General features: G+C 72.0%; 47 protein-coding genes. 18 read left to right on the plus strand and 29 right to left on the minus strand.

The window, feature by feature from the left end; all coding sequences use genetic code 11:
- Nucleotides 1-56: 56 nt before the first annotated feature.
- From AC1DQF_RS05515 to AC1DQF_RS05535, 5 genes are read right to left on the minus strand one after another with little or no spacing between them, the layout of a single operon-like run.
- Nucleotides 57-1145, minus strand: coding sequence for a hypothetical protein (locus tag AC1DQF_RS05515; RefSeq protein ID WP_477524203.1), 1089 nt, complete (start codon nucleotides 1143-1145; stop codon nucleotides 57-59).
- Entirely contained in the window at nucleotides 1142-2059 is a 918-nt protein-coding gene (locus AC1DQF_RS05520; protein WP_477524204.1) for a hydroxymethylglutaryl-CoA lyase, read from the minus strand. Before AC1DQF_RS05520 ends, AC1DQF_RS05515 begins: the two co-directional genes overlap by 4 nt.
- The gene (locus AC1DQF_RS05525) at nucleotides 2052-4025 is read right to left on the minus strand and encodes an acetyl/propionyl/methylcrotonyl-CoA carboxylase subunit alpha (protein ID WP_477524205.1); all 1974 of its coding nucleotides are present in this window, start codon (nucleotides 4023-4025) and stop codon (nucleotides 2052-2054) included. The genes AC1DQF_RS05520 and AC1DQF_RS05525 overlap by 8 nt, the downstream gene beginning before the upstream one ends.
- 5 nt (nucleotides 4026-4030) lie before the next feature.
- Nucleotides 4031-5638 carry a carboxyl transferase domain-containing protein gene (locus AC1DQF_RS05530; protein ID WP_477524206.1) on the minus strand — a complete coding sequence of 536 codons (1608 nt, stop codon included), beginning with the start codon at nucleotides 5636-5638 and terminating at the stop codon, nucleotides 4031-4033.
- A 9-nt stretch (nucleotides 5639-5647) separates the two neighbouring features.
- The gene (locus AC1DQF_RS05535; RefSeq protein ID WP_477524207.1) at nucleotides 5648-6283 is read right to left on the minus strand and encodes a TetR/AcrR family transcriptional regulator; all 636 of its coding nucleotides are present in this window, start codon (nucleotides 6281-6283) and stop codon (nucleotides 5648-5650) included.
- A 270-nt stretch (nucleotides 6284-6553) separates the two neighbouring features.
- Between AC1DQF_RS05535 and AC1DQF_RS05540 the strand changes: the two genes are divergently transcribed.
- Together AC1DQF_RS05540 and AC1DQF_RS05545 are read left to right on the plus strand one after the other, a co-directional pair.
- A complete protein-coding gene (locus AC1DQF_RS05540) occupies nucleotides 6554-7108 on the plus strand; it encodes a TetR/AcrR family transcriptional regulator (RefSeq protein ID WP_477524208.1) in 555 nt (184 codons plus the stop codon).
- Nucleotides 7109-7119: 11 nt separating this feature from the next.
- A complete protein-coding gene (locus tag AC1DQF_RS05545) occupies nucleotides 7120-7635 on the plus strand; it encodes a ferritin (protein ID WP_477524209.1) in 516 nt (171 codons plus the stop codon).
- A gap of 3 nt (nucleotides 7636-7638) precedes the next feature.
- Here AC1DQF_RS05545 and AC1DQF_RS05550 read toward each other — a convergent pair whose 3' ends face one another.
- The gene (locus AC1DQF_RS05550) at nucleotides 7639-8358 is read right to left on the minus strand and encodes an SWIM zinc finger family protein (protein ID WP_477524210.1); all 720 of its coding nucleotides are present in this window, start codon (nucleotides 8356-8358) and stop codon (nucleotides 7639-7641) included.
- Nucleotides 8355-11060 (minus strand): DEAD/DEAH box helicase, encoded by a 2706-nt coding sequence (locus AC1DQF_RS05555; RefSeq protein ID WP_477524211.1) that lies wholly within the window; start codon nucleotides 11058-11060, stop codon nucleotides 8355-8357. The genes AC1DQF_RS05550 and AC1DQF_RS05555 overlap by 4 nt, the downstream gene beginning before the upstream one ends.
- A gap of 39 nt (nucleotides 11061-11099) precedes the next feature.
- On the opposite strand from AC1DQF_RS05555, the gene AC1DQF_RS05560 reads away from it, so the two are divergent.
- The 5 genes from AC1DQF_RS05560 to AC1DQF_RS05580 all read left to right on the plus strand — a co-directional run bounded on the left by AC1DQF_RS05560 (nucleotide 11100) and on the right by AC1DQF_RS05580 (nucleotide 17970).
- Nucleotides 11100-11588, plus strand: a complete 489-nt coding sequence (locus AC1DQF_RS05560) for a glutathione peroxidase (protein ID WP_477524212.1) — start codon at nucleotides 11100-11102, stop codon at nucleotides 11586-11588.
- 1 nt (nucleotide 11589) lies between these two features.
- Entirely contained in the window at nucleotides 11590-12765 is a 1176-nt protein-coding gene (locus tag AC1DQF_RS05565) for a dipeptidase (protein WP_477524213.1), read from the plus strand.
- 68 nt (nucleotides 12766-12833) lie between these two features.
- The gene (locus AC1DQF_RS05570; protein WP_477524214.1) at nucleotides 12834-14318 is read left to right on the plus strand and encodes a DHA2 family efflux MFS transporter permease subunit; all 1485 of its coding nucleotides are present in this window, start codon (nucleotides 12834-12836) and stop codon (nucleotides 14316-14318) included.
- Nucleotides 14319-14828: 510 nt separating this feature from the next.
- Nucleotides 14829-16733, plus strand: a complete 1905-nt coding sequence (locus tag AC1DQF_RS05575; RefSeq protein WP_477524215.1) for a glycosyltransferase family 2 protein — start codon at nucleotides 14829-14831, stop codon at nucleotides 16731-16733.
- Between the two features lie 25 nt (nucleotides 16734-16758).
- The gene (locus tag AC1DQF_RS05580; protein WP_477524216.1) at nucleotides 16759-17970 is read left to right on the plus strand and encodes an acyltransferase family protein; all 1212 of its coding nucleotides are present in this window, start codon (nucleotides 16759-16761) and stop codon (nucleotides 17968-17970) included.
- A 24-nt stretch (nucleotides 17971-17994) separates the two neighbouring features.
- Here AC1DQF_RS05580 and AC1DQF_RS05585 read toward each other — a convergent pair whose 3' ends face one another.
- From AC1DQF_RS05585 to AC1DQF_RS05605, 5 genes are read right to left on the minus strand one after another with little or no spacing between them, the layout of a single operon-like run.
- Nucleotides 17995-20115: a RecQ family ATP-dependent DNA helicase gene (locus AC1DQF_RS05585; RefSeq protein ID WP_477524217.1), complete on the minus strand. Its 2121-nt coding sequence runs from the start codon at nucleotides 20113-20115 to the stop codon at nucleotides 17995-17997.
- Between the two features lie 33 nt (nucleotides 20116-20148).
- Nucleotides 20149-20901, minus strand: a complete 753-nt coding sequence (locus tag AC1DQF_RS05590) for a 2-phosphosulfolactate phosphatase (protein WP_477524218.1) — start codon at nucleotides 20899-20901, stop codon at nucleotides 20149-20151.
- 16 nt (nucleotides 20902-20917) lie between these two features.
- Nucleotides 20918-21787 (minus strand): hypothetical protein, encoded by an 870-nt coding sequence (locus AC1DQF_RS05595; protein WP_477524219.1) that lies wholly within the window; start codon nucleotides 21785-21787, stop codon nucleotides 20918-20920.
- Nucleotides 21784-22104: a type VII secretion target gene (locus AC1DQF_RS05600; RefSeq protein WP_477524220.1), complete on the minus strand. Its 321-nt coding sequence runs from the start codon at nucleotides 22102-22104 to the stop codon at nucleotides 21784-21786. The genes AC1DQF_RS05595 and AC1DQF_RS05600 overlap by 4 nt, the downstream gene beginning before the upstream one ends.
- Nucleotides 22104-22478, minus strand: coding sequence for a YbaB/EbfC family nucleoid-associated protein (locus AC1DQF_RS05605; protein ID WP_477524221.1), 375 nt, complete (start codon nucleotides 22476-22478; stop codon nucleotides 22104-22106). Before AC1DQF_RS05605 ends, AC1DQF_RS05600 begins: the two co-directional genes overlap by 1 nt.
- An 88-nt stretch (nucleotides 22479-22566) precedes the next feature.
- On the opposite strand from AC1DQF_RS05605, the gene AC1DQF_RS05610 reads away from it, so the two are divergent.
- Nucleotides 22567-23079 (plus strand): hypothetical protein, encoded by a 513-nt coding sequence (locus tag AC1DQF_RS05610; RefSeq protein ID WP_477524222.1) that lies wholly within the window; start codon nucleotides 22567-22569, stop codon nucleotides 23077-23079.
- On the opposite strand, the gene AC1DQF_RS05615 is transcribed toward AC1DQF_RS05610, so the two are convergent.
- The 3 genes from AC1DQF_RS05615 to AC1DQF_RS05625 all read right to left on the minus strand — a co-directional run bounded on the left by AC1DQF_RS05615 (nucleotide 23060) and on the right by AC1DQF_RS05625 (nucleotide 26578).
- The gene (locus AC1DQF_RS05615) at nucleotides 23060-23521 is read right to left on the minus strand and encodes a universal stress protein (RefSeq protein WP_477524223.1); all 462 of its coding nucleotides are present in this window, start codon (nucleotides 23519-23521) and stop codon (nucleotides 23060-23062) included. The two genes, AC1DQF_RS05610 and AC1DQF_RS05615, sit on opposite strands and share 20 nt — an antisense overlap.
- A gap of 62 nt (nucleotides 23522-23583) precedes the next feature.
- Nucleotides 23584-25527, minus strand: coding sequence for a M13 family metallopeptidase (locus tag AC1DQF_RS05620; RefSeq protein ID WP_477524224.1), 1944 nt, complete (start codon nucleotides 25525-25527; stop codon nucleotides 23584-23586).
- Nucleotides 25528-25597: 70 nt separating this feature from the next.
- Nucleotides 25598-26578, minus strand: coding sequence for an NADPH:quinone oxidoreductase family protein (locus AC1DQF_RS05625; RefSeq protein ID WP_477524225.1), 981 nt, complete (start codon nucleotides 26576-26578; stop codon nucleotides 25598-25600).
- Nucleotides 26579-26636: 58 nt separating this feature from the next.
- Between AC1DQF_RS05625 and AC1DQF_RS05630 the strand changes: the two genes are divergently transcribed.
- Complete coding sequence (locus AC1DQF_RS05630; protein WP_477524226.1) at nucleotides 26637-27953, plus strand: MFS transporter; 1317 nt, start codon at nucleotides 26637-26639, stop codon at nucleotides 27951-27953.
- 26 nt (nucleotides 27954-27979) lie between these two features.
- On the opposite strand, the gene AC1DQF_RS05635 is transcribed toward AC1DQF_RS05630, so the two are convergent.
- Genes AC1DQF_RS05635 through AC1DQF_RS05655 form a run of 5 tightly spaced genes read right to left on the minus strand, consistent with a single transcriptional unit; the run spans nucleotide 27980 to nucleotide 33609 of the window.
- Nucleotides 27980-29416, minus strand: a complete 1437-nt coding sequence (locus AC1DQF_RS05635) for a hypothetical protein (protein ID WP_477524227.1) — start codon at nucleotides 29414-29416, stop codon at nucleotides 27980-27982.
- Nucleotides 29409-30194 carry an N-acetyltransferase gene (locus AC1DQF_RS05640; protein WP_477524228.1) on the minus strand — a complete coding sequence of 262 codons (786 nt, stop codon included), beginning with the start codon at nucleotides 30192-30194 and terminating at the stop codon, nucleotides 29409-29411. Before AC1DQF_RS05640 ends, AC1DQF_RS05635 begins: the two co-directional genes overlap by 8 nt.
- A complete protein-coding gene (gene rffA / locus AC1DQF_RS05645) occupies nucleotides 30191-31330 on the minus strand; it encodes a dTDP-4-amino-4,6-dideoxygalactose transaminase (RefSeq protein WP_477524229.1) in 1140 nt (379 codons plus the stop codon). Before rffA ends, AC1DQF_RS05640 begins: the two co-directional genes overlap by 4 nt.
- Nucleotides 31331-31383: 53 nt before the next feature.
- On the minus strand, nucleotides 31384-32358 hold the full coding sequence (locus AC1DQF_RS05650) for a glycosyltransferase family 2 protein (RefSeq protein WP_477524230.1): 975 nt from the start codon (nucleotides 32356-32358) through the stop codon (nucleotides 31384-31386).
- A 12-nt stretch (nucleotides 32359-32370) separates the two neighbouring features.
- Nucleotides 32371-33609, minus strand: coding sequence for a M15 family metallopeptidase (locus tag AC1DQF_RS05655; RefSeq protein WP_477524231.1), 1239 nt, complete (start codon nucleotides 33607-33609; stop codon nucleotides 32371-32373).
- Between the two features lie 100 nt (nucleotides 33610-33709).
- Between AC1DQF_RS05655 and AC1DQF_RS05660 the strand changes: the two genes are divergently transcribed.
- The 5 genes from AC1DQF_RS05660 to AC1DQF_RS05680 all read left to right on the plus strand — a co-directional run bounded on the left by AC1DQF_RS05660 (nucleotide 33710) and on the right by AC1DQF_RS05680 (nucleotide 41088).
- Nucleotides 33710-34642: an NAD-dependent epimerase/dehydratase family protein gene (locus AC1DQF_RS05660; RefSeq protein WP_477524232.1), complete on the plus strand. Its 933-nt coding sequence runs from the start codon at nucleotides 33710-33712 to the stop codon at nucleotides 34640-34642.
- Nucleotides 34632-36746 carry an acyltransferase family protein gene (locus AC1DQF_RS05665; RefSeq protein ID WP_477524233.1) on the plus strand — a complete coding sequence of 705 codons (2115 nt, stop codon included), beginning with the start codon at nucleotides 34632-34634 and terminating at the stop codon, nucleotides 36744-36746. Before AC1DQF_RS05660 ends, AC1DQF_RS05665 begins: the two co-directional genes overlap by 11 nt.
- A 76-nt stretch (nucleotides 36747-36822) precedes the next feature.
- Nucleotides 36823-37689 carry a class I SAM-dependent methyltransferase gene (locus AC1DQF_RS05670; protein WP_477524234.1) on the plus strand — a complete coding sequence of 289 codons (867 nt, stop codon included), beginning with the start codon at nucleotides 36823-36825 and terminating at the stop codon, nucleotides 37687-37689.
- Nucleotides 37690-37694: 5 nt separating this feature from the next.
- Nucleotides 37695-38417, plus strand: a complete 723-nt coding sequence (locus tag AC1DQF_RS05675) for a class I SAM-dependent methyltransferase (protein ID WP_477524235.1) — start codon at nucleotides 37695-37697, stop codon at nucleotides 38415-38417.
- Between the two features lie 4 nt (nucleotides 38418-38421).
- The gene (locus AC1DQF_RS05680; protein ID WP_477524236.1) at nucleotides 38422-41088 is read left to right on the plus strand and encodes a glycosyltransferase; all 2667 of its coding nucleotides are present in this window, start codon (nucleotides 38422-38424) and stop codon (nucleotides 41086-41088) included.
- A gap of 13 nt (nucleotides 41089-41101) precedes the next feature.
- On the opposite strand, the gene AC1DQF_RS05685 is transcribed toward AC1DQF_RS05680, so the two are convergent.
- The 4 genes from AC1DQF_RS05685 to AC1DQF_RS05700 all read right to left on the minus strand — a co-directional run bounded on the left by AC1DQF_RS05685 (nucleotide 41102) and on the right by AC1DQF_RS05700 (nucleotide 47602).
- The gene (locus tag AC1DQF_RS05685; RefSeq protein ID WP_477524237.1) at nucleotides 41102-43675 is read right to left on the minus strand and encodes a glycosyltransferase; all 2574 of its coding nucleotides are present in this window, start codon (nucleotides 43673-43675) and stop codon (nucleotides 41102-41104) included.
- 43 nt (nucleotides 43676-43718) lie between these two features.
- The gene (locus AC1DQF_RS05690; RefSeq protein ID WP_477524238.1) at nucleotides 43719-45104 is read right to left on the minus strand and encodes an MFS transporter; all 1386 of its coding nucleotides are present in this window, start codon (nucleotides 45102-45104) and stop codon (nucleotides 43719-43721) included.
- Between the two features lie 70 nt (nucleotides 45105-45174).
- A complete protein-coding gene (locus AC1DQF_RS05695; RefSeq protein WP_477524239.1) occupies nucleotides 45175-46608 on the minus strand; it encodes a fatty acid desaturase in 1434 nt (477 codons plus the stop codon).
- Between the two features lie 208 nt (nucleotides 46609-46816).
- A complete protein-coding gene (locus AC1DQF_RS05700; RefSeq protein ID WP_477524240.1) occupies nucleotides 46817-47602 on the minus strand; it encodes a maleylpyruvate isomerase family mycothiol-dependent enzyme in 786 nt (261 codons plus the stop codon).
- A 77-nt stretch (nucleotides 47603-47679) separates the two neighbouring features.
- Between AC1DQF_RS05700 and AC1DQF_RS05705 the strand changes: the two genes are divergently transcribed.
- The gene (locus AC1DQF_RS05705; protein WP_477524241.1) at nucleotides 47680-48270 is read left to right on the plus strand and encodes a dienelactone hydrolase family protein; all 591 of its coding nucleotides are present in this window, start codon (nucleotides 47680-47682) and stop codon (nucleotides 48268-48270) included.
- Nucleotides 48271-48341: 71 nt separating this feature from the next.
- On the plus strand, nucleotides 48342-49097 hold the full coding sequence (gene ppgK / locus AC1DQF_RS05710; RefSeq protein WP_477524242.1) for a polyphosphate--glucose phosphotransferase: 756 nt from the start codon (nucleotides 48342-48344) through the stop codon (nucleotides 49095-49097).
- Nucleotides 49098-49101: 4 nt separating this feature from the next.
- Here ppgK and AC1DQF_RS05715 read toward each other — a convergent pair whose 3' ends face one another.
- Nucleotides 49102-49608, minus strand: coding sequence for a MarR family winged helix-turn-helix transcriptional regulator (locus tag AC1DQF_RS05715; RefSeq protein ID WP_477524243.1), 507 nt, complete (start codon nucleotides 49606-49608; stop codon nucleotides 49102-49104).
- A gap of 71 nt (nucleotides 49609-49679) precedes the next feature.
- Here AC1DQF_RS05715 and AC1DQF_RS05720 point away from each other — a divergent pair, with 71 nt between their 5' ends.
- Entirely contained in the window at nucleotides 49680-51764 is a 2085-nt protein-coding gene (locus AC1DQF_RS05720) for an MMPL family transporter (RefSeq protein WP_477524244.1), read from the plus strand.
- A gap of 53 nt (nucleotides 51765-51817) precedes the next feature.
- Here AC1DQF_RS05720 and AC1DQF_RS05725 read toward each other — a convergent pair whose 3' ends face one another.
- The 4 genes from AC1DQF_RS05725 to AC1DQF_RS05740 form a co-directional block, all read right to left on the minus strand.
- Nucleotides 51818-52507, minus strand: coding sequence for a hypothetical protein (locus tag AC1DQF_RS05725; RefSeq protein WP_477524245.1), 690 nt, complete (start codon nucleotides 52505-52507; stop codon nucleotides 51818-51820).
- 74 nt (nucleotides 52508-52581) lie between these two features.
- On the minus strand, nucleotides 52582-53961 hold the full coding sequence (locus tag AC1DQF_RS05730; protein ID WP_477524246.1) for an NAD-dependent malic enzyme: 1380 nt from the start codon (nucleotides 53959-53961) through the stop codon (nucleotides 52582-52584).
- 90 nt (nucleotides 53962-54051) lie between these two features.
- Nucleotides 54052-54528 (minus strand): glutathione peroxidase, encoded by a 477-nt coding sequence (locus tag AC1DQF_RS05735; RefSeq protein WP_477524247.1) that lies wholly within the window; start codon nucleotides 54526-54528, stop codon nucleotides 54052-54054.
- Between the two features lie 43 nt (nucleotides 54529-54571).
- Nucleotides 54572-55051: a hypothetical protein gene (locus AC1DQF_RS05740; protein ID WP_477524248.1), complete on the minus strand. Its 480-nt coding sequence runs from the start codon at nucleotides 55049-55051 to the stop codon at nucleotides 54572-54574.
- An 84-nt stretch (nucleotides 55052-55135) separates the two neighbouring features.
- On the opposite strand from AC1DQF_RS05740, the gene AC1DQF_RS05745 reads away from it, so the two are divergent.
- Nucleotides 55136-56248 (plus strand): hypothetical protein, encoded by a 1113-nt coding sequence (locus AC1DQF_RS05745; protein ID WP_477524249.1) that lies wholly within the window; start codon nucleotides 55136-55138, stop codon nucleotides 56246-56248.
- Nucleotides 56249-56431: the final 183 nt, after the last annotated feature.

The following is a 56431-nucleotide window of genomic DNA, read 5'->3' on the forward strand; positions in this document are numbered from 1 at the left end:
CCCCCACGCGCGCGCGGCCCCGGGGCTCCCGGCGACCGGTGCGGCCGCGGCGTGGCTCACCGCTCGCGCAGCCGGCGGGCCTGGTCGCGCAGACGCCGGACCGGGGTCTCGTCGGCGGTGCGCTCGGCGGCCTCGCGGGTCATCACGGTGAGGGCGTCGAGGGCGGCGCCGAGCTGGAGCTTGGGGCTGACCCGGTCCGGGTTGCGCCACGGCGCGTCCGGCTCGGGACGGCGGGGTCTCAGGTCCTCCACGTCGCCGATGACGTCGACGCCGCTGCCCTTGATCCAGTCGATCCACAGCTCGGCCTGGCCCTCCGCGTGGTCGAAGCGCTCGGGGGGCAGGCGGACCGGGATCGAGTCGCGGCTGACCAGCACCTCCTGGGCGAGCAGCTCGCGGATGAGGCCGTCGTAGGTCGCGTCGCGCCACATCGGGAGCTCGAGGCGGCGGTTGAGGCGGCGCAGCAGCTGCGTCTCGGCGATGCCGAGGCTGCGGTTGGCCCGCTCGGAGTCGAGCGGCGCCCACGCCGGGTCGATGCCGAAGGCCCGGCAGAAGCGGAACCACAGCTCGTTGCCGGTGGGCCCGCGGTCGTGCGGGACGGTGACGACGTGCACCCGCTCGGGGGGCAGCTTGGCGCCCCAGCTGCCGAGCACGGTCGGCAGGTCCATGGCGCTGCGGAACCACGTCTGGCCGCGCTCGACCTTGGTCAGGAAGCGGTTGAAGGTCCACTTGCGACCCTGCTTGATGCTCTCCTGCCAGGCTGCGGGCAGCTGGCGGCCGAGGTCGCGCGCGGAGTAGACGACGTGGATCTCGCTGCCCTCGAGGTCGTTCATGACCCGGGCGATCTTGTCCGGCTTGGCCGGAGCCAGGATCTCGTGGCTGATGACCACGGTCCCGCTGGCGCGGCGCACGCGCTTGACCATCGCCTCCCAAGAACCCTGCGCGTGCCCCGGCGCACCGCCCCAGTCCTGCTCGAGCAGGTCGAGGGCCGCGCGGAAATGGAAGAGGTCCGCGTCGACGAACCGGTTCTTCGTCGGGATCGTCACCCCGTGGGCGGCCAGGGACGACTGGTTGAGCATCAGCCGGTCCTGCAGGTAGGTCGTCCCCGTCTTGGGGGCCCCGATGTGGAGGTAGACGACGCGGCTCATGCCCCGGAGTCTGCCAGTGCCCGTACGACGGCGCTGGGACTGGGGCGCCCGAGGCGCCCGGCCATCCACACGCTGGTCGCGACCACCGCGTCGAGGTCGACCCCGTGCTCGATGCCGAGGCCGGTGAGCATCCAGACGAGGTCCTCGGTGGCGAGGTTGCCGGTGGCCGACTTCGCGTACGGGCACCCCCCGAGGCCGCCGGCGCTGGCGTCGAAGGTGGTGATCCCCTCCTGCAGCGCCGAGTAGGCGTTGGCCAGCGCCTGGCCGTAGGTGTCGTGGAAGTGCATGGCCAGCTGGTCGGTGCGCATCCCGGCGTCGACGAAGGCGTGGACGAGGTCCTTCACGTGTCCGGCGGTGCCGACCCCGATCGTGTCGCCGAGGCTGAGCTCGCTGGCGCCGAGGTCGAAGAGTCGCCTGCCGACCTGCACCACCTGGTCGATCGGCACCGCCCCCTCCCACGGGTCCCCGAAGCACATCGAGACGTAGGCCCGGACGTCGAGCCCGGCCTCGCGGGCCCGGGTGACGGTGGGCTCGAACATCGCGAACTGCTCGTCGAGGCCGCGGTTGAGGTTCTTGCGCGCGAAGGTCTCGGTGGCGCTGCCGAAGATGGCGATGTGCTGGACGCCGAGCTCGAGGGCCCGGTCGAGGCCGCGCTCGTTGGGGACCAGGACGGGATGGACGCGACCGGCGTCGCCCAGCATCGTCATCAGGTCGGCGGCGTCGGCCAGCTGCGGCACCCAGCGCGGGTGGACGAAGCTGGTGGCCTCCACGACGGGAAGGCCGGCCGCGACCAGGCGGCGTACGAACTCGGCCTTGTCCTCGGTCGCGACGATCGCCTTCTCGTTCTGCAGGCCGTCGCGGGGTCCGACCTCGTAGATGGTGACCCGCTCGGGCAGTGCAGGCGCCTCAGACATCGGTCTCTGCCTCCTCGACGACGAGGAGGACGGCGCCGAGGGGCACCTGCTGGCCGGTCGCCACGTGCACCTCGGTGACGGTGCCGGCGAAGGGGGCCTTCAGCGCGAGCTCCATCTTCATCGCCTCCATGGCTCCCAGCGTCTCACCCTCGGCCACCTGCTGGCCCACGACGACGAGCACGTCGAGGACGGTGCCGGGCATCGGCGCCAGCAGGGTGCCGTCACCGACGGCCGGACCGTGGTCGGCGAAGGCGTCGGGCCGTGCGAAGGAGTGGCGCTGGCCGTGGTGGGCCACCTCGATGCGGTGCGCGGTCGCGTTGACGTACGACGTCTCGCGGTGGCCGTCGAGGGACAGCTCGGCCGTGTGGTCGGCGAGACGGTGCTCGCTCACGGCGACGTCGTCGACTCGGTGGCCGGGCACGTCGACGCGCAGCTCGCGGCGCCCGTCGGGCGTCTCGAGAGCCACCAGGGTGCGGGCGGGCGGACCGGCCACCCGCCAGCCGTCGGTGGCGAACGGGTCGCCGGGCCGGTCGGTGAACCGGGGGCTGTGCAGGACCGCGTCGACCCAGGCGGCGGTGAGGAGGGCGACCTCGGCGTCGGGTGCCTCGAGCTCGGCGTGGTCGAGCCACGCGGTGTCGATGGTGGCGTCGCGGAACTCCGCCCCGGCGGCCAGGGCCCGCACGAAGCCGGTGTTGGTGGTGAGGCCGAGGATGCCGGTGCGGTCGAGGGCGTCGACGAGTGACCCGCGGGCCGCCTCGCGGTCCTCGCCCCAGGCGATGACCTTGCCGAGCATCGGGTCGAAGCCGGAGGTGACGACCTGGCCGGACTCGAGGGCGGCGTCGACGCGGACGCGGGCGCCCTCCTCGACCAGCGGGGCGGGCGGGGCGAAGGGGGGCGCCGGCCAGCGGACCAGCTCGGCGGTGCCGGCCTGGGGAAGGAACCCGCCGAAGGAGTCCTCCGCGTAGATCCGGGCCTCGATCGCGTGGCCCTCGACGGAGACGTCGTCCTGGGTGAAGTCGAGGGGGCGACCGGCGGCGACGAGCAGCTGCTGCGCGACCAGGTCGATCCGCTGCCCGCGGACCCGCACGACCTCCTCGGTCACCGGGTGCTCGACCTGGAGGCGCGTGTTCATCTCCAGGAAGTAGACCTCCCCCGAGTCGCTGTCGAGGAGGAACTCGACGGTCCCGGCGTTGGCGTAGCCGACCTCTCGCGCGAGCGCGACGGCACTGCCGGTGACGAGCTCGCGCTGGGCGTCGGTGATCGTCGGGGCGGGCGCCTCCTCGAGGACCTTCTGGTGACGGCGCTGGGTGGAGCAGTCCCGCTCGAAGAGGTGCACGACGTTGCCGTGGTGGTCGGCGAGGACCTGCACCTCGATGTGGCGGCCGTGCTCGACGTACTTCTCGATGAGGATCGTGTCGTCACCGAAGGCGCTCAGCGCCTCGCGGCGCGCGGCGGCGAGGGCGGCGGCGTACTCGTCGGCGGCCCGGACGATGCGCATCCCCTTGCCCCCGCCACCGGCCGCGGCCTTGACCAGCACCGGGTAGGCGAAGCCGGCCGGGTCCGCGTCGTTCGCGTACGACGGGACGACGGGCACGCCGGCGGCGACCGCGATGTCGCGGGCGGCGTCCTTCTTGCCCATCGCCTCCATCACGCCCGAGCTGGGACCGACGAGGACGAGGTCGTCGGTCCCCTCGATCGCACGGGCGAAGGCGGCACGCTCGGAGAGGAAGCCGTAGCCGGGGTGGATCGCCTGTGCGCCGCTGTCGCGGGCGGCCGCGACGATCTCCTCGGCGTCGAGGTAGCTCGCCACCTCGACGGCCTCGTCGGCCGTCCGCACGTGCGGGGCGTCGCGGTCGGCCGCGGTGAAGATCGCGACCGTGCGCAGGCCCATCGCACGGGCGGTGCGCAGCACGCGCAGGGTGATCTCGCCGCGGTTGGCGACCAGCAGGGTGTCGAAGGAGGACATGGTCATCACATCCGGAAGATGCCGTAGGAGGGGTCCGGCACGGGCGCGTTGGCGGCCACCGCCAGGCCCATGCCGAGCACCCGGCGGGTGTCGGCGGGGTCGATCACGCCGTCGTCCCAGAGGCGGGCCGTGGAGTAGTACGGCGAGCCCTGGGTCTCGTACTGGTCGCGGATCGGGGCCTTGAACGCCTCCTCCTGCTCGGGCGTCTCGAGGTCGGTGCGGACGGTCGCGAGGACGCTGGCCGCCTGCTCGCCGCCCATCACCGAGATCCGGGCGTTGGGCCACATCCACAGGAAGCGCGGGTCGTAGGCACGCCCGCACATGCCGTAGTTGCCGGCCCCGAACGACCCGCCGATGACCACGGTGAACTTCGGGACCACGGAGCACGCCACCGCGGTGACCAGCTTGGCGCCGTCGCGGGCGATGCCGCGGTTCTCGTACTCGCGACCGACCATGAAGCCGGTGATGTTCTGCAGGAAGACCAGCGGGATGCCGCGCTGGTTGCACAGCTCGATGAAGTGCGCGCCCTTGAGGGCCGACTCGCTGAAGAGGATGCCGTTGTTGGCCACGATCCCGACGTCGTAGCCGTGGATCTTGGCGAAGCAGGTCACCAGGGTCTCGCCGTAGAGCTTCTTGAACTCGTGCATGCGGCTGCCGTCGACGATGCGGCGGATGACCTCGCGGACGTCGTACGGCGTGCGGGTGTCGGTGGGCACGACGTCGTACAGCGACTCGGGCGACTCGTGCGGCTCCTCGACCGGACCGGGCTCGATCCGGCGCCCGGGCGTCGGGTAGCCGGACGTGGCCGGCAGGGTGTCGACGATGCTGCGCACGATGGCCAGCGCGTGCGCGTCGTCCTCGGCGAGGTGGTCGACCACGCCGGACCTGCGCGCGTGCACGTCCCCGCCGCCGAGGTCCTCGGCGCTCACGACCTCGCCGGTCGCGGCCTTCACCAGCGGCGGGCCGCCGAGGAAGATCGTGCCCTGCTCCTTGACGATCACCGTCTCGTCGGACATCGCCGGCACGTAGGCGCCACCGGCGGTGCAGGAGCCCATGACCGCCGCGATCTGCGGGACGCCCTTCGCGCTGAGGTTGGCCTGGTTGAAGAAGATCCGGCCGAAGTGCTCGCGGTCGGGGAAGACGTCGTCCTGCATCGGCAGGAAGGCGCCGCCGCTGTCGACCAGCGCGATGCAGGGCAGGTTGTTGTCAGCGGCCACGGTCTGCGCGCGCAGGTGCTTCTTGACCGTCAACGGGTAGTAGGTGCCGCCCTTCACCGTCGCGTCGTTGGCGATCACCATGCACTCGCGCCCGTTGACGCGTCCGATCCCGGTCACGATGCTCGCACTCGGCACGGCGTTGACGTCGTCGGCGTCGCGGCCGTACATCCCGTACGCCGCAAGCGCGCTCAGCTCGAGGAACGGGCTCCCCGGATCGAGGAGCCGGTCGACACGGTCGCGGACCAGGAGCTTGCCGCGTCCGGTGTGCTTGGCCCGGGCCGCCTCGCTGCCCCCGCGACGCACCACCTCGAGGCGCGCGCGGAGGTCGGCGACGAGGTCGCGCATCGTGGGTGCGGCGGATGGTGCGGCACTGGGATCGCTGCTGGCGTCGGTCACGCGTTGAGGTTAGCGATCGTTAACCTGCTCTGTCGACTGCCGGACGCTCGTGAGGTGCTGGGTGAGGATCACCCGGACGCCGCGATCGGTGAGGCGGTCGGGCAGGCCGAGGCCGAGCTCACCCGCCGGGGGATCGGCGAGGGTGACGATCTCCTCCGCCAGCCCGGTCAGGAGGGCGCGCAGGATGCGCGCCTGTCGCAGGGCTTGCACCCGGGTGAGGCCCAGGCCGAGGCAGCAGCCCAGGCAGAGCTCGAGCAGCCGGTCGTCGTGCCCGGCCATCAGGACGGCCATGTCCCAGTCGTGCCGGGCCCACGCCTTGTAGGCGTGCAGCAGCCGCAGCTGGTCGAGCCCAGGGCCTTCGGTCGGCAGGCGGGTCGCCAGGGTGCGCACGACATCGGCGACCGTCGCGTCCTCGTCCCGCACCGGAGCCTTCCAGAGCTGCCGGGCGAAATGGTCCTCGACCATGGCGAACGCGCAGGCCAGGAGGTGCGACTGGTTGCGGTAGTGGTGGCGCACCGTGCTCGGGCTCAGGACGCCCTCGGTCGCGACGGCGCGCACCGTGGCGGCTCCGCACCCCGATCGCAGGATGATCCGTTGGGCGGCCTCGAACACGGCCAGGTAGTAGGAGAAGTTCGGTGTCCTCATGACCGGGCTACTACCCCGTCCCGACGACTCCACCCCGTTGTCCACAGGTCGCGCACCTGCGCCGGTATCGAGGCCGACACCCATGGGAGCTCGTGCACCTGCGCGACCGACGCCCACACCTGCCCGCCATAGCTACGCACCTGCACGACCGACGCCCACACCTGCCCGCCATAGCTACGCACCTGCACGACCGACGCCCACACCTGCCCGCCGATCCTGCGCACGCGGACAAGGTCCGGGATCGTGGTTAGCGGGCGCTAACCTTGGCCGGTGAGTCCGCGGCGGCAGCAGATCCTCGACATCGCCGCGGACCTGTTCGCCCAGCGGGGGTTCCACGGCGTCTCGGTGGCCGACCTCGGAGCCGCGTGCGGCATGTCCGGCCCGGCGCTCTACAAGCACTTCCCGTCCAAGGACGCCGTGCTCGCGGAGATGCTGGTCTCCATCAGCGAGGAGCTGCTCAGCGTCGGTCGGCAGCGGGYCGAGGCCGCCGCCAGCCCGACCGACGYCGTCGCGGCGCTCATCGAGTGGCACGTCGAGTTCGCCCTGGCCCACCGGGCACTGATCGTCGTGCAGGACCGGGACTGGTCCTCGCTGGCCGACGACGCCCGCGAGCAGGTGCGCACGCTGCAACGGGCGTACGTCGACGTGTGGGCCGGACAGCTGCGCCTCGTGCACGCCGGGCTGGGTCTCGACCCCGCCCGGGCGATGGCGCACGTGGCGTTCGGCCTGCTCAACTCCACCCCGCACAGCAGCCTGCTGCCCGACCCGCAGATGCACGACCTGCTGCGGGACATGGCCCTCGGGGCGCTGCTCTCCCCCCGTTAGGGTGGGGCCTCATGAAGCTCAGTGACGCCCTCGAGACCGCCTTCAACGCGCAGATCACGCTGGAGTTCCAGGCCTCCCTGGTCTACCGCCAGCTGGCCATCGAGCTGGAGCTGAGGGACCTGCCCGGCATGTCCGCGTGGCTGCGCCACCAGGCGGACGAGGAGATCGTGCACGCCAACAAGTTCATCGACCACGTCGCCGACCGCGACAACCACCCGGTGATCGGCGCCATCCAGGCGCCCAGCGTCGCCGTGGACTCGGTGCTCGACGCCTTCCAGGCCGCCCTGGCGCACGAGCAGAAGGTGTCGGAGTCGATCCGCAACCTCTACCGGACCGCCGAGGCCGAGGGCGACCTCGACTCCCGGCCGCTGCTCAACTGGTTCCTCGAGGAGCAGATCGAGGAGGAGGCCACGGTCAACGAGATCATCGGTCGCGTCGTGATGATCGACGACGACGGTCCCGGCCTGCTGCGGCTCGACGAGGAGCTCGGCATGCGCCCGGTCGCCACCACCGAGGCGAAGGCCTGACCCTCACCACCAGCGCGCGACGTCGGCCCCCGGGTCGGTCTCCAGCGCCGTGAGGATCCGCTCCGCCCGCAGCGCGGCGTCCTCCGCGACCGCGAGGTCGTCGGCCACGTCACCGGTGGCGGGCCCGCCGTGCCCTCCGGCCGAGCCCGCGTCGGAGCGGCGGACCGCGAGCGCGTGAAGCCCGGCCAGTACCGCCTCGCGTGGCAGCCCCCGGAGCTGGAGCAGCACGAAGGGATCCTCCTGGAGCAGCCAGCCCACCTGGGTCAGCACGGCCAGCGCGTGCGGGCAGGGGTCCAGCCACGAGTTGCAGGTGCAGGTGGAGCCCAGCTCCCCGCCGTACGGCAGGAGCTCGATGCCCGCCTCCTCGCACGCCTCGAGCAGCGCGTAGGGCAGCTGTCCGGCGAGCATGGCGGCGATCCGCCCCGACTCGGCGCCGACCAGCTCGACGAAGGTGGCGCGGTCGCGGTCGTCCAGGGTCGGCACGCTGATGGTGACCGTCCACGCGTCGTCGCCCTCGGTGACCGCGGCGACCGCGGACCCGGAGTCGACCGCGATGGCGCCGACCTCGCCCGCCCGTGCGAGYGACCGCCCCCGACGCAGCTCGGCCACCGCGAACGCCGACTCCTCCACGGCCCGGCCCCAGGCCTTGCTCCACCACGTGCCAGCTCCTCCACCCCTGCGTGGCGGGATCCGGGGGTGGGTGACCGTCTGGCTCCCGGTCACGGGCCTGTCCCGCGCAGCTGCACCAGGTCGCGGAGCTCGTCGTTGCTCAGCTCGGTGAGCCCGGCCTCGCCGCGGCCCAGCACGGTGTCGGCGAGCGCGCGCTTGCGGGCGAGGAGCTCGGCGATCTTCTCCTCGATGGTGCCCTGGGTGACGAACCGGTGCACCTGCACGGGGCGCGTCTGGCCGATCCGGTGGGCCCGGTCCGTGGCCTGCTCCTCGACGGCGGGGTTCCACCAGCGGTCGACGTGGATGACGTGGTCGGCCTGCGTGAGGTTGAGCCCGGTGCCGCCCGCCTTGAGCGACAGCAGGAAGACCGGGGTCTCGCCGGCCTGGAAGCGGGCCACCATCGCCTCGCGCTCGGAGACGGGCGTGCCGCCGTGCAAGAACTGGTGGGGCACCCCCGCGCGGCCCAGGTGGCGCTCGAGCAGCCGCGCCATGGCGACGTACTGCGTGAAGACCAGTGCGGCGCCCCCCTCGGCGAGCACGGTGCCGATGAGCTCGTCGAGGAGGTCGAGCTTCTCCGAGCGTCCGGCGGGGCGCGGGTCGGACTGCTTGAGGAAGTGCGCCGGGTGGTTGCAGATCTGCTTGAGCCCGGTCAGCAGCGTGAGCACCAGGCCGCGGCGGGTGTCCTCGTCGGCCTCCTCGATGCGCCGCATGCAGTCACGCACGTAGGTCTCGTAGAGCACGACCTGCTCGCGGGTCAGGCCGATGAGGTGGTCGGTCTCGGTCTTGGCCGGCAGCTCGGGTGCGATCCCGGGGTCGGACTTGCGCCGACGCAGCAGGAACGGCCCGATCAGGTCGGCGAACTGGCGGGCCTTGGTCGGCTCGAGGCCGGACTCGATGGGGCCCGCCCACACCTTGCGGAAGGCGTTGCGGCTGCCGAGCAGTCCGGGGATCGCCCAGTCCAGGATGGCCCACAGCTCGGTGAGGTTGTTCTCCACCGGAGTGCCCGTCAGCGCGACGCGGGCGGCGCTGGGGATGGTCCGCAGGGCCCGGGCGGTCGAGGACTGGGCGTTCTTGACGTGCTGCGCCTCGTCGGCCACCACCAGCCCCCACGGGACGCCTGCCAGCTGCTCGGCGTCGTTGCGCATCGTCCCGTACGTCGTCAGCACGAACCCCGCGTCACCGACAAGCCCCTCCACCGTGCGCCCCGCCCCGTGCAGGCGCCGGACGGGCACACCGGGGGCGAACCTCCGGATCTCGGCCTCCCAGTTGCCCAGCAGGGACGCCGGGCACACCACCAGCGTCGGTCCCCCCGGGCCTCCGGCCTCGTGGCGGTGCAGGTGCAGCGCGATCAGGGTGATCGTCTTGCCCAGCCCCATGTCGTCGGCGAGGCAGGCGCCGAGGCCGAGCCCGGTGAGCTCGGCCAGCCAGCTGAAGCCGTGGCGCTGGTAGTCGCGCAGGGTGGCCGCCAGCCCGGCCGGCACCTCGATGGGGTCCCGCACCGCCGCGGTGCGCAGCTGGTCGCGGACCTTGAGCAGCGAGGCGCCGACGACCGCCTGGTGCTCGACCTCCTCGACCTGCACCACCTCGGTGAGCGTCGCGGCCAGGGCGGCGGCGGGGGCGACGCGCTTGATCAGCCGCTTGCGCGCCCGCTTGAGGACCGCGGAGTCGACGACGGTCCAGTTGTTGCGGATCTTGATGATGGGTGTCGCGGCGCCGGCCAGCTCGTCCATCTCGTCGTCGGTGAGCGCGTCTCCGTGCAGCGCCAGCTGCCAGGAGAAGCCGAAGAGCGCGTCCGGGCCGAAGAGTCCCGTCTGGAGCGGCTCCTCCCGGGTGGTCCTGGGACCGGACAGCACGACCCGGGAGGTCACGTCCCGGTCGAGGTAGCGCGGCCACAGCAGCTGCACGCCGACCGCGTCGAGGGCCATCGCCCCCTCGTCGAGCAGGCTCAGCAGCTCGTCGCTGTCCAGGGTGATCTGGTCGGGCACCCGCAGCGCCAGCAGCCGGTCGAGCACCGGCCACGCCTCGGCCGCGGCGCGCAGGGCGATGGAGGCGTGGGTGCGGGCCCGGTCGCCGAAGCCGTGGCTGCTGCCCGGCTCGTCGGCCTCGGTCCACAGCAGCGCGGCGTCCGCGACGTGTGCGGCGTTGTCGGCGGCCACGACCTGCAGCACGAGTCGTACGGCGCCCGCGACCAGCTCCTCCTCGTCGGCCTCGACGCGGACGGCGAGGTTGACCAGCTGGGGGCGGTCGTCGTTGCCACGGGCCCGGGCGCGGGCGACCCGCTCCTCGAGGCGGCGGGTGAAGTCGGGATCGACCCGGTGCTCGGGTGCGGCGGGCGCGGCCGCGCGTGCCGGGCTGCGGCGGGTGGCCAGGGGCGCCGCCCGGGGCATCGCGTCGGCCACGGCGTCGAGCACGGCCCGGACGATGCCCTCGGCTGTTCCGACGTCCAGACCCTCGCGGGCCCGTGCCCGGGCCAGCTGGGCGATGCGGTCCTCGTCGGTGGCGTCGAGGCCGGCCACCTGCCAGCGGGTGCCGGTGTCGTCGGGACCGAACCGGCCGGCGGCGACCAGCCGCATGCCGAGCAGCGCGGCACCGCTGAGCAGGGTGACGCTCGGGTGGACGTCAGCCTGGGCGTGGGCCCGGGTCAGCACCGGGAGCGCGCCACGGATCGGCAGGCTCACCGTGCGTTGCCCACCGGTGAACTCGACCGTCCCGTCGCGGGGCTGCTCGCCCGCCCTGAACGTGGCGGGACCGCTCACCGGGACAAAACTCACTCGGCCCACGCTAGCGTCGTACCCATGAGCATCCTCGACTCCTCCCTGGCCCGCCTCGACGGCACCCCCGGCACGCTGCGCGACCTCACCGGCGGCCGGCCCGCCCTGCTGGTCAACGTCGCCAGCAAGTGCGGGCTGACCCCGCAGTACACCGGCCTCGAGGAGCTCCAGGAGAAGTACGGCCACCGCGGCTTCACGGTGGTCGGCCTGCCCTGCAACCAGTTCGGCGGGCAGGAGCCCGGCACCGAGGAGGAGATCGCGGAGTTCTGCTCGGCGACGTACGGCGTCACGTTCCCGATGAGCGAGAAGGTCGAGGTCAACGGCGAGCACCGCCACGAGATCTACCGCGGGCTCGTCGAGACGCCGAACGAGAAGGGCGAGGCCGGCGACGTCCAGTGGAACTTCGAGAAGTTCCTCGTCGACGCCGACGGCACCGTCGTCGCACGCTTCGGCCCCGTCGTGGAGCCCCAGGACCCACAGCTCGTCGACCGCGTCGAGTCGCTCCTCGGCTGACGTGGACCTCGCCGCGCTGCTCGCCGACCACCCGGTCGTCGACGGCCACAACGACCTGCTGTGGACGGCCCGCGACCTGGTGGCCTACGACTGGGACCGGCTCGACGTCGGCGCCGGCGGCACCCCCACCCACACCGACCTGCCCCGCCTGCGCGACGGCGGGGTCGGCGCGCAGTTCTGGTCCGTCTACGTCCCGACGCGGCTGACCGGCGACCACGCGGTCAGCGCCACCCTCGAGCAGGTCGACGCGGCGTACGCCCTCACCGAGCGGTACGCCGACCGGCTGGTGCTGGCGCGCACCGCCGACGACGTCGAGGCGGCGTGGGCCTCCGGGCGGATCGCCTCCCTGATGGGCGCCGAGGGCGGTCACTCGATCGACTGCTCCCTCGGGACGCTGCGCCGGCTGCACGCCCTGGGCGTGCGGTACCTGACGCTGACCCACAACGCGAACACCCCGTGGGCCGACTCCGCCACCGACCGGCCCGTCGCCGGCGGACTGACCGCCTTCGGTCGCGAGGTCGTGCGGGAGATGAACCGCATCGGGATGATGGTCGACCTGTCCCACGTCTCCGCCGACACGATGCGCGACGCCCTCGCCATCGCCGAGGTGCCGGCGATCTTCAGCCACAGCTCGGCCCGTGCGGTGACCGACAGCCCGCGCAACGCCCCGGACGACGTCCTGGAGTCAGTGCGCGACCAGGGTGGGGTCTGCATGGTGACCTTCGTGCCCAAGTTCGTGAACCAGGCGTGCGCCGACTGGCACCGCGGCGCCGTCGAGGCCGCGGCCGCCGAGGGGATCGCGGAGGCCGACAACGTCCGATTCTCGCCGTGGTACGCCGCCCACCGCGCGGCCCACCCGGAGCCGGTCGCCGACCTCGCCGACGTGGTCGCGCACTGCGAGCACGTGCGCGAGGTCGCGGGCATCGACCACGTGGGGCTCGGGGGCGACTACGACGGTGTCGAGGTGCTGCCGACCGGCCTCGAGGACGTCACCGGCTACCCGGCGCTGCTCTCCGCTCTGGCCGACCGGGGCTGGTCGGGCGACGACCTGGCCCGGCTGACGTGCCGCAACGTGCTGCGGGTGATGCGCGACGTCGAGTCCGGCGGGCGGGCGATCCGTGCGGAGCGGGGCCCCAGCCTGGCCCGCATCGAGGAGCTCGACCGCCCGCCGGGGTGAGCCAGGCCACGCCGAGAACTGTTCTAAAGTAGTGGGTAGTTGTCGGTGGCAACTGACACCATTCCCCGGTGACCACAGACCTCCAGCAGCATCCCGCCGACGTCCCGGCGGGCAGTGACTCCGACAAGCTCGACAAGAGCGTCCTCCGCGTCGCCGGCGTCGTCGTGCTCGGCGCCATCATGTCCATCCTCGACATCACCGTCGTCTCGGTGGCCCTCGAGACCTTCCAGCGCGAGTTCGACGCGACCGCGGCCGAGGTCGCCTGGACCATGACCGGCTACACGCTGGCCCTGGCCAGCGTGATCCCGCTGACCGGGTGGGCGGCCGACCGCTTCGGCACCAAGCGGCTCTACCTGCTTGCCGTGCTGCTCTTCACCGCCGGCTCGGTGCTGTGCGCCACGGCCACCAGCCTGGAGATGCTCGTCCTCTTCCGCGTCCTGCAGGGCCTCGGTGGCGGCATGCTGATGCCGCTGGGCATGACGATCCTGACCCGCGCCGCCGGCCCGGAGCGTGTCGGGCGCGTGATGGCCGTGCTCGGCATCCCGATGCTGCTCGGTCCGATCTTCGGCCCGATCCTCGGTGGCGCCCTGATCGACAGCGCGTCGTGGCACTGGATCTTCCTGATCAACCTTCCGATCGGCGCCGCCGCCATCGTCTACGCCTGGATCGTGCTGCCCAAGGACGAGGTCGAGCCGTCGGAGACCTTCGACTGGCTGGGCATGATCCTGCTCTCCCCGGGCCTCGCCGCCTTCCTCTACGGCGTCAGCTCCATCCCGGAGCACGGCACCGCGATGACTCCCGAGGTCCTGGTCCCGATGGTCCTCGGCGCCCTGCTGATCATCGCGTTCGTGCCGTGGGCCCTCAGCCGGCGCAACCTGCACCCGCTGATCGAGCTGCGCCTGTTCAAGAACCGCAACATGACCGTCGCGGTGCTGGCGATGATGCTCTTCGCGATCGCCTTCTTCGGCGCCTCGCTGCTGTTCCCGCTGTACTTCATCACCGTCCGCGGCGAGGACGCGCTCGGGGCCGGGCTGCTGCTCGCCCCGCAGGGCATCGGCGCGATGATCACCATGCCGATCGCCGGGATCCTGGCCGACCGCATCGGCCCCGGCAAGATCGTGCTCGTCGGGATCACCGTGATCACCGTCGGCATGGCGATGTTCACCCAGATCGAGGTGGACACCTCCTACTCCTACATCCTCGGTGCGCTCTTCGTGATGGGCCTCGGCATGGGCGGCACGATGATGCCGATCATGACCGCCGCGCTGGCGACACTGACCGCACACAACGTGGCCCGCGGCTCCACCCTGCTCAACATCACCCAGCAGGTCGCGGCCTCGATGGGCACCGCCCTGTTCTCGGTGATCCTCACCAACGAGCTCAAGAAGAGCACGGCCACCACGCCGGCCGGCCAGCTGGACCACATGGCCGACTCGTTCGCGACCGTGTTCGTGGTGGCGACGATCCTCGTCGCCTGCTGCCTGATCCCGGCGGCGTTCCTGCCCCGCACCAAGGTCGCCCCGGCCGACCCCGCGGTGATGCTGGGTCACTGACCCACCACCGGCGCTCACCGACGGCCCGTCCTCCTCATGGGGGGCGGGCCGTCTGGCGTTCCCGGGGCGCGGGGCGCGCCAGGGGGGCGGTGAGCCAGCCACATTCTCCGGGGTCGCTCCTGTGGCCGTCGCCCGTCGCCCCCGGAGCGGTGAGTCAGCCACACTGTCGCGACCGGGAATGTGGCCTGCTCACCCCCACCCCGGCGAGTCCCGGGCGACACCTGCACGAGCGGTGCCGCAGCCACATATCCGCGATCGAGAATGTGGCTGACGCACCGCCACCCCCGGGACGGCCGCGGCGGGGGCGGGCCGTCGTCATCGGGGCGTGACCCGGGTCTCGGGTGAGCATCCTCACCGTCGCCGAGGGGGGTTCGGAGTTGCTCCCGTGGGGGTCGATCGTGGAGCGTCGAACGCTTCGCCGCGGCTCACGCAGACGCGCACCTCCCGGGCCCACCGGTCACCACCGGTCCCCCGGGTCGACCTGCACGCCGACCGGAGAGAGACCTTCCCATGACCGTCCAGCCACGAGCTGCCACGCCCTTCGACCGACCGATCACGACCGGGGCCGTCGTCGACACCGTCGACATCACCGCCCCCGTCACGACCTTCAACCGGGTCGCCCGCCGTCGCATCGTCGCGGTCATCGACCCCGTGTGGGCCACCGACAGCGACGACCCCAACGACCACACCCGCGCCCCGGCCGGAGTGGTGGAGCGCGCCGCCGAGCTGCTCACCGCCCGACTCCAGCCGGGCGAGCTGATCTCCGCAACCCCGAACGGCCGCCTGCTGCTCCAGCTGCGCCGCGAGGACCGTGCCGCCCGGCCGGTACGGCTTCAGGAGATGGCGTACTTCGCCCTCGAGGTCCTCGACCGCCTCCACGACACGGACGTGGTGGTCGACCTCGGCGTCGGCTGGGCACCCATCACCCGACAGCAGGACCCCGACGCGGCCGCGCAGGCCGCGGGCAAGGCGGCCGCCGAGTCGCTGCGCCAGCGCGACCTCCAGCCGCGGCAGGACGGCCTGCACGTCAAGGCCCGCAACCCGCGCATCTCCGGGTGGACCGCGGGCCGTCAGATCGTGGCGGCGACCGCAGGCAGCGTGCTGCTGCCGTTCCTGACGATGGTGGGCCTGTTCCACCTCGGCATCGACGTCTCGGGTCCGCTCTACTGGACCCTCGTGGGCGCCCTCACGCTCACCGCACTCACGATCTGGGCCGAGATCTCCCACGCGTTCACGCCGCCGCGAGTGCCCGACGTGCCCGACGAGCCGGCCCCGCGAGCCACGGCGATCATCGCGGCGTACCTGCCCAACGAGGCGGACACGATCGTCGAGACGATCGAGCACTTCGTCGCCCACGACTACAGCGGCGAGCTGCAGGTGATCCTGGCCTACAACTCCCCGGTGACCCTGCCCGTGGAGGCGCGTCTCGCCGAGCTGGACGCGACCCACGACCGGCTGACCGTCCTCAAGGTCTCCGAGAGCACCTCCAAGGCGCAGAACGTCAACGCGGTCACGCGCATCGCGAACGGTGAGTTCGTCGGCATCTTCGACGCCGACCACCACCCGGCCGACGGCTCCTTCGACCGCGCCTGGCGCTGGATCGCCGCGGGACACGACGTCGTCCAAGGGCACTGCGTGATCCGCAACGGCGCGGACTCGGCCCTGGCCCGACTCGTCGCCGTGGAGTTCGAGCAGATCTATGCCGTCTCGCACCCGGGCCGTGCGGCCCTGCACGGCTTCGGGATCTTCGGCGGCTCCAACGGCTACTGGCGGGCCACCGCGCTGGAGCGCATCCGGCTCCGCGGCTCCTACCTCACCGAGGACATCGAGGCCTCGATGCGCACCCTCGGCGCGGGCGGGAGCCTGGTCAGCGACCCGGGCCTGGTGAGCTACGAGCTGGCCCCGGAGAACATCCGGTCGCTGTGGAAGCAGCGGCTGCGCTGGGCGCAGGGCTGGTTCCAGGTGTCGGTCCGGCACCTGTGGCCGCTGCTGCGACGCCCGCACCTGTCGCTGCGGCAGAAGGCCGGCCTGACCTACCTGCTCGGCTGGCGCGAGATCTACCCGTGGATCTCGATGTTCGCCTGGCCGCTGCTCGGCTTCCTGGCCTGGCGCGACGGCGGGCTGCAGCTGACCTCCCCGCTCTTCGTGCTCATCACCTTGTTCGTCACCGTCTCCGGCCCGCTGCAGACGATGGCGGCCTACCGGCTGGGCGCGCCGAGCATCCGCCGGCACCCCTGGTGGTTCGTGTCGGCGAGCATCCTCAACCTGCTCGTCTACACCGAGGCCAAGAACCTGGTGAACCGGGTCGCGCACCTCAAGCAGCTGCGCGGCGAGCACCAGTGGGTGGTGACCCCCGGACCGCCGCGAGCAGCGGCTCGAGCTCCGGCCAGCACACAGGCACCGACCGAACCCTGACGACGTACGACGAGGAGGTGGCTGCATGAGCACCCTGCAGGCAACCCGAACCCCCGCCCCCGCCCCGGCGAGCGGCACCGACGACCGGCGGGTCTTCCCGCTCAACACCCTGCGCGCCATCGCGGCGCTCAGCGTGGTGACCTTCCACGCCTACCAGCACTCCCGCAGCGGCCCCGACGCCGCATGGCCCTGGGACGGCCTGGCCCACCAGTTGATGATCGGCACCGAGCTGTTCGTGGAGATGTTCTTCGTGCTGTCGGGCCTGGTCCTCTGGCTGCCGGTGGCCCGGGCCCTGTACGCCGGCGACGAGACCCGGTCGGGTCGCGCGATGCTCCTGCGACGCACGGCCCGGCTGCTGCCGCTGTACTGGACCGTCGTCCTGGTGGTGTGGGCGATGACCAACCACGACCTCCCGGGGCACTGGCAGGACCTGCTGCTGCACCTGACGTTCACCCACATCTACAGCGACACCTACATCTTCTGGACTGCAGGCCCGGCCTGGAGCCTGGCGGTGGAGTTCCACTTCTACCTGCTGGTGGCGATGAGCTTCCCGCTGATCCGGCGGGCGGTCCGCCGCTGGGACGGCCCGCGGGCCCGCACCGCGGTGCTGCTGTCCCTGCCCACCCTCCTGCTGGTGATCGGCCTGGTCTACAACCTCGTCACCATCAACCTGACCCAGCAGGACCCGGCCAACTGGTCGGTGTGGTTCTCGCCGATGTCGCGGGCCGGCAGCTTCGCCGTCGGCATGTTCCTCGCCGTGGCCAGCGCGCGAGGCGTCCAGCTGCCGACCGTGYCGCGACGACTCGTGGCCGGTCTCGGTGTCGGGGCCCTGCTGGCGCTGGTCGTCACCCGGCCCGACACGGGCCAGCTGCACTGGTGGCCCACCCTGTACGCCGTCGCGCTGGGCGTCGCGCTCGCCGCCATCGTCCTGCACCGCGGCCCGTACCCGAAGGTGCTCACCGAGCCGACCCTGGCCTGGCTGGGCGGGCTCGGCTACGGGATCTACCTGATCCACGAGCCCGTGCTGCGGCTGGTCTCCTCCTGGGGGCTCGTGCCCGCGGCTCAGCCCGGGGCGGCCTTCCTGGCGACGGCCGTCGTGGTGGCGGTTCCCAGCGTGGCCCTCGCCTGGCTCAGCTCCCGGACGGTGGAGTCCGCCGGGCTGCGACTCTCCACGCTGGTCGACCGGGACGGAACACCGCGGGACTACTACCCGCACCTGTCCCGCGAGTCCGCCTGACGCATTGTGGTCGTGTCGCCGGCCTCAGGCCTGGGTGCCGAGCGCCACGGGAAGCACCGCGGTGGCGCCGGCCTCGCGAAGCGCCACGGCCGCGACGGTCATCGTCCAGCCGGTGACGACGAGGTCGTCGACGAGCAGCACCGGGCCCGAGGGGACCCCGGCGCGCAGCTCGTAGCGCCGTGTCACCGCCGCCACCCGCTGGGCAGAGTTGGTGGCGCCCCGGCCCGGGGCCACCGACGGGTCGGCGATCGCCCAGGTGCCGACGAGGGGCAGCTGCATGACCCGGGCCAACCCGGCGGCGAGGTCGGCGACGAGCTGGGGACGGGTGGYGGACTCGACATGGACGAGGGCGACGGGCCGCTCGGCCCACTCGCCCGACCAGTCCTTCATCACCGTCATCAGTCCCTGGGCCAGGGACGGCGGGACCGGCCCGTCGGGGACACCGGCGGCGAAGAGCTCGCGCAGCGCCTGGCCGTGGCCGAGGTCGGTGAGCCGGGCGATCGCCCGCCCGTCGGCGGGACCGGTCCCGATCTTGCCCTTGAGGCCGAGCCCGAGGTTGGCCAGCGCGGTGGGCCACATCTTGCGCGGCTCGATCGCCACCCCCGGGCGCGAGAGCCGGGCGCTGGCCGACGCCACCGCCTCCTCCGAGACGGAGGTGACCAGCGAGAGGCCACCGCAGTTGTCGCAGCGGCCGCAGTCGACGGCGTCGGGGTCGTCGAGCTGCTCGCGCAGGTAGCGCATCCGGCACTCGTCGCTGTCGAGGTAGGCCAGCATCGCGGCCTGCTCGCGCTCCCGGGCCTCCCGGACCCGGTCGTAGCGCTCGGCGTCGTAGGCCCATGGCCGGCCGGTGGCCTCCCACCCGCCCTGGACACGTCGGACGGCACCGTCGACGTCGAGGACCTTGAGCATCGCCTCGAGCCGGTTGCGCCCGAGCTCGACGTAGGACTCCAGCGTGGCAGTGGACAGCGGCTTGTCGGAGCCCGCGAGGACCTCGATCGTCTGCCGGACGAGCTGCTCGGGCGGGAAGGACAGCCCGGCGAAGTAGGCCCAGATGTCGCGGTCCTCGAGCTGCGGCAGGAGCACGACGCTGGCCTCCGAGGTGCCGCGACCGGCACGGCCGACCTGCTGGTAGTAGGCGACCGGGGACTGGGGAGCCCCGAGGTTGATCACGAAGCCCAGCGAGGCGTCGAAGCCCATGCCCAGCGCCGAGGTGGCGATGAGGGCCTTGACCCGGCCCGCCACCAGGTCGGCCTCCAGCGCCTGCCGCTCGGTCGGGTCGGTCTGCCCGGAGTAGGCGGCGACCTCGTGCCCACGCTCGCGCAGGTAGGCCGCGACCTCCTGGGTGGCGGCGACGGTGAGGCAGTAGACGATGCCCGAGCCGGGCTGCTCGGACAGGTGGTCGGCGAGCCAGGCGAGCCGCTGCTCGGCGGTGCGCAGGCGAAGCACCCCCAACCGCAGCGACTCGCGGTCGAGGGAGCCGCGGAGCACCAGCACGCCCGAGCGCTCGTCGGCGGCCGGGTCGAGCCCACCCCCGAGCTGCTCGGCGACGTCGGCGGTCACCCGGGCGTTGGCCGTCGCCGTCGTGGCCAGCACCGGGATGCCCTCCGGCAGGTCGCCGAGGAGCGTGCGGATCCGGCGGTAGTCGGGGCGGAAGTCGTGGCCCCAGTCGGAGATGCAGTGCGCCTCGTCGACCACGAGCAGGCCCGAGGTGGCGGCCAGCCGCGGCAGGACCTGGTCGCGGAAGCCCGGGTTGTTGAGGCGCTCGGGGCTGACGAGCAGCACGTCGACCTCACCCGCGTTGATCGCGTCGTTGATCGGCTGCCACTGCTCGATGTTGGTGGAATTGATGGTCACCGCCCGGATGCCGGCACGCTCGGCGGCCTCGATCTGGTTGCGCATCAGGGCGAGCAGCGGCGAGACGATGACGGTCGGGCCGGCGCCTCGCGAGCGCAGCAGCAGGGTCGCGACGAAGTAGACCGCCGACTTGCCCCAGCCGGTGCGCTGCACGACCAGCGCCCGGCGGCGGTCGACGGCGAGCGCCTCGATCGCGGACCACTGGTCCTCGCGCAGGACCGCGTCGTCGCGTCCCACCAGGGCCTGGAGGTGGCGCTCGGCCTCGGCACGGACGTCGGTGGCGGTGGTCATGGCCCCATGTCTAACAGGGCGCCCCGACAACGCTCAGGCGGCGTCGACGAACGCCTCTCCGTCCAGCACGGGCACGACGTCGCCGGCGTCCACCTCGGCCGCCACCGCGACGTCGTCGGCGAACCCCGCCGCCACCAGCTCGCGCCCCGAGGCGCAGTCGTGGAGGTCCGCGGGCAGGCGGACGGCCGCCCAGGCGTGCGTCGCGACCAGGGCCTCCGGGCTCAGCCCGCCGACACGCCGCTCGAGGAGCCCGGTCAGGATCGCGCCCGCCCCCCACAGGTCCTCGACGGCCGGTCGCAGGGTGCCGTCGGGCCACCGCTCCCCCGCCGGTACGACGACGCACGTCGCGCCGCCGCGCACCAGCGGTGCGAGGTGCTCGGCGACCGCAGCGGCGTTGCGCAGCGACCCGGCCACGACCCGGGCACCGGTTCCCGCCAGCGCCATCGTGATGGTCGAGCCGTTCGGCGAGGGCAGCACGATCCGCTCCACCCCGGCGACCCCGGCCATGGCGGCGGGCGACAGGCTCACCTGCCCCGCCTGCTCGCGCGCCTCGAGACGACCGACCGCCAGCAGCGCGTCCCGCGAGGCGRCGTACGACAGTGCGGTCTCGTCGCGCCACCGGTAGGGCAGGACGGCGATCCCCCGCCCGACCGCGATCGTCACCGTGGTGGTGAAGGACAGCACGTCGACGACGACCGCGATGTCGGCGGGGACCAGGGCCGCGCCGGTCGGGCCCCACTCGCACCGCACGGCGTACGCACCCTGGTCGTGCCCCGGCTTGATCACCGGACCATTCAACAACCTAGATGTCGTGGTCTCCCTGGGTGACACCCTTGCCCATGGAGAAGGCCACGGTGAGGCCGGCGTCGACCCCGGCCGTCGCCCCCTCGACGAGGTAGGTGGACACCGCCTTGGTCGCGGACTTCATGGCCGGGCTGATCTCACCCACGAGCTCGGCGAAGTTGTCGAGGGACGTCGAGAGTCCCTTCATGAAGGTGCGGCACCTCTCGATGACCTCCCGCGCCTTCATCACCAGGCCGGTGCCGGCCCACGGTGCGGCGATCCCGGCGGTCAGCGCGACCTTGGCCAGCGCGTCGACCGCCGCCCCGACCAGGTCGGAGACCAGCGCCTGCACGAAGTCCCGGACACCGGCCAGCAGCCCGCCGGCGACCTCCACACCGGCGGAGACGCCGTGGGAGATTCTTCCGAGGGCTGTGACGACCTCGGCCGAGACGGACGAGACACCCCGGTAGGCGTTGATGGCGAGACCCGAGAACTCGCCGAGGTCGTGGGCGACCAGCGCGGTGTAGTCCGGGGAGAGGCCCTGGAGGTGGTTGCCGATGTTGGTCCACGACTGCGCCCCCGCGGTGATCACCGCCGGGTCGCCGAGCATCTCGTCGAGCCACTCCTGGAGGGCGCCGCAGTGCTCCATCATGAAGTTGGCCACCATCGAGGAGACGCCGGCGATGGGGTTCACGATCATCCCCACCACGTCCAGAGCCGCGCTGACGCCCTGCACGCTCGCCTCGATGAAGTCGCCCTGGGCGAGGGCGGAGGCGCCGTCGATGGCGCCGTCGAGGACCGCCACACCGTTGTTCAGCTCGGTGATCGAGCCGTGGTTGGCGACCAGCCCGTGGTCGGTGCCCGGGGAGGTGACGACGAGATCGTTCACGGGAGGAGGTCCACCATCTTGTTCCATGCGGTCATGACGGCACCGTCGACGACCTCGAACTCGTCGGCCACGTTCTGCACCGCGTCCGCGGTGGAGGTGAAGATCTCGCCGAGCGTGGTCATCGACTCCTGGCCGGCCGCGTCGAGCGGCGCCATGAGCGGCCAGACCAGCTTCGAGCCGATGGTCCCGAACATGGTCGAGCTGAAGTTGGCCTCGTGGGAGGCGGCCCTGGCCTTGTCGACCTGGCTGTTGAGGCTCCGCACGTGCGAGGCGTGTGCCCGCAGGTCGCCGGCGTTGACCGCGAATCCGTCGCTCATCAGACCTCCTCGTAGCCGTACTGCTCGCGGTACGCGTCGGCGTACGTGCGGGCCGTGCCGGAGTCGGGTCCGTAGACCTCGGCGCCGAGCTCCTCGATGCGGAACGACAGCCGGCGCTGGGCCTGGCCCAGGGCGCTCATCACGGCGCTGCCCAGCTCGCCCGGCGACAGCTGGTGGACGTCGTCGGAGAAGCGGACGGCCACCGGGTGCGCGGTGCCGTTGACCGTGACGACGGCCCGACCGTCGGGGCTCTCCCCCTCCACGGTGAGCGCCTCGGAGCGGCGGGCGAACTGCTCGGCCTGGTCGAGCTTGGCCAACGAGGCGTCGGCCTGGGCGTCGATCTGGGCGAGCATGGCGTCGAGTCTCGAGGACACGGGGATCAAGCCTCCTACATCGGAACGTGGCTCACCCCGGGTACCCGGGGCGGCGCGGGTCAAACCCCGGCGGCCCTAATGTTGCGCCATGACCACCGATCTCGGGACAGAGCTGCCACAACGGACCGCGCTGGCGTGGGCGATGGTGGCCGTGGCCGTGGTCCTCGCCATCCCCACCTACCGGGTCTTCCGGACCGCGGCCGGCGGGTCCGGRTCCCTCGGCACGTGGGTCATGGGCGTGGGCATGGCGCTCGTCCTCGTGGTGGTGCCCCTCCTGCTCGCCCGTGGCCTGCTCCGCATCCACGTCCACGTCAGCGGGTCGACGCTGACCCGCACGTACGGCGACCGCGTGGTCCACCAGCTGCAGTTCTCGCAGGTCACGCGGGTGCGGGTGAAGCGCGAGGCCTACTTCACGACGATCACCCTGTGGGGCGACGACCCCCGGCACCGCGCCCTCGTCTTCCCGGTGTCGATGGCGTACGTCAACGACCTAGAACCCCTTGCGCAACGCATCGACGCCGAGCTCGAACGACGACCGGACCTGTTCCTCGACGACTACGAGGAGCGGCGGTGGGACGAGTTCAGGCACCCTGACCGGTGACCGGCACCACCACGACCGGGCCGGGTGCGTGCCGCACCACCTGCTCGGCCGTCGAACCGGTCAGCAGCCCGCGGAAGCCACCCGCCCCCCGACGGCCGACCACGAGGATCTCCGCGCCGACGGCGCACTCGAGGAGCTTGGCCGAGGACTGGCCGTGCGCCGCGTGCAGCTCGACCGTGCAGTCCTGAGGGAGGTGCAGGGCCTGCACGTCCCGCGCGAGCTGCTCGAGCACCGCCTGCTGGAAGTCCTCCTCCGGCGGGACGAAGCCCGGCGCCATCGAGGCGGGACGGGGCGCGTTGGTCAGGCTCCAGGCCCGCAGCACGTGCAGGGGGATGCCGAGGCGGGCGGCGTGCCGACCCGCCCACACGACTGCCTCACCGGAGGACCTGGACCCGTCATGACCCACCAGGATCCCGCCATCGATCGTCACCGCTGCTCGCATGGAGCGAGCGTAGACCGACGGCTCGGGCCGCCGCCTCGTCCCGCGCGGCTGAGCCGCCTGACTCACCAGATGCGGACGCGCTGCTCCGGGTCGACCCATAGCGCGTCCTCCGTCGAGGTCTCGAACACCTCGTGGAACTCGTCGAGGTTGCGCACGATGTTGGCCCGGAACTCCGGCGGGGAGTGCGGGTCGATGGTGAGGTACTGCTGCTCCTGCTCGCGACGCCGCTTGGTACGCCAGCAGTAGGCCCAGTTGAGGAAGACCTTGCGCCGGTCCTCGACGGAGGCGTCGCCGCCCTCGGCGATGACGAACGCCTTGTGGCCGATGGTCAGGCCCCCGAGGTCACCGATGTTCTCGCCGACGGTCAGCGCGCCGTTGACCTTCTCGCCGGGCAGCGCGCGCGGCTCGAAGCCGTCGTACTGCTCGATCAGCGCCTTGGACTTGACCTCGAAGGCGGCCTTGTCGTCGGCGGTCCACCAGTCGTTGAGGTTGCCGGCTCCGTCGTACTGAGCGCCCTGGTCGTCGAAGCCGTGGCCGATCTCGTGGCCGATGACCGCGCCGATGCCGCCGTAGTTCTCCGCGGGGTGGGCGTCGGGGCTGAAGAACGGCCTCTGCAGGATGCCCGCCGGGAAGCAGATCTCGTTGGTGCCGGGGTTGTAGTAGGCGTTGACGGTCTGCGGCAGCATGAACCACTCGTCGCGGTCCACCGGCGAGCCGATCTTGGCCAGCTCGCGGTCGGTCTCGTACGCCGCGGAGGCCGCCACGTTGCCCATCAGGTCGTCGGCGGTGACCCGCAGGTTGCTGTAGTCGCGGAACTTCTCCGGGTAGCCGATCTTGGGCCGGAAGGTGTCGAGCTTGTCGTAGGCCCGCTGCTTGGTCTCCTCGGTCATCCAGTCCAGCGCCTCGATGGAGACGCGGTAGGCCTGGAGCAGGTTGGCGACCAGGTCGTCCATCATCGCCTTGGACTCCGGCGGGAAGTGCCGCTCCACGTAGACCTTGCCGACGGCCTCGCCGATCGCGCCCTCGACCAGGGCGACGCCGCGCTTCCAGCGCTCGCGCAGCTCGGGCGTGCCGTTGAGGGTGCGGCCGTAGAAGTCGAAGTTGGTCTGCACGAAGTCGTCGGGAAGGTAGGGCGCGGCGGAGCGCAGCACGTGGAACAGCAGCCACGGGCGCCACTGCTCGATGTCGACCTCCTCCAGCACGGTCGAGAGGTGCGCCAGGTAGGACGGCTGACGCACGCACGACTCGGCGATGGTCTCCGCGCTGCCGCCGAGGTTGGTGGCGTAGGCCTCCCAGTCGAAGGCCGGCGCGAGCGCCTTGAGCTCCTCGAGCGTCATCAGGTTGTAGGTCTTCTGGACGTCGCGGGTCTCCGCGCGCTCCCAGTGGCCCTTGGCCAGGCGGGTGTCCACCTCGAGGACCGTCTGCGCCGCCGCCGCCGGGTGCGCGTGGCCGCCGAGCTCGAGCAGCCGGGTGAGGTAGCCGACGTACGCCTCGCGGATCTCGGCGAACTTGTCCTCGCGGTAGTAGCTCTCGTCCGGGAGCCCGAGGCCGCCCTGGGTGATGTGGAAGAGGTAGCGGTCGGAGTTGCGGTCGTCGGTGTCGATGTAGGACCCGAACAGGCCGGCGCCGCCGATCCGCTCGAACTCGCCGAGGAACGCCGCGAGGTCGCGCACGTCGCGCAGCGCCTCGACCGCGGTCACGAGCGGCTGGATCGGGCGCGTGCCGAGCCGGTCGATCGCCGCCTCGTCCATGAACGAGGCGAAGAGGTCGCCGATCTTGCGGGCGTCCTCACCGAGCTCGTCGGCCGGGGTCTCGGCCAGCGACGTGATGATGTCGTTGACCTGCTGCTCGGCGACGTCGGCGAGCTGGACGAACGGGCCCCAGCTCGAGCGGTCGCTGGGGATCTCGGTCTCGTCGAGCCAGCGCCCGTTGACGTGGCCGAACAGGTCGTCCTGGGGACGGATGTCAGGGTTCATGCCCGGGCGGGCGTCGTCGAGGATGCTCACGGACCCGACCCTAACCGGCGGCACCCACAGAGGTCGGCCCAACCGGTCAGCGCGCCGGTCGGTCCGCCGGTCAGCGGAGGCGCACGATGCTCTTGCCGAGCGTGCGGCGCTCGTCCATGTCGACGAGGGCCCGGCCGAAGTCCTCGAGGGCGTACGTCGCGCCGATGGGCGGCCTGATCACGCCGCTCTCGATCATCGGCATGAGCGCGGTCCACTGCTGCTGCATGAAGTCCTGGCGGCTCATCGCGTAGGCACCCCACCCGACCCCGCGGACGTCGATGTTGTTCAGGAGCAGCCGGTTGACCTTCACCTCGGGGATGCCCTGGCCGGCCGCGAAGCCGACCACCAGCAGCCGGCCCTGCTCGGCCAGGCAGCGCAGCGAGTCGGTGAACAGGTCGCCCCCCACCACGTCGAGGACGATGTCCACGCCCCGGCCACCGGTCAGCTCCTTGACCCGGTCCCGGAACCCCACCCCGTCGGCGGAGACGAGCACGGCGTCGTCGGCCCCGGCGGCGCGGGCCACCTCGGCCTTCTCCTCGGTGCTGACCACGGCGATCGTGCGGGCGCCGTACCCCTTCGCGACCTGGAGGGTGGCGGTGCCGACCCCGCCGGCCGCGCCGTGCACGAGCACGGTGTCGCCCTCGCGGATCCCGCCGCGGTCCTTGAGCGCGAACTGCGCGGTCAGGTAGTTGAGAGGCAGTGCGGCGCCCTCGTCGTACGACAGGACGTCGGGGAGCGGGAAGGTCCAGGTGGCGGGCGCGGCGACCCGCTCGGCGGCGTTGCCCCACCCGGCCACGCCCGCGACCCGCTGGCCGACGACGAGGTCGCTGCTCCCGGGGTCGAGCACCTCGCCCGCGAAGTCGACGCCGAGGTTGAACGGCGGCTCCGGCTTCATCTGGTACTCCCCGCGGCTCAGCAGCAGGTCGGGGAACGAGACCCCGACGCTGTGCACCTCGACGAGCACGTCGTCGGGTCCGGGCGTGGGATCGGGGACGTCGTTGACGACGACGTCGGAGGGACCGGTGAGGGTGACGACCTGGGCAGCGCGCATGGGTCGCAGGCTAGCCAAACCGGTGGCCCCTGTCGGTGCCACCCGTCAGACTGGCCGCATGCCGGACCCGTTGATCGACCAGGTGCAGGACACGGTCGGCGACCAGGTGGTCGGCCGACGCCTCCCCCGTGCCCTGACGCCCTTCCGGACCCCGGCCTACCGGTGGCTGGCCGTCGCGCTCGCCGCGAGCTCGTTCGCTGGCGGCGTGTGGATCGTGGCGCTGGTGTGGGAGGTCATCCGGCTCGGCGGTGGCCCCGGACAGCTGTCCACCGTGATGACCGCGAGCGCCGTCGGCGTGCTCGTGCCGGCGCTCCTGGCGGGCGTCGTGGCCGACCGGGTCCCGCAGAAGCACATCCTGCTGACCGTCGCGCTCGTCGAGCTCGTCGGGATGACGCTGGTCGCCTTCCTGTCGTCGGTCGACCTCAACGCCCTGTGGATGCTCGCCTGCGTCACCTTCGTGACCGGGATGGGCATGGCGTTCTACTACCCCGCCTACTCCGCGTGGCTGCCCGCCCTGATCCCCGAGTCCGACCTCCAGGCGGTCAACGGCTTCGAGGGCATGGTGCGCCCGACCATCGGCCAGGCGATCGGCCCCGCGGTGGCCGGCGCCGTGGTGGCCGCCGCCTCCCCGGGGACCGCGTTCACCGTGGCGGCCGTGTCGTCGGCGATCGCGCTGCTGGCACTGGCCCGCGTCCCCGTCACCCCCGTACGCCGCACTCTCGACGCCGCGCACGCCGGTCACCCGGTGCGCGCCGCCCTCGCCGACGTGCGCGAGGGCTTCACCTACATGGTCCGCACGCCGTGGCTGCTGGCCACGCTGCTGTTCGCCTCGTTGATGATCCTGGTGATGATGGGCCCGCTCGAGGTGCTCATCCCCTTCCTCATCAAGGACCGGCTCGGCGGGGGCCCCACCGACCACTCCTACGTCCTGGCCGCCTTCGGCATCGGCGGGGCGGTCGGGTCCCTGGTGGTTGCCTCGATCCGGATGCCGCGGCGCTACCTCACCCTGATGAACCTCGGGTGGGGACTGGGCTGCCTGCCGTTCGTGGTGATCGCGCTCGCTGACAGCGTGTGGGTGGTGGTGGCCTCGGCTGCAGTGATCGGTGCGCTCTTCTCCGCACCCATGGTCATCTGGGGCACGCTGCTCCAGCGCCGGGTGCCGGCCCACCTGCTGGGCCGGGTCGCGTCGCTCGACTTCTTCGTGAGCGTGTCGCTGATGCCGGTGTCGATGGCGCTGGCGGGTCCGGTCGCGGACGCGATCGGGCTGCGCAACACCTTCTTCATCGCCGGGCTGGTGCCGGGAGTGGTGGCGGTCGTGGCGATCCTGTGGGCCAGGCTGCCGGCCGACGAGCTCGCGCACCCGCTGCGGGACTGACCTGCGGGCGCAGGGATGACGACTGCTCAGCAGTCGCCCGGCAACGGAATCGTGAGCGTGTCGGGCCCTTCCTCGGCCGGAGGCGCGATCATCAGCGCACCGGGCTGCACGAGGGGGTCGTTGCCCGTCGAGTCGGCCGCCGCCAGCCACAGGGCCGGTTGAGCGGCCCACTGGACACTGCTGGACACGATCCCGTACTCGTCCATGGCGATCACCGGGCTCTTGGCCACGTCGTACGGGTTCAGCCGGATCGTCGTGCCTTCGTCGATCGGGCCGTGGTTCGCCACGGCACACTCCATCGCGGCCCAGTCGCGCTCGTTGGGCTCGGCCAGGTAGTTCTCGGCACGCATTCCGGCCACGGCGAGGGACACCAGGGTCCCGGCGACGGCTGCGACCACGGCTGCGGTGCGCAACGCCCTCCCCGACAGTCTCACGACGGCTGCGGAGAAGACGGCCGCTGCACCCGCCCACAGCACGAACTGCGAGGGCGCCGCCAACCGAAAGCTCGCCCAGAGCTCGAGGGGCAACACGACCAGCGCGGTACCTGCCCACGCCAGCAGGACAGCCACCGACCCCGCGAGGTGGCGGGGTCCACCCAGGCCGGGGAACAGCAGCAGCGCCGCCAGCAGGACGACCGACCACACCAGGGACTGGTGACTCGGCAGGATCTGCAGGTCGACCGTCCGCGGCAGGAACTCGTCGACGAACCACGTCACCCGCTCGGACGGCGTGGCGTCGGAGATGCGCGCCATGGCGATGGAGTCACGCTGCCGAACGAACAGGACGTTGGCAAGGAGACCTGCGACGGTCATCACCGTCACGATGACGCTCCTGGACCACATGGGCGGCTCGCGCCGCGCCCAGCGATGGGCGGTCCAGAGCAGCGGCGGCAGCACCGCTATCGGGGCCACCTGCTGGTAGGTGAACACCGCGGTCCAGATCAGGACGCCCGCCGCCAGCCACCACCATCGCCGCGAGGAGGTGGCCAGGAGGCCGGCCGACATGGCGGCGGGAAAGGCCAGCAGGCCCCCGGCGATGATCGCCCAGGTGGCGGCCGAGGGCGCCGACGTGGTGGACAGGGCGACCCCGCCTGTGCAGGCCGCGAGGAGAAGGGCCGTCGCACCCCAGGGTCGATCGATGAGCCGGAGTGTCAGCAGGGCGGCCGTTGCTGCCCCGAGCGACAGGGCGAGGGTGGACGCCAGCCGGAACAGCCACAGGCTCTCGACGCTGTGCACCGGCGGTGCGAGCACGGTCATGACGAACGCCGTGACGGGCCGCCCACTGTCGATCAGGAACTCCCGGGTGTACCCCAGACCGCCGGTGCGGCTGGCGAAGACGTACCCGTAGTCGTCGAGCCTGCCGTAGTCACCCCCGATGGCGGGGCCGTAGGCGACCACGCCGACCACCATGCAGGCCACCGACACAAGGAGTGCTGCGGTGCGGAGGCCGAGGCGGTCAGGCATCGCGGTCCCGGTCGTCGACCAGGTGGACGGTGGTGAACGCGGCGAAGGGCGCGAAGCCGGCCCGCGCCCAGGAACGCTGCACGCGCACGTTGCTGGCCTGCGTGGAGATGGCGACCCTGGTGATGCCGCGGTCCTGGGCCAGCTGTCCGACTCCGTGCAGCAGGGTCGAGTAGCGGCCCCCACCCTGCTCGGCCGCGACCAGTCCGGCGAGCTCGATCTCCAGGAACGACGCGTCCTCGCCCTGCATGCAGGTGGCGAGACCGATGGCCCGGCCGGAGCGCAGCAACGTGACCACGTCCTCCGGCCGGGTGGCGAGGGTACGGCCGGCCCACTCCAGGTATCCCTCCAGCACCAGGGCCGGTGGGAAGGCAGGATTCGCCGAGTAGTGGCTGGGATAGTCGTGGAAGCTGTCGGCCAGCACCCGGTCGAGGTCCTCGCCGTCGACGCCCGTCCGGGTGTCCAGGCCGTCGCCCACGGCCGTCCGGACCGTCAGGTCTGCGACCGGGACGTCCCAGTAGGTCAGGGTGTCTGCGGCGATCACCCGCCGGCCGAGACCGGCCACGAGACCGGCGACCCTCGTCATCCTGGCCGGCCACCGGGCCACGATGACGTCGCTGGACGATTCCCCGACCGCCGCGACCACCTCGGCCTCCACCCGGGCGGCATCGGCGGCCGCCTCACCCACGGTCAGCCGCGCGACACGCATCCCGAATCGCCGCGTGTCGAGCTCGCTCTCGCTGAGACGGACGTCCCCGTGCGAGAGACCGTCCCACGTCATCCGGACACCGTGTAGCTCGTGACCGCCTCGACGACCCGATCGACGTCCGCATCGCCCATGCCGGCATGCAGGGGAAGCCTCACGAGTCGGGACGCGACCCGTGCCGTCACCGAGCACGGGAAGGGCGTCCGCCCGAGGTGTCGGCCGGCGGGCGAGTCGTCCAGCGGCTGGTAGTGGAAGGCCGAGACGATGTCGCGCTCAGCAAGGTGGTGGATGAATCCGGACTGATCGGCAGGCTCGGGCATCACGAGGTAGTAGAGGTGCGCCGTATGGGCAGCCCCGTCGGGGACCGTCATCATCTGCACGCCCGCGGAGGTCGCCCACGACCCCAACGCGGAGTGGTAGGCGTCCCACACCGCGTGCCGGCGCGCCTGGATGGTGTCGAAACGCTCGAACTGCGCCATCAGGAGCGCACACAGGATGTCGCTGGGGAGGTAGGAGGAACCGTGGTCGACCCACGTGTACTTGTCCACCTCGCCGCGGATGAACTGGCTGCGGTTGGTGCCCTTCTCCCGCAGGATCTCGGCTCGCGACAGCTGCTCGCGATCCCTGACCAGGAGCGCGCCCCCCTCCCCCGAGGCCACGTTCTTCGTGTCGTGCCAGCTGTGGGTCCCGAAGTCTCCGAACGTGCCCAGGTGCTGCCCTCGCCAGGTGGCGCCGAGCCCGTGGGCGTTGTCCTCGATGAGGGCGACTCCCCGCGACTCCAGGACCGGCACCAGGGCGTCCAGGTCGGCCGCCACCCCGGCGTAGTGCACCAGGCACACCGCCTTGGTGCGCGCGGTGATGGCCGCCTCCACCGCCGCGACGTCCACGTTGAGCGTGTCGGGCCGGATGTCGACGAAGACCGGTGTCCCCCCGCGGGTCGCGATCGCGGTGGCGGCCGACGGGAACGTGAACGACGGCGAGATCACCTCGTCGCCCGGACCGATGTCGAGCAACATGTTGGCCATCTCCAGCGCATGCGTGCAGGAGGTGGTCAGCAGCGCCGCCGGGCTCCCGGTCCGCCGCACGAGCCACTCCGTGGCGCGAGCCGAGAACTCCCCGTCGCCGTGCCACACCGATGACTCGAGGGCTTCATCGAGGTACGTGTGCTCCAGACCCCCGAGGTACGGCTGCGAGAACTTGATCGTCGCCATGCTTGGAGACTGTCACGAGGTCGGACCCGAGGCCATCCCCTCGTGCACCGGGTTCACGTGTCTGGGCGATGCTCCGGATCGGCGTCGCACCCGGCTCCGGTGTCCGAACGAACGAGGTACATGGGCCGGTGCATCGAACGGAAGTGCAGCCGTCCGAGGTACTCACCCAGGATTCCGATCGACAGCATCATTGCTCCGCTGAACATGCTCAGGAGGGAGACGAGGGTCGTGAAGCCGGCGACCTCGATGTGACCGGTCCAGTACAGCGTCCACACGGTCACCAGCATGACGAGACCGAAGGCGGAGGCCGCCAGCCCCATCCAGGTGACGAGTCGCAACGGCAGGGTGCCGTACCCGGTGATCATGTTCCAGGTGTGTCGCAGAAGGCGCGAGAAGGTGTAGCCGGAGGCTCCGACCTCACGGCGGTCCATCCGCACCGGGACGCTGCGCACCGCGGTCGTGCCCCACGACAGGACCACGTCGACCGAGACGAAGGGGTCGGCGTGCTCCAGGAAGGCATCGCGCAGCTCGGTGCGATAGGCCCGGAACGCGCCGGAGACCTTCGCGTTGGGGACCCCGGACAGCACCAGCCCGGACTTCACGAGTCGCGACAGGTAGGACCGGAAGAACCCGTGCTCCTCCTCCTCCCCCACCCCGTAGACGAGGTCGACGAGCTCGTCCTCCAGGGGCGCGAGAAGCGCCGGGATCTGGTCGGGCCGGTGCTGGAGGTCGTCGTCCATCGTGACCGTGACGGGATGGCGGGCACGCACCATGCCCGCGAGCAGTGCGTTGTGCTGTCCGTAGTTCCGTCGGAGCAGGACCGTGCGCATGACGTCCGGCCGCCGAGCCTCGAGGTCTCGCGCCACGGCGTAGGTGTCGTCGGGCGAACCGTCGACGACGAGGATGACCTCGTACGCCTCCAGGCCCGCCAGGGCTGCGTGAAGCTGTTCCACGAGTGGCTCGAGAGTGCCACTGGACCGGTAGCACGGAATCACGACGGATACCTTCACCTGAGGAGTATGTGCCACCTCCGCGAGGTCCTACTCCGGGTCGACGATCGCGTTCATCTCGAAGTGCATGGGGTCGGTGTAACCCCAGTCCCCGCCCCAGGCGAAGCCCCACCGCTTGAAGATCGACACCACGTCGCGGTCGATCTCCCCGACGGTGCCGCGCTGGTTGCCCGGCACGTTGATGTCGAAGGCGATGCCGAAGGAGTGCAGCGAGAGCTGCTGGGTGCCGGCGATGAAGCGCGGGTAGAAGCATCCGGCGTACTCGCCGACGTGGATCTCGTCCGCGAGGCCGCGCTGCTGGATCTCGACCAGGGCTGCCCGCAGCTGCGGGAAGACCACCCGGTGGCAGGTCATCGACCCGAGGATCGGCACGGGCTCGGTGCGGATGTTGGCGCCGACCCACGACTGCTCCGGCGCGATCCGACCACCCCCCAGCACGGTGTAGCGGAAGGTGCCGACCGCGTCGGCCACAGAGCCACCGGTCAGCACGGCGGTCTGCGTGGCGCCCGGGTCGAGGTTGGGTCCCAGGATCGTGACCGACGCCTCGTCGCCGACGAGGTCGACGAGGTCCTTGCGGACGTCGCGCGGGGAGTTGATGCCGGTGTAGACGAGCAGGGCGTTGCCGGTCTGGATGCCCAGCTCCTCGCCCCACTTCTCGTTGACCACAGCGTCGACCTGCGGCACCTGCGGGGCGTAGGCCCCGATGTGGACGCGCGCGGCGTCCTTGTCGTTGCCGAGCTTGAGGTAGCCGGCCTCGTCCTGCAGCGTGCGCCCGACGGCCTTGTCGATGGCCAGCTCGCCGCCGGCCACGCGGTCCCAGACCTCCTGGAGCTCGGCGCTCGCGTACGGCGTGTAGTTGCGGTAGGTCGCCGGGTCKACCGCGGCGACGGTGATGACCCCGTTCTGCACACCGAAGTCACCGAGCGAGATCCGCTCGACCCGCTCGACCCGACGGAAGCGCGAGATCCGCCTCACCAGCTCGTCACTCAGCGGCTCCTGGGAGTAGATGCGCAGGTCGGGCCCCACCAGCGTGCCGGTCCGCTTGCCGGGCGGGTCGACGGCGTGCTCGGGGTCGGCGACCGGGACGACGTCGGCCCCCGGCCCGTCACCCTCACCCGACGGCCCCGTCGACGCACCGCTGGAGGCCGCCGCCCCCGGGTCCGGCTGGTCGGCGGCGCCGACCGGGTCGCCGTCGCTGCACGCGGTGGACAGGGCGAGGCAGAGCACGACGGCCACCGCCGCGGCGCGCAGGCGTCGTACGTGCGTCATCACTCCCCCTCCCGACGTCCCAGACTAGGCACCCTGTGGTCGGCAGGCGTGCCGCGGGCCGAATCGTTACCCCGGCCCCGGCTGCCTAGGATGCTGTCCCATGGGGACCTCGGCACGGCCATGCCTGATCATCGGCGGCAACGGGTTCCTGGGCTCCCACCTGGTCGATGCCCTGTCCCGCGAGGGAGCCACGGTCCGGGCCTTCGACCGCTTCAGCGCAGCGCGGCGCTTCGACGCGGACGACGTCGAGTGCGTGCGCGGCGACGTCATGAACACCTCGGACGTGGCCCGGGCCCTGGAGGGCTGCGCCGACGTCTTCCACCTGCTGTCCGCGTCGACCCCGGCCACGTCGGCCGGGGACCCGACGTTCGACCTGCGAGCCAACGTCATCCCGACCGTCGAGATGCTGCGCCTGTGCGCCGACGCCGGCGTGGAGCGGGTCTTCTTCGCATCCTCCGGCGGCACCGTGTACGGGGACTCCGGTGGCCCGCGGTCCCGGGAGACCGACCCGCTGCGGCCCGTCTCGCCGTACGGCATCGGCAAGGTGACGATGGAGAACTACCTCGACTACTTCGCCACCCAGACCGGTCTCACGTCCGTCGTGATGCGCATCTCCAACCCGTACGGCGCGCGCCAGAGCGCCAAGCGGGCGCAAGGCCTGATCGGGATCGCCCTGCGCGACGTGCGCGACCACGCCCGGGTCCGGCGCTTCGGCGACGGCGAGATGGTGCGCGACTACCTGCACGCCGAGGACCTGACCGAGATGGTCGTGGCGCTGCAGGCCGGAGCGCCGCGGCACCACATCTACAACCTCGGCAGCGGCGAGGGGCACTCGGTCAACGAGGTGCTCGCGATCATCCGCGAGGTGACCGGCGTCGACTTCGCGATCGAGCACATCGCGCAGCCGCCGACCTACGTGCAGTCCACCGTCCTGGACATCGAGCGGTTCACCGAGGAGTTCGGCGCCCCGCGCCTGCGCTCCCTGGAGGACGGCATCGCCGCGATGTGGGAGGAGATCCGTCATGACCGATGAGCTCGTCGTCGCCGGACGCGACACCCCCACGCGCGCGGCCGCACGCACCAAGCGACCCGACATCCAGGCCCTGCGTGCCTTCGCCGTGATGGCGGTCGTCCTCAACCACCTGTGGGAGGACGCGGTGCCGGGCGGGTTCATCGGGGTCGACGTCTTCTTCGTGATCTCCGGGTTCCTCATCACCGACCACCTGATGCGCTCCATCGGCTCCGGGCACGCGCGGCTCGGCACCTTCTGGCTGCGCCGGGCGCTGCGGCTCCTGCCCGCCAGCCTGCTGGTGGTGACGGTGTCCCTCGTCGGCGTGCTCGTGCTGGTGCCGCGCTCGGAGTGGAACGTGTCCCTCGACCAGATCTGGGCCAGCGCGCTCTACGTGCAGAACTGGCAGCTGGTCGCCCAGTCGACCGACTACTTCACCTCGGCCAGCTCCCCCTCACCCGTCACGCACTACTGGTCCCTGTCGGTCGAGGAGCAGTTCTACCTCGTCTGGCCGCTGCTGATGCTGCTGCCGTGGACGATCGGACCGCCGTCGCCGGCCGCGCGGCGCCGCCGGGTCGTGGCCACCCTCGGGATCGTCCTCGTCGCCTCCTGGTCGTTCGGCGTGTGGCGCAGCGGTGGACACCCCGAGACGTACTTCTCGACGTTCGCCCGGGCCTGGGAGTTCGGCGCCGGCGGCCTGCTCGCCCTGGGTGCCGCTGCGGTGGCGACGCGGGTCGGCGGGCACGGACGGGCGTTGGCCCTCGTCGCCTGGCTGGTCCTCTTCGCGAACGCGTTCCTGATCACCTCCGACCAGCCGTTCCCCGGCTGGCTGGCCACCGTCCCGGTGCTGGCCACCGTCGCGATCATCGCGGCGGGCTGCGGCGCCGGGCGTCCCGCGCCCACCGGACCGCTGTCCGCGAACCCGGCGGTGCAGGTCCTCGGTGACATCTCCTACAGCCTCTACCTGTGGCACTGGCCGCTGGTGATCCTCACGCCCTTCGTGATCGGGGCCGACCTCGGCTTCACCGGGAGGGTCCTGGTGCTGGTCGCCTCGCTGGCCCTCGCCGCCGTCACCAAGCGCTGGGTCGAGGACCCGGTACGCCGACTGTCCGGCGCGCCGTTGCGGCGGCGGGCCGCTGCTGTCGGCCTGATCGCGGGGGCGACGGCAGCGATCGTGGCGACCTGCCTCCTGGCGTCGGCGAGCGTGGCCTCCGACCGGGCCGAGGCCGCGGCCCAGCTCGAACGGCTCAGCAGCACCCGCTGCTTCGGGGCCGCCGCCTCGGCGCCCGGAGCCGACTGTCCCGACTCCCACACGCTCGCGGTGGGTGGGGCGGAGCTGATGACGGCCGCGTCGCAGGGCAACCCGGTCCACGGGGGCACCACCTGCCAGCAGGAGCCCGACCAGTCGTCCGTGCTCGTCTGCGGGTTCGGGGCGGACCCGGCGGACGCCGAGAAGACCCTCGTGCTGACGGGCGACTCGCACGCCGGTCACTGGGTCCAGGCCCTCGACGAGCTGGCGCTCCGTCACGACTGGCGGGTCGAGATGTACGTCCGCTCCTCCTGCCCGGCGGTGCTCGGGGACGGTATCGCCCCCGAATGGCTGATCGACAGCGTCGAGAGCTGCGGGACGTGGCGCGCGGCGGCCGTGGCCGAGATCGCGGACCGGCGTGACGTCGACGCGGTGGTGACCTCGGCGATCAGCCGCGAGTACCACCACTACGAGGACGGCGTCGCCGTAGAGCAGGACCTGGCCCCGGACTTCCGGGCCGCCTGGACGACCTGGCTCAAGGCGGGCAAGGCGGTGGTTGCCATCAACGACGTGCCGCAGATGGGCCTGGGCGACATCCCCCCCTGCATCGAGCAGGCGGGGCCCGAAGACCCGTGCACCTCTCCGGTCGGCGTGGCCCTGGGCGTCCCCGATCCGATCCGCACCGCCGCCGGCGGGTTGGAGGGCCGGACCGGCTTCGTGTCCTTCGACCCGATCCCGTTCCTCTGCGACGAGGAGCTGTGCCACTCGATCACCGGGGGGATCCCGGTCTTCGCCGACTCCGCCCACATGACCAACGCCTTCTCCCGCTCGTTCGCGCCCTACCTGGGCGAGGCACTGCGCCGCGCCCTGGGCGACTGACGACGCTCCGTGGGGCCCGGGGCCGGCAGCCGCCGGGGCTAGCATGGTCGGGTCATCGGGAGACGGGGAGGCACGCGTGGAGACGGTCTGGGAAGAACTGATCTCCCTCCACGCGCTCGGCGAGAGCGAGTTCGAGGTGCTGCCCCCGGCCGTCCACCACCGGGCCGCCGACGCGCACCCGACGGACTGGAGCAGCGAGGGGCCGGCCCTGGACGAGGCCCTGGCCCGGGACACGTTCCCGCTTCCGCTCACCGAGGATCGCGAGGGCTACTACGGTCCGCACCACTACAGCTACTGGGCCAGCGGAGCCCGCGACGCCCGGCTGCTGTTCGAGGCCGTGGACCGCCTCGGCGTCGACCTGCGCTCCTACCTCGACTTCGGGTGCGCGACCGGTCGCGTGCTGCGGCACGTCGCGCTGGACCCGCAGCGCGACGTCACGGTGCTGGGCTGCGACATCAACCGCCGCCACACCGACTGGGTGGCCAGCCACCTCCCCGCGGCCATCACCGTCTTCCAGAACCACTCCATCCCGACGCTGCCCCTGCCCGACAGCTCGCTGGACGCCATCACCGCCTACTCGGTCTTCACCCACATCGAGGCCTTCGAGACGGCGTGGCTCATGGAGCTGAGGCGCGTGCTGCGCCCCGGCGGCATCGCGTGGGTCACCATCCAGAGCGAGAAGACGTGGGCCGCCATGCGGCCCGGGTGGCCGGTGTACGACGCGTTGGCGCAGATGGCCGACTTCGAGCCCTACCTCGGCGACCGGGGCGACCTGCCTCGACCGCGGATGATCTTCCGGGCCCGCACCGACCGCTCCTACTCCTCCAACGTCTTCTACGACCGCGAGTACATCCATCGGACCTGGGGACGGATACTCTCCGTGGCCGAGGAGCACCACCGACACCCCGACCTGCAGGACGTCGTGATCCTGCGCAAGGACTGAAGCCAGTGACCACCACCGATCCCTCCTGGTCCGAGGGACTGCAGGCGTTCGTCGCGGAGGCGCCCGTGGCCCGCGCCCCGCACGTGCGGTTCCTCCGGTCGGCCGTGGAGGGTCTCGCGCCTGGTGCGCGCATCCTCGACGTCGGTGCCGGGGACGCTCCCTACCGCGAGCTCTTCGACGCCTACGACTACCTCACCAACGACTGGACCGGCACCCAGCACGTGCCGGACCGTCCCTACGACCTGGTCGCGCCTGCCCACGACCTGGGCCTGCCCGACAGCAGCGTCGACGCGGTGGTCTGCACGCAGGTGCTCGAGCACCTCCCCGAACCCTGGGTGGCGGTCGAGGAGTTCCGCCGTGTGCTCGTCCCGGGCGGCCGGGTGGTCATCACCGCCCCGCTGACGTGGTACCTCCACGAGCTGCCCCACGACTACTACCGGTTCACGTCCTACGGCCTCGCCCACCTCCTGCAGCGCGCCGGCTTCCACCGGCTCGACGTGCAGCCGATGAACGACTCCCCGGCCACGATCGCCGAGCTGCTCCGGCACCTGCGCTGGACGTTGGGCAAGGTCGGAGACGGGCGTGACGAGGCCAGGTCGATCGTCGGGGAGGTCGTCGCGAGCCTGGGGGAGGCGGTGGAGCAGCTGTCCTGGCTGGACACCGAGATGCTCATGCCGATCAGCTTTTCGGCGGTGGCGTTCGTGCCGCTGACGGACGTGGGGGGATGACCGCATGACGGGGGAAGAACAGGTCGACGTCACCGTGGTGATGACCGCACACCGGGAGGGCACGCTCGCGCACCACACGCTGCGAGCCCTGCGCCGGTGCGCCGAGCACGCCACTCGGGCAGGGCTGACCGTCCGGGTCCAGGTGGTCCTCGACGCGGCGGACGCCCGGACCTCCGCCTACCTGGCGGAGGCCGTGGGACCCGAGGGCTACTTCGCCGGTGTGTGCGAGGCCGCCCTCGAGGAGGTGGCGGTCCGCGACCCGGGCCTGGGCCGCAACGTCGGGGTCTCGCGCGCCCGCTCGCGCTTCGTCGCCGTGCTCGACGCCGACAACCTGCCGACCGCCAACTGGCTGGTGGAGGGGGTGCGTGCCCTCGAGGCCTCCGAGAGGATCGGTGTCGTCCACCCCGAGCTGCTGGTCACCTTCGGTGAGCGCTCGGAGCTGTGGCCGCAGTGGGCCGGGTCGGATCCCCGGTTCAACATCGCCAACATGTACGAGCGCAACTACTGGGACACCGTCTGCATCGCGCACCGCGAGGTGTTCGAGCGCTTCCCCTACGCAGCCACGGGCGCCACCGGCTTCGGCTACGAGGACTGGCACTTCTTCTCCCGCACCCTGGCTGCGGAGGTGGCGCACCTCGTCGCACCGGGGACGGCGTACTTCTACCGCATCAAGCCCGGGGACTCGGTCAACTCCGCGCACTTCTCCCGGGGCAGCGTGCTTCCGCCGACCGAGCTGCTCACCGACGCCGCGCTGGCGTCCCGGGTGGCGACGAGCCCTGCGCCCACGCGGGCCAGGCGCAGGATGGTGCGCACCCGCCAGACCCGCACCGTGCTGAGGGCCTGGCGGGCCGACGACGTGGCGCCTCCGGTCGCGCTGCCGCCGACCCTGCGCGAGCGCCTGCTCGGCCAGTGGTTCGGCAGCCCGGTCGTGCCGGACCACTACCGGCTCCTGTACGCCGACCTGGCGGCGATGAGCGACGGCGAGCTGCGGCACCACTACCGGCGGACCGGACGTCGCGAGGGACGACGGCCACGACTGGGCCGTGCCGAGGTGTCGGCCCTGGCGTCCGGAGCCTTCGACGTGCGCCACTACCGCCTCCTGCACGCCGACCTCGCCGGGTTCAGCGACACGGACGCGGTGCGCCACTTCCTGGCGCACGGACGCCGGGAGGGTCGCAGGACCATCCTCACGCCCGCCGACCTCAAGGACCTCGCCCGACTCGACGTCGAGGACTACCGGTCGGACAACCCGGACCTGGCCGGGACCGACGACGACTGGCTCGTCGCGCACTACCTGACGTTCGGGCTCCGGGAGGGTCGTCGACCGCACCTGCCCGAGGGCGAGCGGGCCGGCCGGGCCGATCTGGACCTGTCCCCGCAGCTGCTCGTCGAGTGGCGGGCGCTGCACGAGCTGGAGCCGCTCATCCCCGTCCCGACGTCCCACACCCTGCGCGCGCACTCCGTGATCGGCCCGCCCACGGACGGGACGACCACCCCCGCCAGCCGGGTGTGGTGGCACGTCATCCACGCGCTGGAGGGGTCGCACCCCCAGGCCGTCTTCTTCGCGCCCTGGTTGCGGATGGGGGGCGCCGACATCCTGGTGGCCCGCTACGCGGAGACCGTCGCGCAGCTGCGACCGGACTGGGACGTCGTGGTCATCACCACCCACGGCGCGTCCACGACCCAGCACTGGGTCCCGGACGGCGTACGGCTCATCGAGCTGCCCGAGATCGACGGCTACGAGCAGCTCACCGCCCGCCAGAGGCGAGAGCTCACGGTCAACCTGGCGGTGCAGCTCGGTCCCGAGCTGATCCACGTCATCAACTCCCCCGAGGCCTACGACGGGTTCGAGTGGTGCTCGCCGGCGATCACGGCGGCGAGCCGCGTCCACCTGACGACCTTCGTCATCGACCGCGGACCCGACGGCGACATCTTCAGCCACCTCGCCAAGCGGCGCGCGGGCTACCTCGACGACGCGGAGGGGGTGATCGTCGACAACCACGCCCTCGTGGACCAGCTCGTGGAGCTCTACCGGTTCCCGCGGGAGAAGTTCCACGTGCACCACCAGGCCGTCGAGCTCCCTCCGCGACGCGAGCCCCGGCACCGCGAGCCGGGTGACGCCATCTCGGTCCTGTGGGCGGCGCGCTTCGACCGCCAGAAGCGGCTCGACGTGCTGGCCGACGTCGTGGAGGCCGCGGCCGCCGAGGGGCTGCCGGTCGAGTGGCACGTCTTCGGGACGGCGGTGATCGACTCACCGGGCGACACCGCGGAGGTCACGACACGCCTCCAGCGGGCGGGTGCCCTCCTGCACGGCACCTACTCCGCCCAGAACCCGCTCGACTACGCGGCGTACGACGCCTTCCTGCTCACCTCGGAGTCGGAGGGGATCCCGCTGACCCTGCTCGACGTCATGGCGGCCCGCCTGCCGGTGGTGGCCTCGGCGGTGGGTGGTGTCCCGGAGCTCATCGACTCGGGGACCGGCTTCCCGGTCGCCGACCACGAGGACGTGGAGGCCTACCTCAAGGCGCTCCGTGAGCTCGTGGAGTCGCCCGGCGAGGGGTGGGCCAGGGCCGAGGCGGGCTACGAGCGGCTCGAGGCCGACTACTCCTGGGAGGCGTTCAAGACCCGGGCCCTCGAGACGCCGGGCTACCTCACCGCCCGCGCGACGTGAGCCGACGCTGCCGCTAGCGGGGGGCGTCGTCCGCCTCGTCCCCCGCCGGCGTCAGGTAGCCGGGGGTGTGGCGCACCCGGTCCTGGAACGCGCGCCAGGAGAACTCGTGGGCCACGTGCTCGGCGGCGGCACGCCCGCGGCGCTGCGCCTCGGCCGGGTCCGCCAGGACGGCCTGCACGGCGCGCACGTAGTCCTCGATGGCGTCGAAGCGTGGGACCGGGTAGCCGGTCCGCTCGTCGATGACCTCGGGGATTCCGCCCACGGCCGGCGCGACGATCGGGATGCCCGACGACGCGGCGTCGAGGAGGAGCAGCGGGATGCCCTCCCGCTCGCTGGTCAGCAGGAACATCGAGTAGTGCTCGAGCGGCAGTGAGCGGAAGCCGCCCGAGAAGGGTGGGTGGCGCACCGCCCCGGCGCGAGCGAGCCGGTCCAGGTGGAGATCCACGTCGTCGTCGGGGATCACCTGCTCGCCGTGGAAGTGGATCTCGACGCGCGTCCCGGCCGCGGCCAGCGCCTCGGCGACGTCGGCGAGCACGTCGAGACGCTTCTGACGGTCGAAGCGGGCGGCCCACAGGATGCGCGGTGTGGAGGCGAGGCCCAGCCTGGTCCGGGGCGGCCGCCCGAAGCGGGCGAGCGGTGGCTCGACCGGTCCGGCCACGGCCTGGTGGTGCACCAGGAACGTGGTCCGGTCGACGCGGTAGAGCTCGTGGAGGTGGTCCACGATGCCCTGGTGGTCGACGATCACCCCGGTCACGTGGTCGAGGAAGTCCGGCCTCCGCCGCAGCAGCGGTGAGCCCAGCTCGCCCTCGACGCTGCGCTCGATGACGAAGGTGGACAAGAAGACACTCGTGGACCCCGCGAGCACCCGACCGTACGCCTCGACGGTGTCGAAGCCCAGCGGGGAGTTGATGACGTGCATCATCCCCGGCGCGAACTGCACCACCAGCGTGGCCAGGAGGTGCTCGGCCTCGGCGCGGGGGACCTGCGTGCCGAGGATCTCGCCCAGGTCGATGACGACGACGCCGTCGGGCACGTCGCCGAGGTGGGTCGAGGCGAGGGGTTCGGTCGTGAGGAGGACGATCCGGGCGTCCGGGCGCTCCTCACCGAAGACGCGGATGTAGCGCAGCAGGACCTGGTCGCCACCACCCATCCGCACCCAGGGGGCGAGGAACAGGGCATCGATGCGGTCCGGCAGGGCCGCGACCACCTCCCAGTACGCCCGGGTGGCCGGACGCGACTCCAGGTGGTGGGCGTGGCCCGTCCAGTCCGGCTCGGCCAGCAGGTCCGCGGTCGGGAACTGGATCATCGGCTCGAGGTCGTGGACCGCGGACCACTCCTGCACCAGCCACGTCGGCACCTCGAGGGTGCTCTCGAACTCCTCGATGGCGTCCGGCCGCGCCGAACGACCCTCGCGCATGCCGTAGGCCAGGAAGTGACGCAGTCCGTCGAGGGGCGAGAGACCTTGCAGGTCGACGTACTTCGCGACGTAGTCCGAGGCCCGGAAGTCGGCCTCGGTCAGGGCGTCGACCTGCTCCTCGGTGAGGATCGCGGGGCGGCCCTCGACGCTGCCCACGTCGAGGTAGTGGGCGACCAGCTCGTCGAGGGAGCGTCCGGCCAGGTCGGCGTTGAGCAGCCGGTAGTGCGTGGCGTCGAAGGTGCCCGGGTCCAGCGCGTCCACCTCGTCGTTCCTCGTGGCGGTCGGCCACGGCACGGACTCGCGGGCCAGCTCGGCGACGTGGGCCAGCACCTCGCTCCGGACCCCCGGTCGCTCGGTGCCCGTCCGGCCCAGACAGCCCTCGGCGACGGCGCGCGAGCGCAGCAGCTCTGTGGGGGGCAGCAGGCTGCGCGAACCGATGTGTCGCTCGGCCAGCGAGCCCCGCCGCTTGGCGCGGTAGAAGAGCACCGTGTCCGCGGCCCGCACGTGGTCGATCCCGGCGCCCAGGGTGGTGCAGTTCCAGTGCCAGTCCTCGGGGCCGAGACCGGTCCCCTCGTGCGTGTTGACGTAGGGGTGCGTCTCGAACACCTCGCGCCGCGCCATGCAGAAGGCGTCCCAGTAGTTGACCGCGTAGAGCAGCTCGGGCCGGAACGTCTCGTCGGTGCTGGCCTGCACGGGCCACAGCTTCTGCCGGCCCTCGAAGATCACGACGTACGACGGGTGGACCACGACGGTCGTCGAAGCCTGCTCCACGGTGGTCGCCGCCTCGTGGATCCAGTTCTCCGAGACCAGGTTGTCCCCGTCCAGGGTGCCCACCACCGGAGCGGTCGTGGCCGCCACCCCGTCGTTGCGCGACGAGCCGAGGTCGCCGTTGTCGACCTCGAGCAGCACGCCACGGTCGACCCCGCCCAGCGTTCCCGACCCGGTCAGCGCCTCGCGGGCGAGGTCACGGGTGCGGGCGTCCCCACGGTCCAGGACGACCACGACCTCGACCGAGCGCCCCCGGGACTGGGCGTGCCGCACGGTGCGGGCCAGCGAGCGGAGCGTCGGGTGGGCGAGGGTGCCCTCCGTGTGCAGGTTGACGACGACGGCGACGTCGTGATCGGCCTCGATGGGATCCCCCTGGGTGTGCGCGGACGGACTCTCGATCATAGGGTCGCCGACCGGAGACCGGCCGGTCGCGGTCCCCCACTCCTCACCGAGGCATCCGTCGCGGGATGGTCAGCCACGAGATCGCCCCGCCCACGACGAGCAGCACCGCGCAGGCGACCATCGCCGAGCCGTACGCCTCGTCGAAGAGCACCGGGTCGGCGTACGCGTCACCGCTGAGCCCGAGCGCCACCGGGAGCGCGGCCACGGCGAGGAGCGAGCCGGCGCGCGCGATCGCGTTGTTGATGCCGCTGGCGATGCCGGCGTTGTCGTCGGGCGCGGCGGCCAGCACGGTCGCGGTGAGCGGCGCGACCATGAGCGAGAGCCCGAGGCCGAAGACGGTGATCCCGGGCAGGACGTCGCGCCAGTACGAGACGTCGACCCCCACGTCGCGGATGAGCAACGTCCCGACCGCCATCACCAGGGGCCCGACGGTCATCGGGATCCGGGGGCCGATCCGCACCCCCAGCGAGCCTCCACGGGCGGCGAGGAAGAGCATGCACAGCGTGATCGGCAAGGTGGCCACGCCGGCCTGGAGCGCGTCGTACCCGCTGACCGTCTGCAGCTGGATCACCAGGAAGAACAGCACGGCGCCCAACGCGGCGTACACGAGCAGCGTCATCGCGTTGCTGGCGCTGAAGGTGCGGTCGCGGAAGAGCGCGGGCGGCATCATCGGTGCCTTCTCCCGGCGCTCGAGGACCACGAAGGCCACCGCGGCGACCACACCGGCGGCCGCCGCCCACGGCGCCCCGCTGCCACCCCACTCGATGAGGGCGTACGTCGTCCCGCCCAGCGCCAGCGAGGCGAGCAGCGCGCCCAGGTAGTCGAACGACGTCGGCGCGTGGGGGTCGCGGGACTCCGGCACCCATCGCATGGCGATGACCACCGTGACGACGGCCAGCGGCAGGTTGACCAGGAAGATCCAGCGCCAGCTCGCGTGGTCCACCAGCAGGCCGCCCACGAACGGCCCGATCGCACCCGCGACGCCACCCAGGCCCGACCACGCCCCGATGGCCCGCGCCCGGTCGCGGGGTCCGAAGGACCCCTGGATCATCGCCAGGCTGCCGGGCGTGAGCAGCGCCCCGCCGACGCCCTGGAGGATGCGGGCGACCATCAGCACCTCGGCGGTGGGCGCCAGGCCGCACAGCAGGCTGGCCCCGGCGAACAGCACCGTGCCCAGCACGAAGATCCGGCGGCGACCGAAGCGGTCGCCGAGCGAGCCGCCGATGAGGATCAGCGACGCGAGCATCAGGAGGTAGCCGTTGTTGATCCACTGCAGCTGCGCCAGCGAGGCGTCGAGGTCCTCGCCGATCGTGCGCAGCGCGACGTTGACCGCGGAGCCGTCCAGCCAGGTCATCCCCGAGCCGAGGGTGGCGGCCGCGATGACCGCGCGACCACGCGGCGTACCCCATCCGATCGGTTCGCCACCCACGGCGAGCAGGCTAGGCCACCGGAGCGGTCCGTGTCGGCAGGCGTCAGCCGTGGGAGCAGCTCGGTGTCGGTCAGGCCACCGCCCGGGTCGGGTCGACGGGCACGAAGTCGGCCTTGTCCCGGACCCCGCAGTCGGGGCAGCACCAGTCGGTGGGCACGTCGGCCCAGGCAGTCCCGGCTGCGAAGCCCTCGTGCTCGTCGCCGGCGGCGACCTCGTAGGTGTAGGAGCACCCCGGACAGCGGGCGGCGAGCACCTCCTCGACGAGGCCGGGCGTCGCGTCCTCGCGCACCTTCTCCACGGCGGGCACTCGGGCGTCGTACCGATCCAGGTAGCGCTCGCGATGGCGCGGGCTGAGGTTGGCCCGGCTCACGTCGCCGTCGAAGTGCGCGACGACCCGGGGGTCCATCACCCGGCGCCAGAGGGGCGGGACGAGGGCCAGCACGATCATCCCGGCGTACCCGGTKGGCAGCACCGGCGACTCCTCGAAGTCCCGCAGCGCCTGGTAGCGCCGGGTCGGGTTGGCGTGGTGGTCGCTGTGGCGCTGCAGGTGGTACAGCAAAACGTTGGTGGCGATGTTGTTGGAGTTCCAGCTGTGGCTGGGCAGCACCCGCTCGTAGCGCCGGCGCTCGCCCACGCCGACCTTCTGCCGCAGCATGCCGTAGTGCTCCATGTAGTTGACGACCTCGAGCAGCGAGAAGCCGACGACCGCCTGCAGGAGGAGGTACGGCGCGATGCCGACGCCGAGCCAGGCCACGAGGCCGCCCCACAGCACGGCCGTCATGACCCAGGCGTTGAGGACGTCGTTGCCCGGACGGAACGGGTGCTGCTTCCTGCGGGCGTAGCGGCGCTTCTCCAGGCGCCACGCCGACCGCAGCGAGCCGCCGACCGTGCGCGGCCAGAACGCGTAGAAGCTCTCGCCCAACCGGCTGCTCGCCGGGTCCTCCGGGGTGGCGACCCGCACGTGGTGACCGCGGTTGTGCTCGATGTAGAAATGGCCGTACGCGACCTGGGCCAGCGCGATCTTGGACAGCCAGCGCTCGTTGGCCTCCTTCTTGTGGCCGAGCTCGTGGGCGGTGTTGATGCCGATCCCGCCGATGCAGCCGATGGAGACGGCCAGCCCGACCTTGTCCAGCGTGCCGAGTCCCCCGACGGCCGGGTGGGCGAGGAGGTAGAACACGCCGACGAACCCGGCGTACTGGATCGGCAGGAACAAGTAGGTGATCCAGCGGTAGTAGCGGTCCTTCTCCAACGCCTCGATCACGTCGTCCGGCGGGTTGGAGCGGTCCAGCCCGGCCACCAGGTCGATGGCCGGGACAATCCCGAGGATGACGATCGGGCCCAGCCAGAGCCACATCCCCCAGCCGGTGAGCTGGTTCAGGCCGACGCCGGCGAAGGCCAGGCTCGGCACCACCAGCCCGATGAGCCACAGGTGGCGCTTCCGGTCCGTCCAGCCGTCCGTGGAGCCCGGGGGGACCGTGCCGCTGAGCGAGTTGTCGAGGCTCATGGTCGTCACCTTCCGTCGGGGAACGTCGCCGTTCCGAGGTTTACAAGACCCTAGGGTTTGTAAACCTCTCTTGACAAGAGGGTGTTTTTTGTAAACTGGATAAGTCCCCGCCTGAGCGGGGACTCTGCCACTTTGTGACCGTTGCAACCGTCACACAGTGCGAGAGTCCCCGGCTGAGCGGGGACTTATCCGCACGGGGTACGCCGCCTCAACCCCAGGTGATGCCGGAGTCCCGCCAGGCGGCGTGCCAGTCGCCGGAGTCCGGGGTGACCTCGTCGCTGCGGTTCCACAGCGTCAGGAGCAGGGCCGGAGCGGACCCCCGGAGCACGGAGTCGCCGTCCGGGCCCGCGGCCGGGTCGACCCGCGTGGTGACGGGCGGGGCCGGGCCCACGTCCACGGTCCACGCGCGGTCGCCGGCGTCCGGCACCACCACGATCCGGTGCGGCTCGGGCGAGCGCAGCCGGGAGCGGGGGCGAGGCACGAAGCCGGTGAGCAGCTCGTCGATCCCGTCGAGCGCCACCTCCTCAGAGATCCACGAGACGTCGGCGGCACGAGGGAAGCGACCGAGGTACGCCGCCGCCGCGTCGACCGCGTGGATCGTCGTCTCGTGGCACTGCCGCCGCGCCCAGAACTCGCGCGGCGTCCCCGCATCGGCCAGGAACACCGGCGCCCGGAGGTCCTCGGGAGCCCGCACGAGAGCGGTGACCAGGTCGATCACGCCGTCGCCGAGCCAGTCGAGGGGGTCGGCCGCGTCGATCCCCTCCTGCTCGAGAGCATCCGGGTCGACGGCGAGGCCGCGGACCGTGGCGGTGGCCCAGCGGTGCACCATCCCCTGGTGGGCCACCAGCCTGCGGACGGTCCAGTCGGGCGTGGTCGGCACGGGGGCGCGCAGGCCGGCGCGGTCGGCGTACCGCACGAAGGCGACCATCGCCTCCCGTAGCCCCTCGAGGTGGCGCGGGACGCCGAGGCGGGGTCGTCCGGACGAGATGGTCATGCCGTCACGGTGACAGAGGACGGGACGCGTCCGCTCGTGCTTTTCCGCACGCCGACCCGCCCCCTACCGTGGGCGGCATGACCGACATCCTGCTCTTCCCGTCCGTGCTGGGCCTGCGCACCGGCGTCGCCGACACCGCCGCCCGGCTCCGTGCGTCCGGGCACCGCGTCGAGGTGGTCGACCTCCTCGACGGACGCACCTTCGACTCCTACGAACCCGCCCTGGCCCACGCCAAGCAGGTCGACGGCGACGCCCAGGAGGCCGAGGCGCTCGAGCGCTCCCGGGTGGTGGAGGGGCCGTTCATCGCCGTCGGCTTCTCCGCCGGCGGCGGCCTGGCCGAGTACGTCGCCACCCAGCGTCCCGACGACGCCCGCGGGGTCGTGGTCATGGGCAGCGCGATGCCGACGAAGTACCTCGGCGACGGGTCCGCGTCCTGGCCGTCCGGCGTACCGGTCCAGGAGCACGTCGGCGACCACGACGACTTCGACGACGGACCCGAGGTGCGCGCCGACTTCACCGCCGACGTCGAGCAGGCAGGCGTGACCCCGGAGCTCTTCACCTACCCCGACTCCGGCCACCTCTTCAACGAGCCCGGCCTGCCCGCCGAGCACAACACCGCGGCGGCCGAGGAGTTCTACGCCCGCCTGCTCGCCWTCGTGGCCGACTGACGCTGCCTCCCCGCGGCCTCGACCGGAGGGGTCAACTGGTCCGCGGCGCGGCCCTGCGGCAGGCTGACCCCATGAGCAACGACCCCTTCGGCATCGACTTCGGCGGCACGGGCATCAAGGGAGCGCCGGTCGACCTCGACACCGGCGCCTTCGCCGGCGACCGCGTCAAGATCGCCACCCCGCGCCCGGCGACGCCGAAGGCCGTGGCCGCCGTCTTCCGCGAGCTCGTCGGCAGGTTCCCCGCCTCGACGTCGCCCGTGGGCGTGACCGTGCCCGCCGTCGTACGCCACGGCATGGTCTCCTCGGCCGCCAACATCGACCGGTCCTGGATCGGCAGTGACGCCGACGCGATCTTCACCGAGGCGCTCGGTCGTGACGTGCACGTCGTCAACGACGCGGACGCGGCCGGCCTCGCCGAGGTGGAGTACGGCGCAGCACGCGGTCGCGGCGGTCTGGTCATCGTCACCACGCTGGGGACCGGCATCGGCTCGGCGCTCATCCACGACGGCGTGCTCGTCCCCAACTCCGAGCTCGGCCACCTCGAGATCGAGGGCCACGACGCCGAGTCCCGGGCGGCCAACAGCGTCCGGGAGAACGAGGACCTGTCCTACGAGAAGTGGGCCGCCCGCCTGACGACCTACTACCGCACCGTCGAGCGCCTCTTCTCCCCCGAGCTGATCGTGGTCGGCGGCGGCGTGAGCAAGAGCTTCGACAAGTTCGGCCCGCTCATCGACATCGAGACCGAGATCGTGCCGGCCACCCTGCGCAACAAGGCGGGCATCATCGGCGCCGCCCTGGTCGCCACCCGCGCCGCCGAGCACGCCTGACCCGTCAGGCCGGGGGAGGCTCGGTCACCGCGCGGAACGCGTCGAGGGCGCCGCGCAGGTAGCGCTCCACGACCGCCCGCTCGTCGTCGTCGAACGACCGGTCGAGTCGCTGCAGCGCGGTGAACATCGGCATCAGCCGCATCAGCACCTCCTCGCGCCCCGACGCGGTGACCATCACCCGTGTACGACGACGGTCCCCCGCGTGGGGCTCACGCGTCACATGGCCGTGGCTGGCGAGGCGATCGACGATGCCGGTGCCGGCGGCGGTGCTGACGTCGAGGAGGCGGGAGAGCTCGGCAGGCCCGAGYGGCTCCCGCACCAGGTGCTCGAGGGCTGACAGCTCGGTCTCGCTGAGCCCGGCCTGGCGCGCGACGGTCGGTCGCATCCGGGCCGCGGCGTCGGCGAACTCGCGCAACGCATGGAGGCTCGCCGTCTGCTCCCAGGCGTCGGCGAAGGCACTGGCCGGCGCGGCCAGGGTGGTGCTCGCGTCCTCGAGGTCCGACTCCCGCATTTTGTTTCACCTTCTTAGCGACTAAGGTTCTGAACGATTATTCCACGGCAGCCCCCACGAGGAGATCGTCCATGTCCACCCCCACCCTTCCACGCGATCGCGCCGACGAGGCCGCTCACCGGGTCTCCCCCCTCGTGGGGCGTCGTACGGCGTGGCTCGTGGCCCTCGTCCCGCTGCTGCTCGCCGTCGGCCTGATCGTTGGCCTGGGCGAGGGGACCCGCGAGCGGACCAGCCTGGACGCCCTCCCCGAGGGGTACGACAGCACCCAGGGCACCGCGCTGCGCGACGCGCTGCCCGAGGACGACGCCTCCGTCGCCGTCGTGCTGTGGACGAGCGACGACGGCGAGCTGAGCCGGGAGGTCGTGGCCGACCTGGGGACCCAGGCCGAGAAGCTGGGCGCCGTGCCCGTCGGTCCGACCGGCCCCGTCACCGTGGCCGAGGACGGCACCGCCGCCATCGCCGTGGTGCCGGTGGAGTCGACCTCCGCCACCGAGAACGCCGACCGGGTGACCGAGCTGCGCGACACCCTCGCCGCGGACCGCCCCGACGGCGTCACCAGCCAGGTGACCGGACCCGCCGCGGTCGAGGCCGACCTGGCCGCCGTCTTCCAGGGGGCCGACACCAACCTGCTGCTGGTCACCGCCGGGGTGGTGGCCCTGCTCCTCCTCATCACCTACCGCAGCCCGATCCTGTGGCTGATCCCGCTCACCGTCGTGGGAGCGGCCGACCGGCTGGCCGCCGTGCTCGCGACCCAGGTCATGGCCGTGCTCGACGTCGCCTGGGACGAGTCGACGGTCGGCATCCTCTCGGTGCTGGTCTTCGGCGCCGGCACCGACTACGCCCTGCTCCTCATCTCGCGCTACCGCGACGAGCTGAAGGCCCACGAGTCCCGCTACGTGGCCATGAGCGTCGCCGTACGCCGCACCGCCGAGGCCGTGCTCTCCAGCTCGACCACCGTGGTGCTCGGCCTGCTCACCCTGCTGCTGTCGGTCGTCCCGACGACGCGGGGGCTGGGCCTGGCCTGCGCCATCGGCGTCGTGGTCGCCGCGACCTTCGTGCTGCTCGTGCTGCCGGCGGCGCTCGTGCTGTTCGGCCGCTGGGTCTTCTGGCCGCGGGTGCCGCACGTGGGCGACCCCGCCCTGGTCGACACCGACTCGCTGTGGCACAAGGTCGGCGCCCGCGTCGCGAAGCGTCCCGCGGCGTTCGTCACCGGCACCCTGGTGCTGCTCGCGGTGATGGCGATCGGCGTCTTCCGCATCGACACCGGCCTCGACCAGGCCGACCAGTTCCTCGTGGAGCCCGAGGCCATCTCCGCCTCTGACCGCCTCGCCGAGTCCTTCCCCGCCGGGGTCTCCGACCCCGCGCAGGTCCTCACCCGCGACGACGCGGACCAGGTGCTCACGGCGGTCGAGGGCGTCGATGGCGTCGGCACCGCGATGATCAGCCAGCAGGGCAGCGGCGTCTCCCAGATCGACGCCGTGCTCGACGCCGCGCCCGGGAGCGAGGAGTCGCGGGACACGATCCACGCGATGCGCGACGCGGTCGCCTCCTTCGACGACACCCACGTCACCGGCACCGAGGCGACCGCCATCGACCAGGGCGAGAGCGCCCAGCGCGACCGGCTGCTGATCCTGCCGCTCATCCTGGTCCTGGTGCTGGGCGCCCTGCTCCTGCTGCTGCGGGCCGTCGTGGCCCCCCTGCTGCTCGTGGCGACCGTGCTGGCGACGTACGCCGCGAGCATGGGCATCTCCTGGTGGCTCTTCACCGGACCGTTGGGCTTCGAGGCCCTCGACTCGGGGGTGCCGCTGCTGGCGTTCCTGTTCCTCGTGGCGCTCGGCGTCGACTACAACATCTTCCTGGTGACCCGCGCCCGCGAGGAGGCCGCGGAGCACGGGTCGCGCCAGGGCATGCTGCGGGCGCTGACCGCGACCGGCGGCGTGATCACCAGTGCGGGGATCCTGCTGGCCGCGGTCTTCGCCGTGCTGGGCGTGCTTCCCCTGGTGGTGCTCGCCCAGCTCGGCACCGTGATCTGCATCGGCGTCCTGCTCGACACCCTGCTGGTGCGCACCGTGCTGGTGCCCGCGCTGGCGCTCACCCTCGGCGACCGCTTCTGGTGGCCGCGGACGGTCGGACCCGACAGCCCGGTCCGGGGCTGAGCCGGGCCCGACCGGCACCGTCAGGTCAGCACCGGCAGGTCAGCAGTGTCGGGTCAGCGGCGACGCTGGCCCGACACGGCGGCGTAGTAGGCGCTGGACTCCCGCTTCCAGAGCAGGAAGACGATCGAGGCGCCCAGGACGAGGTTGACCACCCCGAGCACCGTCGAGAGCACCGGCTGGGGCTGGGAGAACGAGAACAGGAACGACACCGCCGACAGTCCGAACAGGACGGTCGCCACGATGCGCGCCCACCCCTTGCCGCGACCGTTGGCCCACGCCATCCACAGCCACAGGGCGACCCCGACGAGGCCGACGAAGACGGCGAAAGCGGTGCCGATGGCCACGGCCGTGTCCACGGCGTCGGAGGTGATCGCGGTGCCCTGGTCCCGGAGCGTCTGCTCGACCTGGTCGCGGATCTGGTCGCGGAACAGGAACGTGCTCAGCAGGCTCAGCAGCGACAGGAGCGCCCCGACCCGCATCAGCAGCACGGCCGTGCGGAGCGGCGCCGGCGGCTGCGTCGGGACGGGTTGCGCGCCGTACGGCGACCCGGTCTGCTGATCGTACGGGGACTGGCCGTACGGCGACTGGCCGTAGTCCGGCTGGCCGTAGGCCTGCCCGTAGTCGGGCTGGCCGGGGCCGGGCTGGCCGGGCTGGCCGGGGCCGGGCTGGCCGTAGGCGGGCTGTCCCTGGTCCGGTCGACCGTAGGGGTCCCCGTCGGGCGTGTTGGTGCCGTCGTTGCTCATGTCGTCCTCCCGTTGACGACGGCCGGAGGGCCGCCGGTGCGGACAGACTAGTGAACGCCTCGTCCCGAGGCGGGTCAGGACTCCTTGTGGCTGATCGCGGCCGCGACCTTCTTGGCGACGTCGGGGTGGAAGACGCTGGGGATGATGAACGAGGCGTTCAGCTCCTCGTCGGTGACGACCAGGGCGATCGCCTCGGCGGCACGCAGCAGCATGTCGATGGTGACGTCCTCGGCGCGGGCGTCGAGCAGTCCGCGGAAGACGCCGGGGAAGGCCAGCACGTTGTTGATCTGGTTCGGGTAGTCCGAGCGCCCGCTGGCCACCACGGCGGCCCGCTTGCCCGCCTCGGCCGGGTCGACCTCGGGGTCGGGGTTGGCCAGCGCGAAGACGATGGCGTCGTCGGCCATGTCGTCGATCCACTCGGGCGCCAGGATGCCCGGGGCGCTCACGCCGATGAAGACGTCCGCGTCGACGAGCACCTCGTGGAGGCTGCCGGTGGCGCGTCGCGGGTTGGTGACGCCCGCGAGCTCCTGGTGGGCGGGCGAGAGGGTGGTGTCGTCGGCCGACAGGGCGCCCTCGCGGTCCACCACCACGACGTCCCCCGCGCCCGCGGCGAGCAGCAGGGTCACGATCGCGGTCCCGGCCGCGCCGGCCCCGGAGACCACGATCCGCACCTCGCCGAGCGACTTCTTGACGCAGCGCAGGGCGTTGGTGAGCGCGGCCAGCACCACGATCGCGGTGCCGTGCTGGTCGTCGTGGAAGACGGGGATGTCCAGCGACTCGCGCAGCCGGCGCTCGATCTCGAAGCAGCGCGGGGCGGCGATGTCCTCGAGGTTGATGCCGCCGAAGCCGGGCGCGATCATCTCGACGGCGCGCACGATCTCGTCGGTGTCCTGGGTGGCCAGGCAGATGGGCCAGGCGTCGATGTCGGCGAAGCGCTTGAAGAGCGCCGCCTTGCCCTCCATCACCGGCAGCGCGGCGCCGGGACCGATGTTGCCCAGTCCCAGGACGGCCGATCCGTCGGTCACCACGGCGACCGAGTTGCCCTTGATGGTGAGGCGGCGTACGTCGGCGGGGTTGTCGTGGATGGCCATGCTCACCCGGCCCACGCCGGGGGTGTAGGCCATGGACAGGTCGTCGCGGGTGCGCAGCGGCACCTTCGACTCGACCGAGATCTTGCCGCCGATGTGGAGCAGGAAGGTGCGGTCGCTGACCTTGTGGACCACGACCCCCTCGAGGGCCTCCACGGCCCGGACGAGCTCCTTGGAGTGGGCCTCGTCGGCCGCCGAGCACGTCACGTCGACGACGAGGCGGTCGTGCCGGGACTCGGTGACGTCGATCGCGGTGACGACCCCGCCACCCTCGGCGATGGTGGTCGCGACGGTGCCCACGACGCCGTGGTCGGGCGCGGTGTGCAACCGCATGGTGATCGAGTACGACGAAGCGGTGGCAGCCATGGCCTGACCCTCCCCCGACGCGGAGGTTACGGGCAAGTCACCTGCCGTTCGTGAGACGGGCGCCGGTGGGAGGAGCGCCTGTGGGACGTGTCAGAGGACCCGCTCGATGTCGGAGCTGATCTTCTCCGGCTTGGTGGTGGGGCCGAAGCGGTCGATGACGGCGCCGTCGCGGCCGATGAGGAACTTGGTGAAGTTCCACTTGATCTTGCCTCCCAGCAGCCCCGACTTCTCCTTGCGCAGCCACGCGAAGAGCGGGTGCGACTCGTCGCCGTTGACGTCCACCTTGGCGAACAGCGGGAAGTCGACGCCGAAGTTGCGTTCGCAGAACGACGCGATCTCGTCGTCGCTGCCGGGCTCCTGGCCCCCGAACTGGTCGCACGGGAAGCCGAGGACGGTGAACCCGCGCTCGCCGTACGTGTTCTGCAGCTCCTGCAGGCCCTTGTACTGCGGGGTGAAGCCGCACTGCGAGGCGGTGTTGACGACGAGCACCACCCGACCCTCGTACGTCGCGAGGTCGGTCTCGGTGCCGTCGATGCTGGTGGCCTTGAAGTCGCCCAGGGAGGTCATGCTCGTCCTTCGGAGTCGGGGGTCGATCGGATGGGTGGGAGGCTCACGCCTCGGGTGCGCCCACCTCGGACGCGGAACGGCGGCGCCGCGAGCGCCAGAGGAGTCCCAGCACCAGGAGCAGCACGGTGTCGACGACCAGCGTGGTCCACAGCCCGGCGTGACCGGGCACCTCCCCGGACGCCGTGTGCCGCGACGGGTGGCCCTCCAGGACGCGGACCGTGATCGAGCCGCTCGCCTCGGCGGCCGTCCAGGTGGCCCGGTCGACCTCGGAGGCCCAGGTGCCCCGGTCGGGGTCGACGTCCTCCGGGAAGCGGTAGCTCACCCACCAGCGCGGCTCGGCCTCCGTGCCCAGGTTGCGGGCGGCGGTGACCTCGGCGCGCACGTCCGTCCCGGCCCGGTCGACCCGCACGTCGGTCCACGTCGACAGCACGAGCGGCAGGTTGACCAGCACCACCAGGAAGACGACCACGAGGACGTTCTTGAGCCGTCGCCGATCCGCCAGCAGGGACGAGAGGGCGGACATGAGGACCAGTATCGGCACGGTGGGTTTGCGAGCGGTCGTCCGGTGGCACAAGGCAGGTGATCCACACATTCACGAGGGGACCCCATGACGCACCGATCTCGCCTGGGAGGCGTGGCGCTCGTCGCCGTGCTCGCCCTGATCCTCACCAGCTTCGCCGCCTCGCCGGCCACCGCCGCGGGCAGGCGCACCAAGGGCAAGGTGTCCTACGGCAACACCACCTGGGCGGCCGGCACCTCCGGCTACGCCATCAAGGGCAAGGCCTCCGGCCCCAAGCGCAAGGTCGCCCTGCAGGTCAAGTGGGCCGACGGCTGGCACACCATCGACAAGACGCGCACCCAGCGCAAGGGCACGTACAGGTTCAACGGCTTCTTCAACTGGTACGGCGCGCACAAGCTGCGCGTGCTGGTCCCCAAGAAGAAGCGCTTCCGTGCGAAGTCGTTCAAGGCCAAGAAGTTCACCGTGGTCGTGCCATGGACCCCGCGCGGGGCCACCTCGTCGTACCTCCCCTTCTCCGGTCAGGGCCTCACCTTCCGCTGGAACCCCTGCGAGACGATCAAGTACCGCATCAACCCCGGCCTCGGCGGCCCCGGCGCGGTGCCGATCACTCTTGAGGCGATGGAGCTGCTCGAGCGCGCCACCGGCTTCCGGTCCAAGTACGTCGGCACCACGACCGCCGTCCCCATCCGCGGCGACCGCCACCCCAAGGGCACCGACCTCGTCATCGCCTGGTCGCACCAGGACCTCGACCCGGGCCTGGTGGGCGCCGTCGGCGTCGGCGGCACCGGCCGGTCCCCGGTCGCGCAGTTCAAGAAGAGCAAGAAGCCGACCTGGCGCATCGCCAACCCCGGCGTGACCATGAACATGGCCTACGGCGCGGAGTACCCGATGACCATGGACGACCCGAACACCGAGCCCATGGGACTGGTCCTCATCCACGAGCTCGGGCACGCGTTCGGCCTCGACCACTTCGCCGACGACATCCAGATCATGCACCCGGGCAACCGGTCGCCCGCCCCGGGCGGCTACTTCTCCCACTACGAGGCCGGGGACCTGACGGGCCTCGCCTCGCTCGGCGCGTCCAAGGGCTGCCTGACCAAGTACCGCGGTCGCTACCAGCCCCGGGCCGGTGGTCCCGTCCTCACCCGCGGGATCGTCTCCCCCGGCCGTGAGGTCGTCGACCTCGTCGAGGAGCCCTGACACTCGCTCGGAGAGGAGGGGCGTCGTCCCCTCCCTCACCCCGTCCCCCACGGTGGCGGCGGACTGCACGGGATGCTCGGGTCCCGGCGCCGTCCGCCGCCACGGTGGCGGCAGGAGCACCCGAAGTCAGGGGACGATGACGATCTTGCCGCGCGTGTGACCCTCCTTGCTGAGCGCAAAGGC

This window comes from Nocardioides sp. P4_G4 (assembly GCF_056401085.1).

Bases quoted from the DNA above. Each gene is read 5' to 3' on its own strand.
- AC1DQF_RS05735 (WP_477524247.1), bottom strand. From the start codon at position 54,528: ATGACCTCCCTGGGCGACTTCAAGGCCACCAGCATCGACGGCACCGAG.
- AC1DQF_RS05685 (WP_477524237.1), bottom strand. From the start codon at position 43,675: ATGATCGAGAGTCCGTCCGCGCACACCCAGGGGGATCCCATCGAGGCC.
- AC1DQF_RS05535 (WP_477524207.1), bottom strand. From the start codon at position 6,283: ATGAGGACACCGAACTTCTCCTACTACCTGGCCGTGTTCGAGGCCGCC.
- AC1DQF_RS05630 (WP_477524226.1), top strand. From the start codon at position 26,637: ATGCCGGACCCGTTGATCGACCAGGTGCAGGACACGGTCGGCGACCAG.
- ppgK (WP_477524242.1), top strand. From the start codon at position 48,342: ATGAGCAACGACCCCTTCGGCATCGACTTCGGCGGCACGGGCATCAAG.
- AC1DQF_RS05660 (WP_477524232.1), top strand. From the start codon at position 33,710: ATGGGGACCTCGGCACGGCCATGCCTGATCATCGGCGGCAACGGGTTC.
- AC1DQF_RS05560 (WP_477524212.1), top strand. From the start codon at position 11,100: ATGAGCATCCTCGACTCCTCCCTGGCCCGCCTCGACGGCACCCCCGGC.
- AC1DQF_RS05545 (WP_477524209.1), top strand. From the start codon at position 7,120: ATGAAGCTCAGTGACGCCCTCGAGACCGCCTTCAACGCGCAGATCACG.
- AC1DQF_RS05720 (WP_477524244.1), top strand. From the start codon at position 49,680: ATGTCCACCCCCACCCTTCCACGCGATCGCGCCGACGAGGCCGCTCAC.
- rffA (WP_477524229.1), bottom strand. From the start codon at position 31,330: ATGGCGACGATCAAGTTCTCGCAGCCGTACCTCGGGGGTCTGGAGCAC.
- AC1DQF_RS05515 (WP_477524203.1), bottom strand. From the start codon at position 1,145: ATGAGCCGCGTCGTCTACCTCCACATCGGGGCCCCCAAGACGGGGACG.
- AC1DQF_RS05730 (WP_477524246.1), bottom strand. From the start codon at position 53,961: ATGGCTGCCACCGCTTCGTCGTACTCGATCACCATGCGGTTGCACACC.
- AC1DQF_RS05615 (WP_477524223.1), bottom strand. From the start codon at position 23,521: ATGCGAGCAGCGGTGACGATCGATGGCGGGATCCTGGTGGGTCATGAC.
- AC1DQF_RS05525 (WP_477524205.1), bottom strand. From the start codon at position 4,025: ATGTCCTCCTTCGACACCCTGCTGGTCGCCAACCGCGGCGAGATCACC.
- AC1DQF_RS05680 (WP_477524236.1), top strand. From the start codon at position 38,422: ATGACGGGGGAAGAACAGGTCGACGTCACCGTGGTGATGACCGCACAC.
- AC1DQF_RS05640 (WP_477524228.1), bottom strand. From the start codon at position 30,194: ATGACGTGGGACGGTCTCTCGCACGGGGACGTCCGTCTCAGCGAGAGC.
- AC1DQF_RS05725 (WP_477524245.1), bottom strand. From the start codon at position 52,507: ATGAGCAACGACGGCACCAACACGCCCGACGGGGACCCCTACGGTCGA.
- AC1DQF_RS05520 (WP_477524204.1), bottom strand. From the start codon at position 2,059: ATGTCTGAGGCGCCTGCACTGCCCGAGCGGGTCACCATCTACGAGGTC.
- AC1DQF_RS05665 (WP_477524233.1), top strand. From the start codon at position 34,632: ATGACCGATGAGCTCGTCGTCGCCGGACGCGACACCCCCACGCGCGCG.
- AC1DQF_RS05625 (WP_477524225.1), bottom strand. From the start codon at position 26,578: ATGCGCGCTGCCCAGGTCGTCACCCTCACCGGTCCCTCCGACGTCGTC.
- AC1DQF_RS05575 (WP_477524215.1), top strand. From the start codon at position 14,829: ATGACCGTCCAGCCACGAGCTGCCACGCCCTTCGACCGACCGATCACG.
- AC1DQF_RS05635 (WP_477524227.1), bottom strand. From the start codon at position 29,416: ATGCCTGACCGCCTCGGCCTCCGCACCGCAGCACTCCTTGTGTCGGTG.
- AC1DQF_RS05700 (WP_477524240.1), bottom strand. From the start codon at position 47,602: ATGACCATCTCGTCCGGACGACCCCGCCTCGGCGTCCCGCGCCACCTC.
- AC1DQF_RS05600 (WP_477524220.1), bottom strand. From the start codon at position 22,104: ATGAGCGACGGATTCGCGGTCAACGCCGGCGACCTGCGGGCACACGCC.
- AC1DQF_RS05745 (WP_477524249.1), top strand. From the start codon at position 55,136: ATGACGCACCGATCTCGCCTGGGAGGCGTGGCGCTCGTCGCCGTGCTC.
- AC1DQF_RS05740 (WP_477524248.1), bottom strand. From the start codon at position 55,051: ATGTCCGCCCTCTCGTCCCTGCTGGCGGATCGGCGACGGCTCAAGAAC.